Here is a 57,671-nt window from a genome sequence, read left to right as displayed (position 1 = left end):
GCCGAGGAACGGCACGTGCCGGCCCTCGGCCGCCCGCTCGATGTACGGCCAGAGGCCCGGGAACGTCGGGTGACTGGGTTGGATCATGTCGACTCGCGTCAAAGGTGAGCCCGCCCCGCGATCGGGGCGGGCTCGGGGGCGTCTGGGCGGGGCCGGATCAGATGGCGCTGAAGGCCGAGATGCCGGACACCCAGGCGTGGTGCGCCTCGTTGTCGATCTCGATGGCGCCTTCCATGATGATGTCGCCCTCGAAGGCGTCGCCGCGGCTGCCGCGGGGCTTATCGATCATCGACCGCTTCAGCCGCACGCGGGCCTCGCTGGCCGACAGGCAGATCGCCGTGCCCGGGCGCAGCAGCGGGGCCGGCACGATCGAGATGCCGGAGAGGAACGGGGCCTCGAACAGGTCGATCGGCGCGCCGAAGACATTGCTGCCGGCGTTGACCCGCATCGCGGCGTGGCCCCACACGGCGAAGGCCGACAGGAAGTCCGTGCTGACCAGCAGCAGGCTGGGGTTGCCGCCGCCGTTGAAGCACGCCTGGATCGTGTCGCGGATCAGGTCGCTGGGCTTGTAGGCCGCGGCGTTGGTCGGCGCGACGACCTTGTTGGTCGCCAGGAGCGACTGGATGCCCTTCATCAGCGGCCGGCTGGTCGGGCTGGTCAGGCCGACGCCCTTGCCGTAGTAGACGGCCGACTCGAAGTCGTCCATCACGTGCTGCATCGCCAGCATCCGGTCGCGGTCCAGCGGGGTGGCGTAGGCCGAGCCGTAGTTGGCGTCGGCCTGGAGGGCCCCGCCGACCTGGTAGGCGTGCTGCACGGTCTGGCAGTACTGCGTGGTCGCCTGGGGGACCCGGCTGAGGCCGGAGACGTTCGTCTCGGCGCCGGTCCTCGTGTTGCTCACGAGGTGGATGGGCTGGGCGTCGGCGTGCGAGGCCGCCGTGGTGCCGGCGTAGCCGCGGGCCACCGTCAGGGCGTTCGAGACCGGATCAACCGCCGTCACCAGCAGGTATTCCTGCTCGATCTGGATGACGTCCCCGGCGTCGAACACCGAGGCGTCGGCGGCGGTCAGCGAGGTCGCGGCGGCCGCCAGGGCGCCGCCGTTGTTCAGGGCCACCGTGCGCGGGCGGTAGTTGTCGTTGACGATGAGGAAGTGGGGCGAGCCGACCGGCAGCTTCGGCAGCCGCGAGGTCAGCGGGGTCCGGTTGACGAACCAGTTGATCGCCACGCCGAAGACGTCGTTGGGGAGGACGCCGGCGTTGAAGGCGGAGAACTGGGTCAGCGGGCTGTTGTCGTACGAAGCCATGTACATTCTCTCCGGTTCGGTTCAGTAGGGGGGCGGTCGTGACGCGGGGCGTCGGGGGGTGGCGGGGTTCAGACCAGCGGGTGCAGCCCGAACGACTGATACTGGTTCTGCCTGACCTTCCATTGGTCGACGATCGCTTCCAGGGAGCCGGGCTGGGCCCCCTGGGGGGCGAAGTGGGGGCGAGAGGCGTCGCCTCCCGCCCCGCCCCGCGACGTCGCCGCGAAGAAGATCGCGAACTGCGGGGAGTCGAGCCGCTCGCGGAGGGCGTCCGAAGCCGGCCGGCCGCTGGCGCGCTCACGCACCACCAGCGAGCCAGATGCCTCGCGAACCGTCTCGAACTCGTCCTGGAGGAGCCGGCGGACCATCGCAGCGGCGGCCGACCGCTGCTCCGGCGACTCGCCCACGAAGGCTCGCCCCTGCAACGCCTCGGCGATGGCGGCGGACTTCCGCTCGCCGAAGACCTGCTGCTCGAGGAGCGTGTACCGGGAGACCGCCTCGGCGTGCTTCCGTTCCCAGCCCCGGCGCTGTTGCTCCAACGCCTCTTCGATCTGGCCCTTCTCGGCCAGGGCTCGCACTCGCTCCTGCTCCTTGATCTCCAGCGCGGCCTCCTGCTGCCGCTGGACTTCCCTGAGTTGGGATTCCAGGGCCCGCAGCCGATGGCGTTCCTCACCCTGCGCGGGGCCGGCCGACGGGGCGGCGGCCGGATCAACTTCGACGTTCGCTTGCTCGTTCACGCATGAACCTCGCACGATAACGGTGTGCGGCGGCGTCGCGGTCGACGCCGCCCGATGACCGTGGGGATGTCGATCTCACGCCTCGGGCCGGAGCCCCAGGTACGCCTCGATCTCCGTGTCGAACTCGCCGTAATCCGAGTCATCCAGGCCGGGGAGCATCACCCGGACGAGCTTCCCGAGCATCTCTCGCTCGGTCCTCGGGGCGTGGCCGGCGGCCCCCAAGATCGCCTGGAATTGGCCCACCGTGCGGGCCAACTCCTCGCCGGTGAACAGGTCGAAGGAGGACGGGTACTGCACCCGGACGGCCGCTCGTTCCTCGGTCGTGAGGGGAGCCCCCGTCACGGCGAGCGCCAGGTCGGCCAGCCGGCGCTCCACCTGGCCCAGCGTCGCGGCCACCTTGCTCAGCAGGTCGTTGCCCGCCGCCTGATCGATCCGCTTCGAGACGCCACTCTGGGCGACGGTCGATCCGCCCGTCCCGGCGGCGCCCGCCGGTTTCAGCAGCAGCGCGGCCCGGTCGGCGGCGTCACGGAGGTCCGCCTTGTTCAGCCGCAGGGAGTCGGCTCCCTCCTTCGGGAAGCGGATGACGTCGAAGCCCTCATAGGTCGCCGCCCCCCCCTGCGAGTTCTTCTTCTTGGGGAGGAGCCAGTTCGGCCCGATCGGGACGGCGCCGTCGGCCTTGACGTAGTCTTCCGGGCCCTGGAGCAGCGGGTGTGCCTGGGTCGTGTCACTGAGGATCAGCTCGCTGTCGCGGTTGTAAAACTCGCGCTGAATCTCGGCGATGCTTTCATATCTGGGCAGGCCGATGTTGCGGCAGCGCGGCCGACGGCGGTCGAACACCCGGATGATCGGCACGCGGCCGTAGGCGTGCGGGACTGGCCCCCGTACTTTCTCGCCGCGATCGTCGAACAGCGTCCAGGCCCGATCGTCCCAGTGTCGCCACGAGGCCCCGCCGCCGTCGTCGACCTCCCGGACGAGGCATTCGAGATACCGACCCGCCCGATCGAGCCGCCACCAGACCATGTTTTCCGGCAGGATGTACGAGGCCACGCAGGAGTCGAGCCCCAGCCGGAGCTCGTCGGCCCGGGTCCGCACCGGCTCGCCCTCGGGCACCGCCGGGCGATCGACGATCAGGTCGAGCTGGCCGAGGACCAGGAGGAGCGGGGCCACGGAACTCGACATGAAGTCGTCGATCGAGGTCCCGCGGCCGTCGACGTCCCGCCACCAGGCGGTCAGCGGCTCGGGCCCGGCGCGGCGGACCTCGCGGCTGTAAATCCGCGCCAGGTGGGCCTCCGCCGCCTCCGACACGAACGTCGGCACCGGCGTCCTCGCCCTGCGCAGCTCGTAGTCGTCGTCGGTCGCCTGGTGGGCGGGATCGGTGCCGAACGGCCTCCCGTTCGGGGGATAAGCTCCGGCGTCGAGGGACGACGGATATTCCCTCTTATGCCGGATCAGATTCCGCACGGGCATCCCGTGCATGTCGTATCCGTAGATGGCGGTGCGGTACGCCTCGCCCCCCTCCCATGAGTCGAGCAGCCACCGCCAGCGGAGGTGATGCGCCTGCCACTCGGGATGGGGCCGCTCCACGCGCCGGCCGTCCGGCAGGGCGATACGAGGCATCGCCGCCCCCGACGTCGTCGGGTGGACCGACGCGCCGATCATGTTCGAAGTCAGCATGACGGTTCTGTTCCGCTGAAAGAAGGTCGAGGGGACGGGTAGCTCAGAAGACGCGACCGGCGCTGGCGCGGCGGAGGGGGCGTTCCGCGGGGGATGGCCCCTCGGGCAGCGCCACGCTCAGGCCGCCCCGAAGCGCGTCGACGAGATCCTCCCAGGGGTGTTGCGGATCCGCCGGATAGTCCATCCACTGGCCCGCGCGACGGGCCCTCGCGTATCCCTTGAGCGAGGCGGACAACTGGCCGCAGCGGGGGTGGATCAACAGCCTGGGCTTTCCGTCGGCCGTCCGGATGAGGCTCTCAATCAAGCTCAGCCCCTCGGTCACGCATCCGGGATAGCGGGGCCACGGTTGCAGGCCCGTCTCCCCGACGAGTCCGCACCTCTGGAACTCCGAGATGACAGTCGGGCCGACCGGGTTCCTGGCCCCCCCCGCCGAGTCGGTCGACACGTATCGCGTCGCCGATCCGCACAGGCGGTCCAGCATGTCTCGTATATCCAAGGCGCAGGCCTCGGCCGATCGACCCTCGGCCAGGAAGTCCGCGAAGACGTGGACGCGGGTCGGCTCCGGCGGGTCGGCCCACTCCCAGCCTCGATGGACCTGGAACGCGACGGCCCCGGTGAAGACGCCGGAGTCGATCGCGACGTGGACCGGGAGCGACGGGTCGAACTCGGCGGCGTCGGAGACGTTCCGGGCATCGTCGTATTCCCCGAACCACGCGCCTTCGGCCTTGGGTCCGCGGCAGAGGTAGTCGCTGGCGAAGACCCGCGACGACACGCCCCGGACCTTCTGGATCAGGGCGTCGATCCCGTAGTGGCCGTCGCTCCGCTTGGCTTTCGGTCGGCCTTGAGGGTCGTCGTCCCGCCCCTCATGGCACCATGCCATGAGAGGGCATTCCGGGCACTTCTCCAGGTTCGGGCCGCTCCGCTCGGGTGGGCAACGTTCAAGGACTTCGAAGATGCAGTATGTGTGGATCGGGAAGGCGCCGGCGTGGGCCTGATCGACAAGCGCGGCCATCGGCCCGACGGGTCGATGCCAGGTCGAGGTCATCAGGACGCTCGCCCGGACGCCACGCAGGTCCATCGCCATGCCGAGCGCCGACTCGCGTAGATCCGGGTCGATCTCGTCGACCTCGTCGAGCTTCAGCGACGCGACGTGCGGACCGCGGACGCTCGTGGGACTTGCCGAGAGGATCGCCACCCGCGAGCCGTTGGAGTACGTCGCCTCCGTCTTGAGGAGCCTGCGGATCGTGTCTTGATCGCCTCCGAACTCGCCCGCCCCTTCGAGGACCAGGGCTTGTAGGGCGCGATAGATCTGCTCCGACTGGGCTCGAGACCCCCCCAGGACGTGCGTCTCGTGGCGGCCGTTGAAGCGGCTCGCGAGATGGGTGTCGAGGGCCGAGAGGAATGATTTCCCGCTGCCCCGGGGCCCGTGCCACAACGCCAGCGAGGGGCGGTCGATTACCTGGGAGGCAAGCATCTCGAACGGGGCCGAATGTCCCGGGCAGACCGGACGCATGGGGACGTGAATCCCCAGGAACGCCCCGATCCAGGCCCTGAGTTCGGCCCGCGTCCGCGGGCGTCGGTCGCGGACGGCCCTAATCAAGCGGTTGATCGTCGACCCGTCCAATGGCTGCCTCCAGGATCCTGCGAGCGGTCTCGTCGTCGACGATCGTCCCGGTCGCCTCTCCCGGCGAGCCGGCCCCGGCTCGCCGGAAGAGGACGCCCCAGGATCGTGCGTCCCCTCGCGCCGCGGCGGCGACGAGGGCCTCGGCCACCCGGGCCCCCCACGTCCGCGCCGGGTCGTCGCTCGGGAGCCCGAGAAGCTCTCGGAGTCGGTCGTCGAGGCCGGCACGCCCGGATTCGAGCCCGATCGGGCCCGGTTCCGGGCCCGGCCGGGATGCGGCTCCGTCGCCTATCATGTCGTTGTCCCAGGGGGCTTAATTGGAGACGGGTCCGGACGCCGTGGCGGGGGCGGGGATGCGAGAGAGGATTTCCTCGAGTTGTCTCGAGACCTGGGCCCGCCATGGGTCCTCGGCGAACGGCCGGACACCATCTCCCGCGTCCGAGCGGAGGTCGGCGCGGACGAGGTACTGACAGTTGAGCGAGCCGGCGTGACGGACCAACGTCTGCGACAGGGCCAGGAGGGCCGCCGCCGTCAGGCATGCCGTCGCGATGAGCCCGTGAAGGCCGCCGGGACGATTGTTCGCCCAGGCCCTGAACGTCGGATTGCCTCGCTTGTTATTCATGGGATTTCTCCCGAATAGGGGCGAATTCAGGTGCTGGGGGTAGCGTCGCATCGGCCGCGCGAGCGGCCTTGATCCAGGCCAGCAGCCCCTCCACCGCCCCTTCGATCCGATCCCCCCGCTCCCGAATACGCAGGGCGGCCAACTCGTGCTCCCGCTGCTTCTGTCGATCCTGCCAGAAGTCCTTCGTGAACGCGGAGATCGCCGCGATGAGGCCCGCCCCGCCAAGGAGGAACGAGCCGGCCCCGACCGCGGGATCCGTCGAAACGGCGTCGGCGACCAACGCGGTGGTCGTCGCCGCCAGCCCTCCCATGTAAGCAAGGTTCTGCGAGAAGTCCGGCACGTAGTTCATGGCGGGAACCTATCCTTCTGCTGGCCGACACTCGCTGGCCACGCGATCGCAAGGGAGTCGCGGGGCCGCCCTGGCGGCGCGTTCCACGCTCCGACGGTATTCCAGGGCGTCCTAAAACTCGGGGATGACCATCCACAGAGTTTCCGAGGCGAGCATCCAAAGCGCCGTCATGGCCAGCACGACCAGGAGCGCTAGGTCTTCCCCACCGACCGCCTCGATCCGAGAGCGGAACGTGGGATGACGAGGCGGGGCGACGCGGATCCGGGGGCGTCGGGGCGGGGTGTCAGGCGGCGCGATGATAGCTCCAGCGCTCCGGGAGCGTCCTCGCCACGAATCGCGGGGCTCCGGACAATGCCCAGGAATCACCTTGCGCCAGCATGTCTTCGATTGTGGCCTTGTCGGCCCAGAAGCTGTAACTTGGCTGATCGAGGCTCGTCGGTCCGGTCGGCTCATCGGGCCCCCAACTCTGGAGGATGCAGGCCCCCGGGCGATCGCTCCGCACGCCGGCGATCAGCATGCAGTGGCCCCAGACGCCCTCCGGCGCGCAGAACCCCTGGCGATCACGCTCAGCGGCGAATCCCCGCGTCGAGCAGACGGTCACCGGGTAGCCGTTCTTCATGGCCGCGAGCAGCTCGACCCAAGTGGTGATCCGGGCCGCGGCGCCAAGCCGCAACCCGGACGCCCTGGCCTTCACCTCCGGCGGGACGCCTTCCCGCCCCCATCGTTCGGCTCGCTCCCCGCTGTAGGCACCTTCGCACCCGGGCGTCACGCGGCTCGCGACCCCGATCGTCGTCATGGCCGCCACAGCCGCGGAACCGTATGACCCGTCACGGTCGCCGAGGATGCCTGCCACCTCGCGGGAGACGGCGTAGATGAATTCGGTCGAGGTCTCGCGGAAGCCCATGTCCGCCCCGAGGGCGATCTCGACGCACTGGAGCATGTCCAGCCCTCGGCCGTGGCCGTGGCCCACGCAGTCGCCGATCGCCTGGCTAGGGTAGGCCGGGTAATCGCCCAGCACGTCGCGGAACGCCCTGTAAAGGAGGATCGGCCCACCGTCGCCGTCGTCGCCGGCCAACGCTGGGGCGGCCCGGGAGAGCGTGGGCCGCCATGCGGCGAGGCTCCGGTGGATCGCATCGGGGCCGAGCCAACCGTCGGCGAATTTCGATCGCGTCGGTTCGTTCATGGTGTCGCCTCGATGTCGGGGGTGGGTTCGAGCGAGGCGCGATCAATCGCCGGATGCGAGGCCGGCGGCGAATTCGCGCCACAGGACGGCGAGGGCGGCGCGGTCAAAGGCGGAAGTCTCCCCGTCGGGCCGCCCCTCGGGGACGATGGCCGAGAAACAAGGCGACAGCCTCTCCTCGAAGAGCGACGTCCGCCCGGCCTTCCAGGCTTTCTCCACCACGCCCAGCGCCTCCGGGACGCTCTGGCCCGATTCCAGGGCCTCGGCGCCGTCGATCCACGCGTCGGCGTAGGCGGTGGCGAGGCCCCTGGGATACTCTTTCCCGACGATCCGAATGCGGGATGAGGCCGCTTCGATCGGGTTCACCGGGCGAGTAGGCGAATCCCAGGCATTCATTCCGCAGGCAGCGATCGAGGCGATCACGACCGTCGGGAGCCAGTTCGCCGCGACCCGGGCCGAGCCCGTCATAGTCGGGATCAGCTTTTTAATGAATCCCGAATTGGGCATCGGCCCGTGCCTCGTTTGCTTCAATGAAAGTGTCAGGCGGCGCGGCCTGCGTCCTCGCGGGGGCTCTCTTTCCCGAAGACGCGAAAGCGTCGCTGGCGGCGAGTCTCAGGCGTCGACCCGGCCTCTTTGGCCGGGGTCTCGGACCTCGCCTCGTCCGCCCGGCGCTTTGGGCGGGACTTCGGCTCGGGGCGAGGATCGGTCGCGGGGTCTCGCTTCATGGCCGGATGCCCGTCAATCCCGGAGGCGGAGCAGACCATGCAGCAAAGGAGGGAGCCCTCGGGCAGCGGCCCCCGGTGAGGGCACTCCGACTGAGGAGTGAACGAGGTGACGGGGAACAGGGGGACCAGTTCCATCCACCAGGGCGTCCGCGGGGCGGCCGAGGCCGGCTCCGAGGAATCGCCCTCGTCCGACGTGGCGTCGGGGGCGTCCCGGAAGCGGTCTTCCTCCGCCTTGCGGGCCCGGGACAGGGCCCGCTTGACGTGCCGCTCGCTCATCCCCGCCTCCTCGGCGAGTTCGGCGATCGACATCCCCTCTTCGCGAAGCCGGAGCCACTCCGCGTCGCGGAGGGCCAGGAGTTCGCCGGTCACTCGGTTGCGATTCGTCGTCCGCATCTTGACGTCTCCTGAGCCCGCCCGGCCCTCGGTCGACGTCGACAACAAGAAGTGCTATACAAAACGGGATTAGAAAATCGAACCGGATTTTTTCTCGGGCTGATTTTTCTTAAGCCCTTGCCACACAGTGAGTAAAAACTTTGAGGAAAAGTCCCCGGAGTGACCTGGATGCGAAAACACGGCTCCGTGCGCATTGTCTATATGGAGGCGGAGTGGGCCTTCGAAGTTGCGAAAGTCCACTCCGCGGCGACGAAAGATGAGTCAAGCAAGCCCCGCCCGGCCCTCGCTCGACGTCCACGGCGTCAATAAGGTATCCGGAAACGAGTCAAGCAAGCCCGCCCGGCCCTCGCTCGACCTTGGCGCTATATAAGAAGGAACCCCGGCGGCTCAGAGGCCCGCGGCCGTCCTGAGCCGAGCCGGGTCGTCCCACCGCTCCAGCGATTGGACCGCCCGGACGAGGAAGTCGTCGAAGGCGGGGGACTGGAAGTCCGCCAGGGAGTGGCCGGTGATGGTCACTTCCTGATAGGCGGCCTCGGAAGCGACCTTGAGTCGGGCTGCGTCCGAGAGGACGGGCGTGGGGCCGTCGTGGAAGGGGGCGAGGCCGAGCTTGGCGGCCAGCGACTTGGCCTGAAAGGTGTTGCGCGGGACGCGGAAGCGCAGGGTCACGATCCACTCGCTGCCGGTGGTGGCCTGGAAGAACACGACCTCGGACTTGTCGCCGGCGTTGGAGCGGTGGATTCGCACCGAGCCCCGATCGTTCCAGACGGTGGGTTTCAGGGGGCCGCCCCCCTGCCCCTCGCCGCCCGACAGCTCCTCAATACGGTCAACGACCCGGGCGAGGATGCGGCCGTCCCAGCGGACGGGCTTGCCGTTCCGCGACGTCCGCTCCTCCAGGTGCCATTTCCGCCCGTCCCGTTCCCACGGGGCAAGGCCGGCTTCGGTCGCGGTCTGCGCGGGCCCCATGCTGGCGCGTGACGACCCCGACGCTTTCCCAGTGCTCGCCGGCGGGGCGAGGCCGGCGGCGCGATCCGCCTCGGCCTTGGCCGCGAGCCGCGCCGCCCTGGCCTCGGCGGCGGCCTTGCGGGCGGCCTCCTTCGGGTCGAAGCGGGGACGCTCAACGAACGGGCCGTCGGCCAGGAGCGGGGCGAGGAAGCGGGACGTGTAGCCGCGCCCGCAAGCGGCGACGGCCTCCGGCGGCCCTTCGGCCACGAGTTCGCCCCCGCCGCGGCCGGCCTCCGGCCCCAGGTCGATCACCCAGTCGGACGTCTTGATGACGTCTAGATTGTGCTCGATAACTACAACCGAATTGCCAAGGTCGGACAGCCGATGGATCACGTCGAGCAGCTTGCGGACGTCGTCGACGTGTAGCCCGGTGGTGGGCTCGTCGAGGACGTAGAGCGTCCGGCCCGTGTCCGGCCGCGCCAGCTCGGACGCCAGCTTCACGCGCTGGGCCTCGCCGCCGGAGAGCGTCGGGGCCGACTGCCCCAGGGGGAGGTAGCCCAGGCCGACGTCGTGGAGGGTCTGGAGGATCTTCTTGATGCGCGGGACCTTCTGGAACAGCTCCAGGGCCTCGTCGACCGTCATGTCGAGCACGTCGGAGATCGTCTTGCCGCGGAACGTCACGGCGAGCACCTCGGGAGTGAATCGGCGTCCCTTGCAGGAGTCGCACGTCACCCAGACGTCGGGCAGGAAGTGCATCTCGATGCGCCTCTGCCCCGCCCCCTCGCAGGCCTCGCAGCGGCCCCCCGGCATGTTGAAGCTGAACCGCCGGGCGGTGTAGCCGCGGACCTTGGCCTCCGGGAGCTTGGCGAACAGCTCGCGTATCAGGTCGAAGGCGCCGGAATAGGTGGCGGCGGTCGAATTCGGCGTCCCCCCGAGCGGGGACTGGTCCACGCGGATGACCTTGTCGATCTGGTCCAGGCCGGCGATCTCCTCGACCGCCCCCGGCGTCACCTGAGCGCGGTGGAGCGCCCGCGCGGCCGTCTTCCACAGCACATCCTCGACGAGCGTGCTCTTGCCCGACCCGGAGACCCCCGTCACCGCGACCACCACGCCCAGCGGGATCCGCACGTCCAGATCCTTCAGGTTGTTGTGGCGGGCCCCCTTGATCTCCAGCGCCGCGACGCCCGAGTCCGGCCCCGCCGGGCGGCGGTTCGTCGGAACTGGGATGGCCTTGGAGCCGCTCAAATAGGCACCGGTCAGCGACTTAGGGTCCTTCGCGACCTTCGTCGGCGGCCCGCTTGCGGTGACCTCGCCGCCGTACCTTCCGGAGCCGGGGCCGAAGTCGACCAATGCGTCGGCGGCCTCGATGACCTCGCGGTCGTGCTCGACCATGACGACGGTGTTACCGAGGTCTCGCAGTCTCTTGAGCGCCCCGAGCAGGCGGCCGTTGTCGCGGGGGTGCAGCCCGATCGTCGGCTCGTCGAGGACGTACAGGACGCCCGTCAGCCCGCTGCCGATCTGGCTCGCCAGCCGGATGCGCTGGCTCTCGCCGCCGGAGAGCGTCGGCGTGCTCCTCCCCAGTGAGAGGTAGTCCAGGCCCACTTCCACCAGGAACGACAGCCGCTCGCGGACCTCGCGCACCAGGTCGCCCGCGATGTGCCGCCGCTCCTCGTTCAATTCGAGCCCGTCGAACAGGGCGAGCGCCTGGCCCAGCGGCATGCGGTTGATCTGGTCGAGCGTGTAGCCCTCGAACCGGACCGCCGCGGCGTCGTCGCGGATCCGGGCACCCATGCACGAAGCGCACGGGACGTCGTCGACGAGCCCCTGGAGCTTCCAGCGGTACTGGAACGAGACCCGGCCCGCCTCCTCGATCGCGGGGAAGAGGCCCTTGTACTGCAACGAGAAGGCCGGCTCGTCCCCCGCGGCGGGAACCTCGTACCAGGCGTCGGGGCGGCCGTGGAGGATCGTCCGGCGGTGGCGGCCGTCCAACTCCTCGAACGGGACGTCCAGGTCGATCCCCTCCGCCTTCGCCAGCGCCTCGATCAGCCGGCCGAACGCCCGGTTCTCCGAGAACTTTGGCCACGCCGCCACGGCCCCTTCCCGCAGCGACCGTGACGGGCTCGGGATCAGGACGGCGGGGTTGGCACCCTGCTGGACGCCCAGGCCCTCGCAGACCGGGCACCATCCCAGGGGGCTGTTGAACGAGAAGTGGTGTGGCGACAGCTCCTCAAAGCTGCGCCCGCAGCCCTCGCAAGACCGATGCTGGCTGAAGCGGTCGACGGGCCATTTCGCCTCGTCGACGTCGTCCGTCACCCGCGCGACCAGCATCACGCCCCGGCCCAGGTCGAGGGCCGACTCCACCGCGTCGGCCAGCCGCGAGCGCGTGGCCCGCCGGACCACCGCGCGGTCGACGACCACCTGAACCTCGTGCTTGCGACGCCGGCTCAGCTTGGGGGGGGCGTCCAGGTCGATCGTCTTGCCGTCGACGCGGGCGCGGGCATACCCGGACGCTTTCAGGGTCGCCCAGAGGTCCTCGTAGGTCTCGTTGTCGCGGCGGTCGATCGGGGCCAGGACGTGGATCCGCGAGCCTTCGGGGAGTTGGAGGATCTTCTCGATGATCTCGTCGGCCGTCTGCGATCCGACCAGCACGCCGCACGAGGGGCAGTGGGGGCGGCCCAGGCGGGCCATCAGGATGCGCAGGTAGTCGTGGATCTCGGTGACCGTGCCGACCGTCGATCGGGGGCTCTTGCTGGTCGTCTTCTGCTCGATGCTCACGGCCGGCGACAGGCCCGTGATCTTCTCGGCGCGAGGCTTCGGGAGCGGGGCCAGGAACTGCCGGGCGTAGCTGGAGAGGCTCTCGACGTACCGCCGCTGACCCTCGGCGTAGAGCGTGTCCATCGCGAGCGAACTCTTGCCCGACCCGCTCGGGCCGCTGCACACCGTCAGCTTGTTGCGCGGGATGTCGAGGTCGATCCCCTTCAGGTTATGCTGCCGCGCGCCCCGGACCGAAATGAAGTCGAACCCCGACTCCGACGACTTGCCCTTCCCCTTCTTCGCCTTCCCATTCGCGGCGGCCTTGCCGCGCCCGGCGCGGCGGGCCGATTTGGGCGATAGCACGCGGGCCAGGGCGCGGCCGGTGTGGCTCTCGGCCACCTCCGCGACGGCCTCGGGGGGGCCCTGGGCGACGACCCGGCCGCCGCCGGATCCCCCTTCCGGGCCCATGTCGATCAGCCAGTCGGCGGTCTTCACCACGTCCAGGTTGTGCTCGACCACGACGACCGTGTTGCCCCGCGCCGTGAAGCCGTGCAGGACCGTCAGCAGCTTGCGGACGTCGTCGAAATGGAGGCCCGTCGTGGGCTCGTCCAGGATGTAGAGGGTCTTCCCGGTCCCCTTCCTCACCAGTTCGCGGGCCAGCTTGATGCGCTGGGCCTCGCCGCCGGAGAGGGTGGGCGAGGGCTGCCCCAGCTTCAGATAGTCGAGCCCCACGTCGTGCAGCGTCTGGAGCATCGCGGCGATCTTGGGGACGTTCGCGAAATGCACCAGCGCCTCCTGGACGTCCATGTCCAGCACGTCGCTGATGCTCTTCCCCTTGTAGCGCGCCTGGAGCGTCTCGCGGGTGAACCGCCGTCCCTCGCAGACCGGGCAGACGACCCAGACGTCGGCCAGGAAGTCCATCTCCAGCTTGTTCGAGCCGTTCCCCTCGCAGGCTTCGCAGCGCCCCCCCGAGACGTTGAAGCTGAAGCGCCCCGGCTGATACCCCCGCGCCCGCGACTCGGGCAGCTTCGTGTACAGGTCGCGGATCAGGTCCCAGAGCTTGACGTAGGTCGCCGGGTTCGAGCGGGGCGTGCGGCCGATGGGGGACTGGTCGATGTCGATCACCTTGTCGAGCTGGTCCAGCCCGTCGATCCGCTCGTGCGCCCCCGGCGTCGATTTCGCCCCGTTGAGGTCCCGCGCCAGCGCGTCGCGCAGGATGTCCGAGACGAGCGAGCTCTTGCCCGAGCCGGAGACTCCCGTGACGCAGACGAACAGCCCGAGCGGGAACGCGACGTCCACCCCCTTCAGGTTGTTGTGGGTCGCCCCCCGGATCGCCAGCTCCCGGCCGTCCGGCGCCTTCCGCTCCTTCGGGATCTCGATCTTCGTCCGTCCCGCGAGGTAGGCTCCGGTTATGCTTTCCTTGGCCGATTCAAGGGCCTTGAGGTCGCCTTGAGCGACGATCTCGCCCCCCTTGACGCCCGGTCCGGGGCCGAAGTCGACGAGCCAGTCGGAGGCCCGCATGGTGTCCTCGTCGTGCTCGACGACGACGACGGTGTTGCCCACGTCGCGCAGCCGCTGGAGCGCGGCGATGAGGCGGTCGTTGTCGCGGGCGTGCAGGCCGATGGAGGGCTCGTCCAGGATGTAGAGGACCCCAACCAGCCCCGCCCCCACCTGGCTCGCCAGCCGGATGCGCTGGGCCTCGCCGCCGGAGAGTGTCGGCGCCGATCGTTCGAGCGTCAGGTAGTGCAGGCCGACATCCATCAGGAAGCCAAGCCGCCCGCGGATCTCCTTCAGCAACTCCTCGGCGATCGTCCGCGAGATCGGGTCGAGCGGCGTCGGCGCCAGCTCGGCGCGGGGGGCGACCGTCGGATCCGCGAGCGCGTCGAAGAACTCCTTCGCCTCGTCGATCGGCCGCGACGACAGCTCGGCCAGCGTCCTGCCCCCCACGCGGACGGCCCTCGCCCGCGCGTTCAGCCGCGCCCCGCCGCAGTCCGGGCAGGTCATGCTCCGCATGTAGGGTTCGAGCATGGCCCGCGTGGGCGCGCCGCCCGAGCCCTTGTAGCGGTCGAGGAGGTCGACCGCCACGCCCGACCACTTCTCCGCGTGGGTCCAGCCCTTCCCCTTGTTCTTCCAGTGGCAGACGATCGGCCGGTCGCCGGCGCCGTAAAGCCAGACCTTCCGCCAACGCTCGTCGAGCCTGGACCACGGGCCGCGCAGCATCGTCCCGGCCGCGGGGCCGTCGGCGTCCGACTCGAAGTTCTTCGCCACCCCTTCGAAGATGTGCTTGCGCCACTTCCCGATCCCCTTGACCGGGCCCAGCGGCGCGATCGCCCCTTCCCACACGGAGAGCGAAGGGTCGGGGACCAGGAGATCGGGGTCGAAGTCGTGCCGGATCCCCAGCCCGTCGCAGGCCGGGCACATCCCCTGCGGGCTGTTGAAGCTGAACAGCTGCGGGCTCGGCGGGTCGAACCCGATCCCGCACGACGGGCAGGCGAAGTTCGCCGACAGCATCAGGTCGGGCTGCCCCTCGACCGCCACGATCAGCGTCCCCTCGCCTAGCCGGAGCGCCTGCTCCACCGCCTCCGCCAGACGCCCTCGCGCCCCCTCGGATCTCGTCGCCTTCAGGCGGTCGATCACCACTTCGATGTCGTGTTTAATTTGGCGGTCTAGCCGGAGGTCGTCGGAGAGCGACTGGACCTGGCCGTCGACGCGGGCGCGGACGTAGCCGGCCTTGGAGAGGTCGACGAAGAGGTCCTTGTATTCCCCCTTCTGGCTGCGGGCGACCGGGGCGAGGACGCTGAACGGGGTGCCTTCGGGGAGGTCGAGGATCCGGGCGACGATCTGCTCGCGGGTCTGGGCGGCGACGGGGCGGTCGCAGCGCGGGCAGTGGCCCTGGCCCACGCGGGCGAAGAGGACGCGCAGATAGTCGTTGATCTCGGTGATGGTGCCGACGGTCGAACGGGGATTCCGGCCGCCGGTCTTCTGCTGGATCGAGATCGAGGGGGAGAGTCCGTCGATCCGGTCGACGTCCGGCTTGGGCATCTGCCCGAGGAACTGCCGGGCGTAGCTGGAGAGGCTCTCGACGTACCGCCGTTGCCCCTCGGCGTACAGCGTGTCGAACGCCAGCGAGCTTTTCCCCGACCCCGACACGCCCGTCAAGCAGATGAGCCGGCCGCGGGGCAAAGTCAGCGACACGTCCCGGAGATTGTGCTCGCGAGCGCCCCGGATCACCACGTCCGATGCCGCCATCCCTGGAACGCCCCCCCGGCCTCTCGCTGCGATCCTGAACCGATCCCAAGGTTTGATACTATACGCACGTCCGCCAGGCATTGTCCAGCGCCGGGCGCGGCTTTCGTTCTCGGCCTGGCCGCTCCGCACACCTGCCTGGGCCGCGGGGGTCGGCAAATGATATTCGAGAAACCTGAAATCTCGGTGGCCCGCCGCGGATCGTGAGACCGATCGATGTTCGAACTCTTTGACATACCGGAATCGGTTCAAGCGACGCCAGGTCACGTCCCGGCGACGTCGCCGGCAACCCGAACGCTGTTTAAGTAAGTGTTGCGGCCCGGCCCCCGGCTCCCCGTTCTCGGCACCCACGATCGGCCCCGAAGGTCCATCGGGGACGCGACGATTTCACTTCGAGAACGACCTACGGACCCAAGCCGATTCAACCGTCAACCATCTCAGGTTGGGCGGTTGCGTTCGGATTCCGGGGCGCTCGCCTCGACGAGCGAACCCAACCGCGGACGCGTCTTCGGGCGTCCCGGGGGATTCCGCGCGGCGAGGCCGGCGGATAGAGTGGCGCGGTCCATACATCGAACCGAACGGCTTGGGGAGCATCGACATGCTTGGAATCGCCGCCCTGGTCCTGGCCCCTTTCGTCGCGGCCACCCCCCCGGCCGCCGACCGGCCGCCGAACGTGGTGCTGATCGTCTCGGACGATCACGCGTGGACGGACTATTCCTTCATGGGCCATCCCCACGTCCAGACGCCGAGGATCGACCGCCTCGCGGCCGAGGGGCTGGCCTTTCGGCGTGGGTACGTTCCGAGCAGCCTCTGCTCGCCCAGCCTCGCGTCCATCATCACCGGGCTCTACCCGCACCAGCACAAGGTGACGGGCAATGACCCGCCAGGGACGGCGGGCCGCTACGGCCGGCTGCTCGACGACCCGGCCCTTCGCGAGGGGCGACGCCGGATGGAGGGCTTCATCAAGGAGGCCCCCACGCTCCCCCGCCTGCTCGGCGAGCGCGGCTTTGTCACGCTCCAGACAGGCAAGTGGTGGGGCGGGAGCCACGCCGAGGGGGGATTCCACGAGGGCATGACCCACGGCGACCCGAAGCGTGGCGGTCGTCACGGCGACGTCGGCCTGGAGATCGGTCGGAAGACGATGCGGCCGGTGCTGGACTTCATCGACCGATCGGTCGACGCCGATCGGCCGTTCTTCGTCTGGTACGCGCCGATGATGCCCCACACGCCCCACAACCCCCCCGAGCGGCTGCTGGCGAAGTACCGCGACAAGGCCCCCAGCCTCCACGTCGCGCGATACTGGGCGATGATCGAGTGGTTCGACGAGACCTGCGGAGAGTTGCTCGACCACCTCGACGCGAAGGGCGTGGCCGAGGATACGTTGGTCGTCTACCTCGCCGACAACGGCTGGATCCAGGATCCGGACGCCCCCGGGTACGGCCCGAGGTCGAAGCAGTCGCCGTATGACGGCGGCCTTAGGACACCGATCCTCGTGCGATGGCCAGGCAAGATTAAGCCGGCGGTGGTCGACCGGCCCGTCAGCTCGATCGACCTGGCCCCGACGATCCTTGCCGCCGCCGGGCTGGAGCCCACGGCCAACATGGGCGGCGTCGACCTGCGTGACGAGCGAGCCGTGGCGGATCGGCCGGCGGTCTTCGGCGAGGTGTTCGGGCACGACGTCGCCGACCTCGATCGGCCGGCGGCGGGCCTCCGCTATCGCTGGGTCGTCGCGGAGGACTGGAAGCTGATCCTCCCAGACCCTCGGAACGCCCCGGGGCAATCCCCCCTGCTCTTCAATGTGGTCGCCGATCCGGCCGAGGCACGCGACCTGGCCGCCGCGGAGCCGGACCGGGTCGCGGACCTGACCCGGCTCATCGACGGTTGGTGGCGGGTTGAAGAGTGAGCGGGACTCGACCCCCGTCAGGCGGCCTTGCGGGCTCGCAGCCGGAGCCCCAGGGCCGAGGCCGCGGCGAAGACGATCCAGGTCGCGGGCTCCGGCACCGGAGCGGGCTGGGTCTCGGCGACGGTGGCCTCGGCGGTCGGGTCGGCGGAGCCGTCCGGGTCGAGGACCTGCGCCGCGAGCCTTGGGCCGATGATGACGGGCTTGGGGGCGGGCGGGGTGAAGGTCTTCTTGAGGCTGTCGACGATCGACTGGTTGAACTTCTTCACCGCGTCGGTGCTGGAGTCGTACCACCCTTCCAGGGTGTTGCCGATCGACTTGCCCGCCGAACTGCCCGCGATGGCGGCCCGCCAGTACTGGGTCGAGGTCGTGGCGTCGACCAGGGCCGCCCCGGCCGCCCGCTCCACCAGGAAAGCCTGCCGAGGAGCGACCACCGCGACTTGTCCCGACCGGGCGAGGTCGGCGTTGAGCGCCTGGATTGCCGCCGCGTCCAGGCGAAGCGGCCCGACGGCGTCGCGGCCGGAAGACGCGGCGACGGTGGGAGTCCCCTCGGGGACGCCGGTCCGTCCCGGCAGCCGGTAGGCCAGATAGGTCGGCGTCGTCCCCTCAGGGAGCGAACCTCCCGGGCGGGGCAAGGCGACGCGGCGTCCGTCCTGGTCGAGCACCATCGTCAGGCGGGCGACGCTGGTGGACGTGTCGGGCCGCAGCGGCGCCGCCGTCGCCGTCACGATCGATAGGCAGCCCCCGATGATCCCCAGGCCCAGCGAGATGAGGGCCCGTCGCTTCCGTGCGCCGTTCATGTGATGCGTCCTTCCTTCGGTCCGACCGTCCCGCGAGACGTGGATATCATTCCAGGGGCGTGTCGGCGACGGCCCGGAGACGGGCGAGGTCGATCGAAGTGGGCGGAGACATGGGGCGCCGACGTGCGTGAGGTGGTCGCCGGCTTTCTATCACGATTCCCTCAAGTTCGACAGCCCGAAATCCGGGGCCTCCCGCGGCCCCGCCTTGAAGGCCCGCCCTCGGACGCGAACAATATCCGACGTGAACCGGGGACGGCCCCGGCGACCGCTCCGTTGCTGAATTCGAAGGAAAGGGGATCGCGATGGCCGAGGCGAAGGGGAATTCCCCAAGGGTCCTGGACGTGGGGCAATGCAACTTCGACCACCCTCGGATCACCCGCTTCCTCGCCGAACACTTCGGCGCGGAGGTCGACCGCGCGCACACGAAGGACGACGCCCTCCGCCTGGTGAAGAAGGAGCGGTATGACCTGGTCCTGGTCAACCGGCTGCTGGACGTCGACCAGACGCCCGGCCTGGACGTGATCCGGGCCGTCAAGGAGGACGCCGCATCGGCCGAGATCCCGGTGATGCTCGTGAGCAACTACCCCGAGGCCCAGCAGGAGGCCGTCGAGGCCGGTGCCGAGCCCGGGTTCGGCAAGGCCGAGTTCGATCGCGAGGAGACCGTGCAACGCCTCGCGGCCGTCCTGCGCTGACGCGGACCCCTCAGGCGTCGACCCCGGCCCGGCGCGGCGGCTTCGGCCTCGCGGCAATTTCCAAGGAAGCCTCCGCGCGAGGCTTCGGGCGTTGGGCCGGGATGACGACCCGGAACAGGAAGGCGACGTGCGCCGCGGTCCCGGCCAGTACGAACAGGTGGAAGACTTCGTGCGCGTCGAACCCCGGCGCGAACTCCGCGCGGGTCAGGTTGACGACCGCCCCTACGCTGTAAAGGACGCCGCCGATCGGCAGCAGCCGCAGGGTTTGCCGGCTGTGGTCGCGGCGGACTTCCACGTAGCACGCCAGCATCCCCCATCCTAGCGCGAGGTAGATGCTCGTCGCCAACCACGTCGGGAACGAGCGTCCCAGGAGCATGGCCCCCCCGCAAACCACCGAGACGCCCCACACGGCGGCCATCGCGACGCGACGCGGCCGGGGCCGCATCAGCGCCCAGGCGGCCGGGGTGAACGTGCCGGCGATCAGCAGGAAGATCCCGACCATGTCCAGGCGACGCAGGAAGTCTTGCGTTTGCTCGTCCCCCGGCCAGGCGTGATACAGGACGCTCCCCCCGTAGCAGGCGGCCATCCCGAACCCGAAGATCGCCAGGGAGACGACCTTCCCGGTCTCGAACGACCGGGAAGCGGCGTCGGCCGCGTGCCGGCGCAGGGCCGCCCGGACCAGCAGCCATGTCGTCGGCAGGGCGGCGACCAGGCCCAGGGCGTGCGTCAACGTGCTGACGGGATCCCTCACGGCGAACGGCGGCATTCGCGCCTCCCGGTGACGGCGTCGAGAGCGGTGGACCGCGCGGGGTCGCGCCTATCGGATCTCGGCCGCGGGGAGGGCGCGACTTGAGCGGGCCCGCTCAATCGACCGGCCCCAGGTCGGCGTTCGCGGGGCCGACGACCACCTTCCCGAGCCGGTCGAACCGCGAGCCGTGGCAGGGGCAGTCCCACGTCGCGTCGTCGTCGTTCCAGGCGACGATGCAGCCCAGGTGGGGGCAGACCGCGGTCATGGTGTGGAGCGTCCCCTTCTCGTCTCGATAAGCGGCGACCTTGGAGAGCCCCTTGCGGATCACGGCGCCACAACCCGGGGCGATCTGGGAGGCGTCGGACACGTCCCCGCGCGTGAGCCAGTCGGCGTACTGACGGACCACGTTGGCGTTCTCCGACACGAAGTCGGACATGGTCTTCAACGGCTTTCGCGACGGGTCGTAGAGGACCGCCCAGGGGTTCTCCCGGCCGACGATCAGGTCGGTGAGGAGGATCCCCGCGATCGTGCCGTGGGTCATCCCCATCCCCGAGTCCCCCGTGGCGATGTAGACGTTCGCGTCGTCCGTCGGGTTCTTGCCGATGAACGCCAGCCCGTCGAGGGTCTCCTGGACCTGTCCCATCCAGCGGTAGTCGATCGCCCCCATCATCGGGAACCGCTCCCGGGCCCACGCCTCGAGTCGCTTATAGCGTTCCTCGTGGTCGTCGGCCTGGCCCGTCTTGTGGTCCTCGCCGCCGACGATCAGGAGGTCCTGGTCGGGGTAGTCCGGGTCGTCGGTCAGGTCCTGGATACGGACGTAGTGATACGGGTCGGGCGTGTCCCAGAGCAGGGCCTTGGGGATCGTCCCGCGCGGCACGAGCCCGGCGACGACGTAGCTCAGGTACGGGGCCTGCTTCGTGTGCATGGCGTACTTGTCGTTGATCGGCGAGTTGGTCGCCACGACGACCGCGCGGGCGGCCACCTTGGCCCCCCCCTCCGTCTCGACCCGCGCGGTGTCACCCCCCTCGACCGACTTCGCCCGGGTCCCGTTGAAGATCCGGCCGCCGCGCGCCTCCAGGGCTTTCGCCAGACCGTCCAGGTACTTGAGCGGGTGGAACTGGCCCTGGTCCGGGAACCGGAGGCAGGGGCCGCTGTCGAATGGGGCAGAGGGGATGTCCGGCAGCCGCTCCACCCGGGTAAGCCCCGCGCGATGCGCCGCGGCCTCCTCCTGGGCGAGCAACTCGCCGGGGTCGTCGGGCCCAAGCATGAGGTAGCCGTCGAGCCGGGCGAAGTCGCAATCGATCGCCTCGTCGCGGACGATCTGGGCGATCCTGTCGATGGCCGCTGTGTGGCTCTCGGCCGCGAGCCTCGACCCCTTGACGCCGTGGATCCGCTCGATCTCGGTGTAGCGGTCGTCGATGGCGTTCGACAGGTGGGCGGTCGTGCGCCTGGTCTCGCCGCCGGCGATCGGCCCGTCGTCGAGGACCACGACGCGACGGCCTTCGCGCGCCAGCAGGTAGGCCGTGGTAAGCCCCGCGATCCCCGCCCCGACGACGCAGACGTCCGTCTCCAGATCCTCGGCGAGCGGACTCCTGTCGGCGATCGTCACGTCGGCCGCCCAGCTCGATTGGTTCCGCCCGGAGTCGTCGCGTCGCATGGCATGGCTCCCCCGCTCCGGGCGCCGGACTCCCCGGCGTCCCTCCTCTCGCGGTCGATGCCGGTCTGGGTCATGCATCTCGCGGGCCGAACCATTCGAGACGGTCCGGCGTCAGGCGAGCACGACCACGAGCGGGCGGCCCGGCTCGACGACGAGCTCGGACGGCGAGAGGACGTCGATCATCCCGGGCGTGGCGCCCGGACTGACGGTCGCCCCCGCGATGGCCTCGCCTCCGAGGGTCGCCCGGACGCGAATGGCCCCCGCGACGCGATCGTCGGCCAGGCCGAGCGAGCGGAGCGCGAGCCTCCCCTTCTTCACGTCGATCGTCGCGGCCAGGGTACCCCCCTCGCGGCGCTGGGCGAACGTCCCCCATCCCTCGGCCGCGGTGAACGGGGCGCGGAAGTCCTCGGGGCGGAGCCGGGGGGCGAACGCGACACGGCGAGCCGGGCCGTGGTGTTCGAAGCCGCAGGCCGCGAGGAAGACGCCGTAGGCGGCCATCGACCGCGCGTAGTGGTCGCCGCACTCGACCTCGTTCCACGGGTTGCGCCTGGAGGCGTCGTAGCGATCGTGGACGGCCCTCGTGATCGCCATCCCCTCCGTCGCCATCCCTTCCCAGATCATGTGGCCGGCGACCTGATATTCGAACCCGTTCATGCACTCGTTGAAGTACATGGCCGACCACGCGTTGCCCGGGTCGTCGATCGGCGGCCTGGGCGACTTCGGGAACGTGACCATGAGCAGGCCGGCCTCGCCCGGCATGGCGTACCAGCGCCCGGCCTTGTACGCCTCGCGGTATGGGCCGACGTCCGGCGTGAAGTTGAACCGCCAGAGCGAGGCCAGCGCCCGCTTGACCTTCGCCTCGTCGAGCAGCCGGCCCAGGCCGACCTGGAAGGCCCAGTGCTGGCCGAAGACCTGGTCGATCTCGCAGCCGTCGTAGGAGCCCACCGCCCGGGCGTGCCCGGGGTCGGCGACCTGGACGAAGTAGCCGAATTCCTCGTTCCACAGGCGATCGACCAGAGCGGTCGACCCGCGCGAGGCGATGTCGCGGCAGCGATCGGCGAAGGCGTCGTCGCCGCGCTCGCGGGCCATGGCCTCCCCCGCACGCAGAGCCGCCAGGTACAGCGACGACAGCCACGGGATCTGACCGTGCCACTTGGCGTCGAGGGTGTTGTGCTGGCCCCCTTCCAGCACGCCGTCGCCGTCGGGGTCGTGCGTCATCAGGTACTCGAGCGACTTGCGGACCTTCGGCCAGAGCCGTTCCAGGAACGCGCCGTCTGTCAAGGTTTGGTGCTCGCGGTATGTCCTCAGCACGCTCCCGGCCTGGCCGTCGACCGCCGGGTCGCGATCCCCCTCGGCGCGGAAGCCGATCGCGCCGGTGTCGGGGTCGAAGCCGACGCCGTCGGCGTAGTCGACGCGCTCGCGGAGGATCCGCTCCAGCTCGGGGAAAAGCCGCCCGACCGCCTGCGCGTAGTGCCAGACGTGGGTGCAGGTCCCCTCGCAGCAGCCGACGCCCTCCCAGCCGTAGAAGCGGCCGTCGCCGAAGCGATGGCACGTCGACGTGGCCAGGGTCGCGACGCTCGCGAAGGTCCGGTCGAGGAACCAGTAGGGGAGCGTCGAGTCGTACCAGGTGTCGCGCCAGAGGCGGGTCTCGCGATCCAGCCGCGGCCACCCCTCGGCGACGCGCCGCGCGACCGCCAGGGCGTCCGGGAAGCGCGTCGCGTAGTGCCGGCCCAGGTCCTTCGGCAGGCGGGTGTCGGGCAGCGACAGGTTCGGGAAGTGCCAGGCGACGACGAACGTGGCGGTGCCCTTCTCGCCCGGCCGGAGCGACATGGGCCGGACGATCGCGCCGACGAGCTTCGACCCGAACGGGGCGCGCGACGCCGGCTCGACGCCGAACAGGCCGTCGACCGGGCTCCCCGAGGGGGTCGCGGGCCGGGCCTGGTCGCGGTCGTCGGCGTCGATCAGGCCGAGCGCCATCGTCCCGAAGTCGCGGCGCTTCTCGACAGGCCCGAGGCCCGAGCGCGGCCGGTCCTCCTGGACGAAGTGGTCGGCGTCGATGTGGCCCCAGCCGCCGGAGTGGGCGTCCACGATCTCGATCCGCGCCGACTTCCCGGCGAACCGGCGGACGTCGAACGACCGCCACGACATGGCGTCGGTGCGCTCGCCGACGGCCGACTGGACGACGCGGCCGTCGACCTTCAGGTTGACGCACGTCTCCGCCTTGTAGTCGCCGCCTCCGATCAGGAAGTTCAGGTATGACCGCTCGATCGTGAATGGCGGCGACGTCAGCCGGCCGGTCGGCTCATCGCTGCCGGTCCAGGTGTTGACGAGCCCCTTCCCCTGGAAGCCGCTCAGCGTCTGGCCGGGGCCCTGCCCCTTGCTGGGCCCATCGCCGAACGCCTTTCCCTCGACCGTCCAGTCGCCGTAGTCCGGGCCCTCGAAATCGGCCACGACGATCGCCGGCCGATCCGGCTCCTCGGCCGGCGGCGAAGGCTCGGCGCGGGAGACGACCGCCAGGAGCTTCGGACCGCTCGCGACCTCGTTGATCAACGTCCCCTCGCCCGGACTCCCCGTCGCGTGTCCCACGGCGTTCTGGAACCACGCGCCCAACTCGACCTCGACCGTCGCGGCCGACGTGTTTTCCACTGTGTAGGTCAGCGTCGTGGCCGGGAGGCTGGAGGCGTCGACGTCGAGCGGGATGAACGGCGAGAAGGCTTCGAGCGTCACGCGGATGGGGATGCTCGCATCCTCATAAGTCACGACGCCGATGGGATACTCGCCGCGGAATCGGACGTCGGCGAATCCCTCGCGATCGAGCGTCCGGACCTTGTCCCCCTCCTCGGACTTCACGCGGATCGCGGCCCCCTGCTCCACCGGCGACTCGGGCCGCAAGGGGTTGGCGTAGTGGGAGTCGTTGGTGCGGATGGTGGCGTTGAAGACGTCCCAGTGCCAGAGCTTCCCGTCGCCCCCCAGGTACAACTGCCCCGCGCAGATGCCGCCGACGGGCATGCCGATCAGGTCGAGGTCCGTCCCCTGATGGATAGTCGGTCGACCGCGCTCGAACAGCGACGCGACCCACGCGGGGTCCAGCTTCTTGTCCGCCGGGACGAGGCGGTCGAACTCCGTGGAATCGAACGGCCCGGCCATCGCCCCTCGCGGCCGAACGCCGGCGAGGGCGGCCCCGGCGGCGATCCCCACCTGGAGGAACTGACGACGGTTCGGCGTCGACGGCCCGCATCCCGAGCCCGGCCGGCACCCGCAATCCCCCCGATCCGACGCCACGTCCGCCATCGCTCGACCCTCCGCCGCGATGCCCTCGCCCGGCCGATCGAGTCGTCTTCGGACTCGTCGCGCCGGGCCGGCTTCCATCCCTTCGGATGGGATGGCTTCATCGTCGCACCGGGATGAGGGCGGTACAAGCGGCCGGGGACCGCCGGGTCTCTCGGCGTCGGCGCTGATGACCTCGCCGCCGCTCCGCGAGAGGTAGGCGGAGAAGACCTTGAGGTCCATCGTCTGCTTGAGGAAGCGGACCGAGCCGTCCACCATCAGGAAGTTCGCCCCGCCGGCGTGGTAGGAGTGGAATTCCTGGCCGTAGTCGCAGCCGAGTTCCCCGGGTTTCCGCCTCGGGTCGTTCGGCAGGATCAGGCACGCGCCGAACGTCCCGACCCCCGACGTGCCGTAGCGGGCGTTGAGCGGGGCGCTCTGGTCGAAGAAGTTCTTGTGGCCCATCCAGATGCCGTGGATGGCGTTCGGCGCCTCCCCCAGCGCGACGGTGTATGTCGTGCCGTCGGTGATCGAGGTGAGCGTAACGTTCGGCTCGTGGCGATGCATGATCGTGCCGCGGCCGCCGCTATTCTGGCCATATTCATTCGTGCATCCCGTGCCGGGATGGCAGCGCAACGCGCGTTCGCCCCAGTTGCCGCCATAGTCGCTGCGAGCGAACAGGTCCGTCGAGGTGATGGTGTCGCCGTTGGGCTTGCCGAGGTCGCCGCGCGGGTTGGTCGGGCACAGGAACGCGGAGAGCCGCGTCTGGCTCACGGTCGAATTTTCGGGCTCGATGTACCACTTCGACTGGTTCACGGCGTTGTAGACCGGCGATTGCTCCAGGTAAGGGGCGATGGCCGCGCCCCAGCTCTGGATCCGCTGGGTATCGCTGGTCGGGGTCGCGATCGTGGTGGGCGTCACGCTGCCTCCGGGACCCCCCTTGGGGAGCATATTGTTGACGCCGATATAGTTGTGCATCGCCAGGCCCAGTTGCTTCAGATTATTGACGCACTGGACGCGGCGGGCGGCCTCGCGCGCGGCCTGCACGGCCGGGAGCAGCAAGGCGATGAGGACGGCGATGATCGCGATGACCACCAGGAGTTCGATCAGCGTGAACCCCGGGCGCGCGGGGCGCGGGGCGAGGCGGGCGGGCATGGTCGGGCCTTTCGGACGGGTCGAGCCGGGTCGGGCTGATGGGTCGGCGACCCGGCCGCTTCGGGTCCGGGCGGGCTCGATCGAGGCGGGCGTGGCCCGATGTCGAAGCTCGCGCGGACGCTCGCGGCCGGGGCGTCTCGACGTCGGTTCGACGGGCAGGTCTTCTGGCTCTCGGCTCTTCGCGGCCCCGGACGACCTTCCCACCCATGGGCAGTGGTCGCAACGTCCGGGAGCCTGGCCGATCACAGCGGCGGCCCCGCGCCGGATTCTCACCAGCTTCCCTATTCTCCCCCCGTCGGCCTCGGGCCAAGGGGGGGCACCCGTCGATCCATCGATGCTAACGGCCCACCCCCCAGGCGACAAGGCCGACCGCGGCGGGGGCCCGCCTTCCGATGTCCCCGACCCGCCCGCCGGGCCCATCCCCATCCACCCGCCGGGATTCCCCGGCGCGACCCGACTGCCCACGCTCTCCCCACGAGTTGGCTTCGTTCGCGCGCCGACGTGTTCCGATGTTGCGACGTTAAATCCGTAAGGTAAAAACTTTGTGGCGAAATCGGGTTGGCTTCGTTCGTCGTTTTCGAAGTGATTTTTCGCCGCGCGCCGAGCCCGCCCGGCGCGGGATGCCCGTCCCTCCTTCCGCCGGGCGGTGCCTACATAGATCGGAGGCGGCAACGGCTCATCGCTGGCTCGGCCGACGCCCTGTACCCGTCGCGGCGACCCTCGCCGCGGGCGAAGGAGAGGAGATAGGACCGGGCTATTCGCCCCGAGGCCGGTCACCCCTGCTGTTCAACTGCTTCCGGGATGTCAAAGAGCATCGTCATCAAACACCCGTATGGTCAGCGATGCGATCGGCGGGATTTCAGGAATCTCGATTTGTACTCGTTCAAGGCCCGATATCGTTACGCTGGCCTGAGCCCGTTATACTCGAGTGATGCCGGATCAACTTCGATCGCGCCCGATCGCCTGGATCATGCTCGTGGTGGGGCTCTGTTGGGTCGGCGGTTGCGGCCCAAGCCCGCCCCCTCCTCGCGCCATGCTCAGGGGGCATGAGGGCGAGATCACCTCTCTCGAATTCGCTCCGGATGGCATCACCCTCGCCTCCAGGAGTCGCGACGATACGGTGAGGACCTGGGATGTGCCGCTGAGCCGGGCGAGGATGGCGGTTACAGGATTTCCCTCGGACATGGGCTCCGTGGTTTTCTCTCCCGATGGGGCGCGGCTGGCCGCCAATGAAGCATCGGTCGGGGTCGTGGCATGGGACGCCGCGAACGGCAACGGGCGGTCCGACTATCCTTACCCCGAGAGCGGCGAGCCGGGCTGGTCGTGCTATTCGCTCTCCTATGGCTGGGGCGTCGCTTACTCGCCTGACGGCATGTTCCTGGCCGCTGGTGGCGGCAACGGTGGCGAGGATGGTCTCGTCTCACTCTGGGACGTCGCCTCGGGGAGGGGGAGAATCTCGGACGTCATGAGGCTCCGGTGACCGCCGTTGCCTTCTCGCCCGGCGGCGACGTTTTGGCCTCGTCGGGCCTGGAAGGGGCCATTCGCCTCTGGGACCTCGTGACTCGGAGGGAGCGCGCGTGCCTACGCGGGCATGGCGGGCCCGTCCATGCGATCCGCTATTCCCCGGACGGCGGGACGTTGGTCTCCGCCAGCGGAGATCGCACGGTCAAAGTCTGGGACGCTGAAAGCGGCCGTGAGCTAGGGACGTTCTCCGATCATCGCGATCCAGTCTTGTGCGTGGCGCTCAGCCATGACGGCAAGCTCGCGGCTTCCGGCGACCGGAGCGGAGCGGTCTTGCTCTGGGACCCGTCCACGAGGCGGAGAATCGCCTTGCTTGCTCGTCATGGGGGAGGTGCCTCGTGCGTCGCCTTCTCGCCCGTTGCCGACGTGTTGGCCTCGGGAGGCAAGGATGGGGCGATTCGATTGTGGGACCTGTCCGAGTGGCGAGGCCTCCGGGCGGTTCCATGACGGCTTGCCCCTGGCCTCGCCCGGCCACGATTCCGCCCTGGGCACGGGTTGCGAGCGGGGCCGACGGTCCCGGCGGGTCGCGCGGCGCCAGTCCGCCGATATCGAGAGCCACGCCCGCGCCGCCGGCTCACCTCGCGTACACGTTGAAGCCGTACAGCGAGTAGTTCATCGTCGCGTTGTATTGGGACATATAGACTCGGACATGGCGGCCCCGGCCGCCGAGGCCGGGCAGTTCCACCACGCCCCCCGCCGTCGCCCCGGAGATCGACCGGAGGGTCGTCCAGACCTGGCCGTCGTCGCTAACCTGGATCGCGTAGGCCATGGCGAACGCGGCCTCCCAGGACAGCCGGACGCGGCCGATGTCCTGGATCGAGCCCAGGTCGACTGCCAGCCAGGCCTCCTGGCCTTCGCGCGTCCATTGGCCGCTCGACCAGCGCGTCGCGTCGTCGCCGTCCAGCGCCATCGCCGCCGAGTGGGCGGGCCCCTCCACGCTCGACGCCGTCGCGGGCCGGCCGCGGGCCAGGTCGACCTCCGGGACGACCACCTCGATGCCGCCGACCTTGGCCGGGGCGGAACCGGCGCGGCCCCGGAACTCGATCACGATCCGCCCGTGGGCGTCGGCCGTCGCGGCGACATCCCGGACAACCCCCCTGTACATCGCCCCCGCCGCCGCCAGGATGTCGAAGCCGTTCAGCGCCCTCGACCCGTTCACGTCCACGTCGAAGACGCGCCCGCCGACCTGACTCACGCTGTTCTCGGCGAAGTGCAGCCGGACCGTGTAACGGCCGCCGGGGGATAATCCCGGGATCGTGTAGGCGAAGTCGCCCACGCGCTCGCCCTGATAGACCGACTGGGGCGCGGGCGAGACGACGCCGGAAACGTCGATCTCGTGGGTCGTGCTCCCCGTCGATCCTCCCGAATAATAGGCGTCGGCCCCGAATGAGGACGACGCCGACCTTGCGCCCGTCGCGATCGCGACGAGCTGGGCGCTCTGGAACGCGAGATCCGCGATCTGGATGATCGGGTCGCCGTTGCTCGTGATGTCGTCGAGGCGGTAATAGCGATAGGCTGCGGTATTGGCAATGCGATAGACGCGCGTCGACGAGTTCGCCAGGTCGGCCGCGTCGGCGCGGGCGTCGAGAATGGTCCAGGTCACGCCGTCGTTGGAGCCCTTCAGCGTCCAGCTCCGGGGGGCGTGGCCGGGATATCGCGCGGCGTCGTTGGCGCTGGTGATCGCGTATTGCGTGACAACCTTGGGCATGCCGCCGGGCGTCGCGTATTGCAGCCAACTCGTCCCGGACGGGGCGAGCCATTTCGTCGTCGGGTCGCCGTCGAACGCCAGGGCCGGCCCCGAGTCGGCCTGGGCGTCGTCGGCCGGGGACTCGACCACGGCGGGCGAAGCCGGGGCCGCGTCGAACCGGACCTCGCCGATCTGGACGAGGGGATCGCCGACGCTGGTGATGGCCTCCAACCGGTAGTACCGGAAGGCCGCGGGGGCCGCGAGGCGGATCGTCAACGCGGCCGCGTTGACGGAGACCAGACGGCCGTCGGCCCGGGCGTCGAGCGTGGTCCAGGTCACGCCGTCATTCGACCCCTTCAGCGTCCAACTCCGGGCCACCCGCGACGGGTACCGCTCGGCGTCGACCGCGTTGACGACGGTGTAGCCCCGGACGACGATCGGCGCGCCGCCAGGCGCCCGGTACTGGAGCCAGCCCACGCCGGAGGTCCCGACCCACGAGGTCGATTCGTCGCCGTCGAAGGCCAGCGATGCTCCATTCGATGAGCCGTCCGTCGCCGACTCGGCCGGCGGTTCGCCGCCGCCGACGGTCGCGGGCATCGGCAGCCGGGCCAGGGCGTGGAACGCGGAGAGCAAGCACTCCGCCGTCGTGCCGTCGGAGTACGTCACCACGACGGTCAACGGCCCGACCGCCCCGTCGCGGAGCGGCTGGATGTCGAGATGGGCCCGGCCGCCGTCGCGCGACAGGGCCGCGGGCGCCTCGCCGACCGCGGGCGACGTGCTCCAGGCCCGGCCGTCGGCACCGATCGCCGTCACCTTGACGATCTCCTTCCTGGTGTCGAGGCCGTCGAGGGCCAGGCGGACGTCCTGGAACCCGTCGGGGCCGTTCGAGGAGCCGACGAGGTCCCGGCCGTCCTGCCCCAGCGACGCGGCGGTCAGGGCGGGGAGCGCGGCGAGCGTCAAGGATTGGTCGTCCACCGCCGCCCCGTTCAGGACGGCCGAGTAGACCCTCAGCCGCGCCGTGCCCTCGACGGCGAGGTTGTCGCGGACGTCCAGGACGATCTCGCCGGGCGTGAGCCAGGGATAGTTGGCGCGGGTGTACGCCGGCTCGCCGCGGCTTGGGTCCCCGCCGGAGCCGATCGTAACCGCCGGCCGGGACGGGTCGCTCCAGCGGAACGTGTTGTTCGTGAAGGCGCCCTGGAGGTACATCCGCCCCGCGCTCGCCTTGTTCGCGCCGCGGTCGTGCGCCACCTCCAGCGCGACGTACGAATCCACGAACGTATTGCCGTCGATCGCGAGCCCCAGGACCGGCAGTCGCGACCACCCCCAGGGCGCGGGGTGGCGGCCCTCGAAGGCCCCCTCGCTCGACCCCGCGCCGACCCGGAGCGCCTGGCCGCCGTGGAATGTGTTGCCCTCGATCCGCTGGCCCCAGTGGTTGCCGCTGATCACGATCGCCACGTTGTTCGGGATCATGCCCCGGAGGTCGATGGTGTTGTCCAGGTACGCCTGGTCGACGAACCCCCGGCCGATCGCGATCGCGTGGTCGCCGTCCGGCAAGGGGGCGTCCAGGAGATAGCGGTTGGGCCCGAGCGCCTGGGCGATCATCCGCCACTCGCCCGCGTGGGGCCCTTCGAGGATCGAGACCACGTCGCCCGTCCGCGCGGCCGGCCCGCGCAGGTGGGGCACCTGGAGGACGTAGCCGTCGGGCGACAGGGACGATGGGACGCCCTCGAACCGCGGCTGGTACGTCTCGGTCAGGATGACCTCCGGGTTGTTGTCCCACCCGGCCGGGACGTTCGCCGTCGGCGTGCCGATCCCGCCGCCGATCGTGTTCCCCGCGACCGTGTTGCCGATCCCCTGCCCGGTGTCGGAGCTGCCCATGACGAGGAAACGCTGGGCGATCCCGCGAGGATCCACCTGGCGAGCGTGGTTGTTCAGGATGGCCACGTCGAAGCTGCGACGCGCGGCGAGGAAGCTGGGGGTGATCGTGCCGGCGACCGCGCCGCGGTAGTCGTTCCCCTCCACCCGCCAGGGGGCCGCCCCGAGATAGATGAAGCCCCCCGTCAGGGCGTTGGCGGCGATGACGCCCGTGTCGCCGTCGTCGAAGTTCATGAGCGGGACGGCCATCTCCCAGGCGCCGGGCGCCGCGGCGGCCGGCGCCACGACGTCGAGGTTCGTGAACGTCAGGCCGACGTCGATCGTCCCCAACCCCGCCTGCACCACGTTCCGCGCGTGGGTGCTCCATTCGGCCGTGGTCCCGGTGAACCGGACGTCGAAGCCGTCGAGCGCGACGTGGCTCGACCGGACGTAGATGGCGCCGGTCTCGTTGTTCCAGGGCGAGCCGGGCGCGGCCGACAGGACGAAGTTCAGCACGGCCCCGGGCTCGGCCGTCAGGCGGACCGGGGCGTCGAGGACCAGGGGCCGGTCCAGGCTGTACGTCCCGGCGGATAGGTGGACCGAGGGGGCGTCGGTCGCGAGCGCCGCCAGGAGGCCGGCGGAGTCCACCACGCGCAGGGAAGGCGCGCCGACGCGGGGGTCGACGGCCAGGCGGCCGAGGTCGGCGGGGGCCCCGGCGAATCGGGCGACGGCCTCCGAGCCGTCGTCGAAGGTCAGGCGGAGGGTCAGCGTGGAGCCGGACTCGTCGCGGACCGGCGGGAAGCTCAGGACCCCGGTGGAGGGGGAATAAGACATCCGCGTCGGGTCGGCGAACCCGGTATGGGGCGCCGGGGCCCCGTCCTTCAGGTAGAGCCAGGCGCCGCCATGCTGGTTGGACAGGACGGCCGAGCGGACCGAGGCGAGCGAACGCGTCCCCGCCATCGCGGCGAGGCTCGCGGCGTCGATCGCGACGTGGGAGAGCCCGGGGAAGCCGGCGTCCTGGGGGAGGCTCCGGGCCGAGAACGCGGCGAGGTCGGGCTCCGCGACCGTGGGCATCGCGAGCGTCGGCACGGTCGCGGCGGCGAGCACCACGGTCGCGTCGGTTTTCCCGCTCCGGTTGGTGTAGGAGCGATGGTCCGGGTTCCAGTGGTCGTAGAGGACCTGGACCGTCAGCGGGATGCCCGCGAGGTCGACGTCGGACGAGAAGTAGACGTCGGCCGTGGTGCCCAGGGAGGCGTTGGCGCCGGGGCGGTCCAGCATCTCGGCGTTCCAGCGGCCGTCCGGGTTGACGCCCGTCTCCCACGCGCGGGGCGGGGACGTCGCGGCCGTGATCCGGACGCGCGCCGACGCGCCGGCGGAGAGGCCGGAGAGGGCCAGGTGGACGTCCTGGAAGCCGTCGGGCCCCACGGCGATCGTCGAGCCGGTCCAGTCTCGCCCGTCCTGCCCCAGGAAGGTCGCCTGGACGCCCGACCCCGGGACTCTTAGGTTGGGATCGACGGCCGAGTCCGAGCGGAGCGAGGCCTGCTCGGTCGTGCCGTCGGCGTACGTGACGCGGATGGCCTGGTAGAGCATGCCGGCGGGGTCGGCGAAGTAGGGTTCCAGGAAGAGGTCGGCGGCCGAGGGGACGGCGGGGTCGGGCAGGAACATGGCGTTCTTGCCCTGCGCGGGGGCCCAGGACCACGCCCCGCCCCCGTGGCGTTCGACCTCGACCCGAGACACGGCCTGGCCCGCCAGTCCGGTCAGCCGGAATCGGATATCCTGATAATCGTTGGGAGATTGCTGGACCAGCGTCCCCTCGGTGCCGACGTAATCCGAGCCGTCCTGCCCGATCCAAAGGGCCGACAGGGCGAGGAGGCGACGGCGCTCCAGGGCCGTCACCCCGGGGGCGAAGCGGCGGCGGCGCGAAGGCTTGGACATGAGGGTCGGGCCCCGGGTGAAGCGGTGCAAGGTGTTCGTGCGGGGCGTCCCTGCCGGGGATGGGGCGATTTCGGCCAGCTCCGTCCCCGACTTGAATCTAAATCATTAAGACCCGGGCGGGAACAAAGGGGCCGGCGCGCGGGCGACGCTGGCCGGGTGGGGCGTGGCATCTCGGCCCCAGGTGTGGCAGATTGGTGATGGGCCTCGGAGACGCGGGGCCGGGGCCGGGCGGCGGGGGTCAGGCGGGATGGCGGACTGGATCGATCGCGAGGTGGACGTACTGATCGCCGGCGCGGGACCGTCGGGGCTGAGCCTGGCGGTCGAGCTGCGTCGCCAGGGGACGGACTGCGCGCTGATCGAGGCGAAGGCCCGGCCGACGCCCGAGCGGGAGTCGCGCGCCCTGGCGATCCACGCGGCCACCATGGAGGCCTTCCAGCGGATGGGGATCGCCGGCCGGATGCGGGAGGAGGGCCGCGTCCTCCACGGCTTCGGGGCTTACCGGGGCGATAACCGCATCCTCGGCCTCCGACTCGCGCTCGCCCCCGACGAGACCCGCTTCCCGTTCATCCTGATCCTGCCGCAAGGGCGCACCGAGCAGCTCCTGCTGGACCGCCTGAACGAGCTGGACGGCGACGTCGAATGGGGGACGCGGCTCGAGTCGTTCAAGACCGACATGGACGGCGTGACCGCCGAGCTGAAGGACGACGAGGGCCGGACGAGCTACGTCCGGGCGAAGTGGCTGATCGGCTGCGACGGCACCCGGAGCGTCGTGCGCCAGGGCGTGGGGCTGGAGTTCCGGGGGCGGGAGTACCCCGAGCGGTTCCTGCTGGCCGACGCCGAGGTCTCCTGGGGCCTGCCGGCCGACGAGGCGTCGATCCTGCTGACGCCCGAGGGGGCGCTCGTCGCGGTGCCGCTGCCCGACGAGGGCCGCTGGCGGCTGATCGACGCGACCGGCCGCTCCGACGCCGCGACGCCCGAGGCGGTCCTGGCCAGGCTGCAACGCCTGGCCGGGCCGATCTCCGGCATGGGGGGGAAGGTCGGCGAGGCGGCCTGGACCTCGTCGTTCGTGATCCATCGCCGGGTGGTCGACCGCTATCGCGCCGGTCGCGTCCTCGTGGCGGGCGACGCGGCGCACCTGCACAGCCCGGCCGGCGGGCAAGGGCTGAACGTCGGCGTGCAGGACGTCGTGAACCTGGCCTGGAAGCTGGCGATGGTCGTCCGGGGCGAGGCCGTCGAGTCGCTCCTGGACTCCTACGACGCCGAGCGCAGGCCGGTGGCCGCCCGCGTGCTCTGGTCCACCGACCGGATCATGCGGCTGATCGCCCCGCGCAACCCCATGGCCCGCGTCGCCCGCGACGCGGTGGTCGCCGGCCTGGGGAGGATCGACGTCGTGAGCCGGCGGATCGCTCGCGAGCTGGCCGGCCTCTCGGTGTCCTACCGCCGGAGCCCGATCGTGGACGAGGCCCGGCCGGGCTGGCTCTACGCGACGAGCGTGGAGGGGGCGACCGGGTTCAACGCCAACGAGTCGTTCCGTCGCGGCCCCAAGCCGGGCGAACGCCTGCCCGACGTCATCCTCGCCCAGTCCGACCCGGCCACCGGCCTCCCGCTGCGGCTGTCCGACGTCGTCCACGGCGAGCCCGCCCTCTCGGACGGCTCCCAGGGGCCCAGGCACGTCCTGCTGGTCTTCCAGGGGATCCGGCCCGAATCCGGCGCCTTCCGGGTGGACTTCCTGACGCAGGATTTCGTCCCCCCCCACCTCGCCGGGCGGATCCGGCCCATCCTCGTCGAGCCCAGGGTGCCGGTCGAGAAGTCCCCCGCATGGCGCGGCGAACGGCTCTCCGACCCGACCAACTCCCTGCACCGCCGATTCGGCGCGGAGGGTGCATGCCTCTTCCTCGTCAGGCCCGACGGCTACATCGGCTTCCGCGCCCGGCCGCTCGACCCCCTGCCCTTCCGCGAATACACCAAGCGCATCTTCAGTTAAGCTCGATACGCGAGCGTCACCTTCCCGGAGACGAGCCATGTCTGGCATCGGTCGGTTCAAGCTCAGCGACGCCATCGGCAAGGACGCCGGCGGTTCGAAGGCGGCCAAGGATGGGGCCAAGGGGAAGAAGGGTGCCAAGGCCACGCCCCCCGGGACCTCGGCCCGAGGCCAGGTCGGCGAGGCCGGCCGCGGCAATCCGCCGGCGGGCCACCTGAAGATCGGCGGGGGCGGCCGGGGCGCCTGACACTCCTCGTCACCCTTCCGCGATTAGGATGGAGTCGGGGGCGGCGCCGCGCGGGGCGTCGGTTTCCCGCCGCGATATTCGCGGCCGAGTCCGGTGGGGGGCGGTCGGGTCATCGACCCGCCGCCCTCGTCCCATTACGTCCCGGCGGACGCCGCCGCCCGCCTCCTTGTCTTGTCGAACCCTTGGACGCCGCGAGGGCCGTCGCGGTTCCCTCCCGATTCAAAGAACGGCCTCGACCCTCAGCCGCAGCGAACGGAGGAAGGGGCGCAGCCCCCACAATCCCAGGCGCTCGGCCTGTTCCTCCAGCGCGACGATCTCGAACAGCAGCCCGCGCAGGGCGCGGGGGTCCCGGGGGGTCCGTCTGATGGCTTCATGGGCCCCGAGGGTCGTCCGCCGCAGGGACTCGGCGATTCGCGCCGGCGACGTGGCCGCGGCGGGACGCTTCGAGGTGCCGGCGCTAGTCCGCGCCCAGCGTTTCGTGGGGACCGGGGTCGGCATGGGGTCTTCCTCGTGAAGGGAAACAGGGCGACGCTCTCGGCCAGGCTCGTCCGTCGGGATCAGTCGTGGCGAGGCACCCTCGGGCGACGCCGAGCATGCCTCGAGGCACGGCCACGCCGTCGCGACCCCGACGCCCAGGCCGCCCGCCTCGCGAATGCAGCCTAGGTCACGATGCCCGCCCCGTCCGTCCGAGGCCGGATCGTCATTCCCGGTTGGACGCCGCCCGTCACTCCGATGTTCACCGGAATATTCGCCGCGCCCCCGGGGATCTTCGACGAATCCTCCGGGAACCGATCGCGTCGCTTCACATCTCTCCATGATCGTGCCCCGGACATCCGTGCCACGGAATCGCGCGATCCTCGCGGCCTCATCGCCTCGTTCGTCGCGGGGGGGCGACGGGGGCCCGGTGTGGTGCGTGTTGCAAGTTGTTTCGGGCCAATGATTACCGGGGATGACCTCCCGTCGGGGGGTGGCCTCGTTCGCGCGTTCTCGTCGAGGAATTCGCGCATCCTCGCGGGGTGCCGGGATGCCCCAAGGGGGGGAGGCGACACCGCGACGACCCTCGCGGGCCGCGGCGTCGACGCGATGGCGATTCGTCCGATCCTGATCCGTCGGCGGCGTCATACCCACGTCCTCCCCTTTCGCGTCGATCGACCAGCCACCGCGTCATCGAGCCGGCCAGGATGGAGCGCGTCATCGATCACGCTTGGCGATTCAAGGCTTGGGTGCTTCCCGGACCCTCCAGGATCAAGCCAGGCACCCGAGCCATCGAATCACCGAGATACTGTTCGCGTGGACAGGTTATCGGCGAGGCCCCGCGAGGACAAGATAAATCTGTACAGATTTCGCGCGAGGTGGTTTTCTCGGTCTGGGCGATGTGGTAGGGTCGCGAGGGTTCGCGGCCCCGCTCGTGACGGGGCGCGAGGAGGATGGATCGAGGAAGGAGCGTGTGGCTTGAAGACCATGGATCGTGGGGCGCGGGCGTGGCTTTGCGCGTCGCTGGCCGGGCTGGCCGCGCTGGGCTTCTCGTCGGGCTCGGCGTGGGGGCAGGATAGCGGCAAGAAGGCCGAGGAGAAGCCGATGACGAAGACGGAGAGCGGGCTCGAGTATCGCGACACCAAGGAGGGGGACGGGGCCAGCCCGAAGCGGGGGCAGACCTGCCGGATGCACTACACCGGCTGGCTCTGGGAGAACGGCAAGAAGGGGAAGAAGTTCGACAGCTCGGTCGATCGCGGCGAGCCGTTCGAGTTCACCCTTGGGGTCGGCCAGGTCATCAAGGGTTGGGACGAGGGCGTGGCGAGCATGAAGGTCGGGGGCAAGCGCGAGCTGCTCATCCCCCCCTCGCTCGGCTACGGCGCCCGGAACGTGGGCGGCGTGATCCCCGCCAACTCCACGCTGATGTTCGAGGTCGAGTTGCTCGGCGTCGACTGATCGCGCGCCGACGCCTCGCGCGCGGACGCCCCACTCGCGAGGGGAGGCGTCCGCGCGGTCAGGCCCCGGCGGGGGGCTCCGACGGAGGACGGGTCAGGCGGACGAGGGTCCCCTGGCCCGGGGGGGCGTCGATGGAGAACGCGCCGCGGTGGCGGCGCCAGAGGCTGCGAGCCAGCGGCAGGCCCAGGCCCTGATGGCCCGGCCGGGTCGTGAAGAAGGGCTCCAGGGCCAGCTCCATGACCTCGGGGGACATGCCGGGGCCGTCGTCGCGGACGTCCAGCTCCAGCCAGCCCTGCGAATCGAGCCGCGTGGAGACCGTGACGGTCCCGCCCTGGCGGCCGGCGGCCAGCGCCTCGAAGGCGTTGTCGATCAGGCAATCCAGCATGATCCCGAGCCGATCGGGATCGCCGATGAAGCTGGAGCGGGCGCCCAGGTCGGCGACGAGTTCGACCCCGTTCGGGGCGTCCACGCGCCTGGCCTCGACGCGGGCGGCGATCAGGGCGTCGAGATCCACGGTAGTCGCGTCGGGGGCCACGCCGTTGCGGCAGTATTCCGCGAATCGGCGGGCCAGCGTCGCCCCTTCCAGCGCGGCCCTGATGATGGCGTCGGCCTTGTGGACGATCTCATCCTGGCTGAGCCGCCTCGCCTTGAGCATCTCTCCCTGGCTGACCACGGCGGTGATCCTGTTGATGACGCTATGCATCACGGACGACGCGACGTGCCCCAGCAGGGGGGCCTGGCCCTCGTCCGGCGGGGCGGCGGTCGAGCGGTCGTTGGGGAACGGTGCCATGGCGGAGTGGGTCCGGCGGGGGCTGGGGGGGCGGCCCATCACGGGCGACGGATGACGCGGGCCTCGGCCCAGTCGGCCAGGTCGCGGACGTCGCCGCGCTCGCCGAACTCGGTGGCCAGGATCAGGAGCTTGGCGCCGGCGAGATCGACGTCGATCTCCGCGGGGGCGTCGCGAGCGGTCATGGGAGGGGTCGCGAACCGTTCCTGGCCGTCGGTCAGGACGCGGAAGACGACGTTGCCCAGGGAGCCAGCCCGCTCGTCGACCCCCACGGTCGCCTGGAACCGCAGGTCGCCCGGCTGGAGCTTGAACGCCAGCAGGGTCCGGCTCGATGTCCCGAACCCGCGCTCGGGGCGGCGGCCGCCCAGCGACATGGGGCGGGAGTCCACGGCGGCGTCGATCTGGTAGGGCCGGACGACGTCGAAATAAGGCGTGTAACTCTTGGCGTCCACGGGACGTTCCGATAGGTAGGCGACGGCCGCCGTGCGGGGGATGATCGACGCGACGTCCTCGATCGGCGCGTCGACCGGCGCGCCGAGTCGCGAGACGCCGGAAATCCTCCCCTGTTCGAGCTTAACGTCGGTCAGCCCCAGACGCGAGCCGTCGGCCAGGCCGAGTTCCAAATAGGGGCCGTCTGGTCGGGGATAGGAGACCAGCGCGGGGTCGAAGCCGATGGCCGTCACCCCTTCGCGCGGCAGATCCCGGGGAGCGCCGTCGACCTGGAGGCGGATGACCCGGGCGTCCATCTTCTCGAAGGTGCCGACGACTCGGTCTCCGTTGGCGAGCCAGGCGATTTCGCCGGCGTGGGCTTCCGTGCGGATCCGGCGGACGATCGCGTCGAACGCCTCGGGGTCGGTCGGCGGGGCGAGCACCAGGCCGAGCGCCGCGTCGAGCGGGATGGACGCCTTGCCGATCGCCGCCGACTGCACCTCGACGGCCGCGTCCGTCGCCGCGCCGATGGTCGCCCGGGCGATCCGGTCGCCGTCGGCCAGGATCACCATCGCGCCGTCGGCCGCGAAGGGCTCGACTTGCCGGCAGAGACGGACGAGTTCCGTCGTCGCGAACGTCTTCGTCTCGCCGGCCTCAGGGGCGGCCTCGATCCGCTCGACCCCCAGCGCGGCGAGCCGGCCCGGGGACGCCGGGCCGGCGGTCGTCAGGATCTCGAAGGCGGGCCCGACGGCCGGGGCTTCCCCCCGCGAGGCCGGCGCGGAGGCCGCCGTCAACGCGAGGCAGAGGCCGATGATGTTACGTCCACGCATGTCGTTTCGGTCCCCGGTCGCGGCTGGAGCGCTCAACGCTGGAAGATCGGCAGGAAGTTGTTGGGCATCTGGAGGATGATGAGCGCCATCGCCGTCCCGTACTCGTTGCAGATGTTGTCGTTCCAGTATCCGGCGGCCGACTGTCGGCTCACCAACTCGTCGCGGATCGCCGGGAACCACTCGTCCCAATCGGCCCCGCCGCGGATCCACATCGCCTGGGCGGCGTAGTAGTGGCCGTAGAAGTAGTGGCTGTAGCGGCTCCCCAGCTTGATCTCGCGCATGAACTGCTTGAGGTAGGCGATCCCCTCGGCCACTTCCTTGTCGTCGTAGATCCCGGCGCTCTGGAGGGCCACCACCCCGGCGGCCGACCTCGGGAACGCGCTGGCCCCGTTCTGGAGCATGTAGCGGAAGCCGCCGTCGGGGTTCTGTGCCTGTTTAACGTATCTTATGCAGGCGTCAACCGTCTCTCTAGGAATAAATAAGCCGGCGTTCCTTGCGGCCCGCAGGGCGTTGATCTCGCAGATGGTGACGGAGAGGTCGGCGTCGTTGCGGACGGGCTGGTATCGCCAGCCTCCCTCGTGGTTCTGGGTGTCGATGATGAGGCGGACGGCCTTCTGGAGCTTCTCGCGGAGTTCCGGCCGGCGGGTCATGCCGTAGGCCTCGGCCAGGAACAACGCCCCGAAGCCGTGCGAGTACATCGGGCCGTGCGTGGAGGCGGCCGCGACGGCGATGAAGCCGGCGGGGGAGGTGTTGGCCATGACGTAGGCCAGGGCCTTGTCGACGTGCGCGCCGTAGGGGCCGCGACCCGGCGAGGAGCCGCCGGCCATGAACGCGAGCCCGGCGAGGCTGGTGACGGCGATGTTCCCCCGGTACGTCCCGCTGCCGAACGAGCCGTCGGGCTGCTGCGACTTCGCCAGCCACGCCAGGCCGGTCTGGATGGCGCGATCGGCCTCCGGCGTGACCATGACGCGCATGTCCTGGGGGAGGTCGCCCCGGACCGCCTCGCCGAACGCCCCGACCGACTTCGGCTTCTCGGGCCTGGACGCGTCGTCCCCGGGGGCCTGGCCCTGGGGAGCCTCGGCTTTCGGGGCTTCCTGGGCGGTCGCGGCCGGGGCAAGGCATGCGGCGACGAGGGCGATGGCGAGGGCCATTCGGCGGTTCATCGGCTCATTCTCCTCGGTTGAGCTTGCCGCGCGAGACGGACAGGTAGTAGCGCCGGATGAGGTCCTCGCTCATGGGGAGCGATTCCTCCTTGGCGACGTTCTCCATCTCCTGGCGCAGTTCCGGGGGGAGGTGGCCCCACTCGTCCTTGCCGCCGGCGAGCGCGCGACGGTCGGTGGGCCGCTGGGGTCGCTGATTGGGCGCCCCGTCGGGGTTGTTGCCCGCCTGCTGGCCTTCCTGCTCGCCGGGCTGGCCCCCTTGCTGGCGGGTCACCTGCTGCATCCGGCGGTTCTGCTGCTGCTGCTCCTGGCGGATCCGCTCGATGAGCGTCTCCAGCCGCTTGACGAGCTGCTGCTGGCGGCCGCGGGTCTCGTCGCCGGTGTCCGGCTCGCCCAGGCGTTTCTCGATCTCGCGCATCTCCTTGACGATCTCGCCCATCGGGCCGGAGCCCTGGCCGTCGCCGTCGTCCTGATCCTTCTTCTTGCGGCGGCGGCCGGCCAGCTCCTCCAGCTCCTCGTCGATGGCCTTGTCGTCCCGATCGAGGCCGGGGCCCTGGTCGCGCGCGTCGGCCGGCTCGCCCTTCGGCGGCTGGTCCTCCCCCTCGTCGCCGGGCTGGCCGGGGGGCTGGCGCTCCTTCTTGGTCTCCGGCTCGTCCTCGGTCTCGCCGAGGGACTGGAGCAGGTCGTCCAGCTCCTTGTCCTTGCCCGACAGCTCATCGGGCTTGGGCGCGGGCTTCTTGGGCTCCTCGGCCTTCCGCGGCTCCTCGGGCGTAGGCCGGTCCTCGGCCTTCTTGGGCTTTTCGGCGCCGGCTTCGGGCCCGTCCGCCTCGCCGATCTCCTTGATGAGGGCGTCGAGGGCGGCGTCGGACCCGTCCTGCGCGAGGGCGACGGGCGGGATGCCCGCGGCGAGGGCGAGGGCGACGAGGCCGACGCCCGTGGCGGCGAATTTACTCATGTGCTGGCGCATGGGTCACTCCTCGGCGTCGTCGCGGCGGGGTCGGGACATGTCGCGGACGATGTCGGCCAGGGCGCCCTGGTCCTCGGCGAGTCGGTCGGCCTCGGCGAGCTGCTTCGGGGACGGCTCCTTGCCGCGACGCTTCAGCTCGTCGAACGTCTCGGTGCGGTCGTTGATCTCTTCCTGAAGGGCCTTGATCATCTTGACCTGGGCCGTGGCGGGGATGCCGTCGCCGCCCCCGCCTCCACCCCCGCCGCCGCCACCGCCGCCCCCTCCTCCGCCCCCCCCGCCCTTGCCGTCGTCGCGCTTGAGGGCGTCGAGGAGCTGGGCGAAGCGGCGCGAGGCCGAGCGCGCGGGGTCGATGGCGTCGTCGTCGGTCTTGAGCTCGGCGAGCCCGGCGGCCGCGGCGTCCATCTCCTCGGAGGCTCGGCGCAGCGTCAGGGCGAAGACCGGGGCGCCGTCCAGCCGCTTAACGAGTTCGCCCGTCTCGTCCTTCAGGCCTTCCTGGAGCTGGCCGAGGGCTCGGACCCCGGCGCGCTGGCCGCGGGTGAGCTCGGCCACGGCGCGGAGCTTCTCGAAGCCCTCGGCGTCGGTCACGAGCTTCGATTGGCGTTCGGCGAGCGACCTGAGCTGGTCCCCCATCCGCGCGAGCTGCTCGTCGGCCAGCTTCTCCTCGGCGTCGCGGCGCGCCTGCTCCAGCTCGTCCTGGGCGTCGTTGAGGTCGGCGAGGGCTTCTTCCTCCTCGGCGCCGGCCTGTTCGGCGTCGTCGGCGTCCATCTGCTCCTGGGCCTTGGCCATGCGCGAGGCGGCCTTGGAGCCGGCCTTGCCGGCGGCCTCGGCGTTGAGCTTGGCGAGCTTCTGGAGCTGCCGCTTCAGCTCCTCCTGGATCTGCTCCTGCTCCTTGGCGAGCTTCCGCAGCTCCTCCTTGCGCTTCTGGGCGTCGGGGATGTCCTTGGCCTGGCGGGTCGCCTTCAGGTTCCTGGCCTGGCGGCCTCGAAGCTCGCGGAGGTCGGATTCGGCCTTCTTCAGCTCCTTGACCAGCCGCGACAGCTCGCGTTCGCGGCGGTTCTGGACCATGTCGACCAGCTCCTGGAGGTCGCGCTTGGCGGACTCCTGGCCGGCGCGGGCCTGGCCCATGCGGTTCTGCTCGACGCCCCGCGCGGCCTCCTCCATCTTGGCGGCAGTCTGGGCGTCGCGGCTGCCCTGGGCGGCCTCGCGCAGGGCGGCCGCGGCGAGGGGATCGGGCTGGTCGAGCCGGGCGGCCATCTCGTCCATCTTCTGCTGGAGGTCCTGGAGTCCCTTCGCCAACTCCTGCTGCCGCGCGGCCTGGTTGGCGAGGTCCCCCTTCTGCTCGGGGGACAGCTCGTCGCCCCCCTTGCCGGCGAGGTCGGGCCGGGCGGCGGCGTCGGCGGCCTGCTTGATGGCCTCGTCCTGCTTCTTCAGCAGGTCGCGCGCGTCCTTGACGACCCCCTGGTAGGTCTCGAACTCGCCGAGGTCGTCGAGCATCCGCTGCAACTCGTCGGCGATCGCCCGCTGGTTCTCGCCGGCTTGCGCCAGGGCCTCCTTCGCGGCCTCGTTCCCCTTGGGCTGCTCGCCGGGCCGGGACTTGGCCTCGGCCTCGGCCTGGTCCTGGCCGGCGGCGTCGAGATCCTTGCCGGCGCGGGAGAGGGCCTGCTCGGCGGCGCCGAGATTCTTGTCGCGTAGTTGCTGGATCTGGCCGACCATGCGCTCCAGTTGCTCGCGGGCGGGTTCGTCGTCCAGCTTGAAATTCTTGAGGTCGTCGAGGAGGTTGCGGAGGTTCTTCTCCAGGCCCTCCTCGCGGTCGTTGAGGCGGTTGGAGACCTGGCGTTGGACGAGCCCGGCGTTGTCCAGCTCGTCGCGCTGGGGGCGGGTGAGGGCGTCGGCCTGCTCCAGGGCGCGCTCGGCGTCGGCCACCGGGGCGGCGGCCTGCTTCTGCATGGCGAGCGCGCGGGCGACCTCCTCGCGGAGGGCGCGGCGGGCCTCGTCGAACTGCCGCTCGGCCTCCTCCTTGGCGACGACGCGGAGGCGCAGCTCGCGGCTCTTGCCGAGGTTCGGGCCGGCGACGGCGTCGAAGTCGCGGGCGTCGGCGTGGAACGCGACGATGGAACCGGGGGCGAGGTTGAGCGGGCCGAGGTCCCACCGGTGCGTCACCGATTGGTGCTTGACCATCGCCAGCGCGGACCGCGCGGGGGTCCCGGCCGAGCCCGGCGCGACGGCCGCCGCGTCGGCCTCGGGCGCCGACCAGAGGGGGAGGACGACGCCGTCGTGGGGCTCGGACTCGCCGGCGGCGACCTGGAAGAGCATGCGGATCGAGTGGATGCCGTAGTCGTCGTCGGCGTCGATCGTCACGGGGACGACGGCGTCGGGGGGGACGTCGCGGTCGGCCTTCGGGTCGGCGATGGAGACGCGGGGGGCCTCGTCCTTGACCACGCGGACGTCGTAGCGGACGGCCTCGCGGGCGGCGAAGCCCTCGGAGTCGGCCAGGGCGAACCAGAACGCGAGGTCGTCGCCCGGCGTGAACGAGGCGCGGAAGCCGGCGGCGGTGGCGTCGAGCGTCGCGGGGGCCGGGTCGGGGGCGTCGGTGCGGTGGAGGGTCGCCGCGGAGAGGGGCTTGTCGGCCGCGGCCTCGATCTCCAGGCGGGTCCCCGCCAGCACCTTGAACGAGGTCAGCCCGGAGGCGAGCACCTGGGCCGGCAGGCCGGTGTACGCGGGGGGGACGAGGCGGACGTCGGCCCGGACGAGCGCCGGGGGCGTCACGACCCGCACGGCGACGTCGCGGATCGAGGTGGAGTCGTCGCCGCCGGCCACGCTAAAGGTGAAGGGCCGCTCGACGGCCTCGATCCGGCCGCGGAACTCGCCCCCTTCCACGGTCGAGAGCGTCTCGGAGACGACCTCGCCGTCGTCGAAGCGGTAGACGACCCGGGCCGTCGACGGGACGCGCGAGCCCTCGGCGGCCCGGACGACCAGGCTGAAGGCGTCGCCGCGGGCGAGCTTCAGGGTGGTCGATCCCGCGTCGAGGACCAGGCGGGTGAGCTGGGGCCAGCGCTCGGACCCGAAGGGGTTGAACAGCCGACGCGCCGCGATGCCGGCCGAGGCCGGGTCGACCACGACGGCGGAGCCCGCCAGCAGCAGCGCCGCCGTCGCCAGCGACGCCGCGCGGGTGATCGGCCGGCGGTCGACGGCCTCGCGGAAGTCGAGCTTCTCGACCTCCCGCATCGCCCGATCGATGGTGGCGCGGCGCAGGGCCGGGGAGCCGGACGTCGTGTCGTCCTCCTTCATCCGGAGGAACTGGACGGTGCTGGCGAGGCGGTCTTCCAGGCCGGGCCAGCGCTCCTCGATGCGCATGGCGACGTCGAGGTCGTCGAACGGCGTGAGCGCGGGCCGGACGACGCGCCGCCAGGCGATCCAGGCCGCGACGGCGGCGATCGTCGCCAGCAGGGCCGCGCGCACGACCGGATCGAGGTGGAAAGCCCAGTCGGCCAGCCCGGCGGCGAGGACCAGCGGGGCCGTCGCCGCCAGCACGAGGCTCGCCCCGTGCGCCAGCAGCAGCCGCCGCGCCTGCCCTCGCAGCGCGGCCAGACGCGACTCCAGTTTCGTGCGCGGCCGGCTCATGGAGAACCTCCCGGATTCGCGACGGCGCCGGGCCGTCCCGGCGTTTCGAACAGGGGACGTGTGACCTTGTTCATCATACCATTCGGGCCCTCTTCCGCAGAATCCATTCCGCGGCCAGCAGCGCCAGGAACAGGGCGAGGGCGGGCCAGGTATTCCACAGGGGGATGGGAGGGTCGGTGTCGAGGGGGACCTTGGCGGGCCTGGGGAGGTCTTCCAGGAGGGTCGCGGCGGCGGTCGCGGGGTAGTAGACGCCGCCGGCGGCCGAGGCGGCCCGGCGCAGCTCGGGCTCGTTCATCTGGACCCGCTCGAACTCGCCGGCCGGCGCCTCCACGCGGAACGTCGCCGTGGGGATTGGGCCCTCCAGCACGGGGGGCGGCAGCAGCCGCGCCGTGTATTCCCCCTCGGCGGCGCGCGAGAGGACCCCTTCGAAGACGTTGCTCGCCCCGGGCGACCGCGTCAGCTTGATCGTCCGGCTCGTCCCCCCCTGGCGCTCCACCTGCACCGTCGCCTCGTCGCCGGCGGGGGCCAGGCCGGGGTTCGGGAAGCGGACCCGGATCTGGACGGGCTGGCCGCGCTCGTAGGCGCGGCGGTCGGCCTGGATCTCGGCCTGGCGCTTGCCGGCCAGCCGCGACCGCGCCAGGAATCGGATCGTCTGGACCCAGAACCGGCCGAAATACCGGTCGCCGGCGCGGAACCGCCAGCGCCAGGTGTCGTCGAAGGCGTGGAACATGGTCCGCCCGGCGCCGGTGAACTGGTAGGCGATCAGGGGCACCTTGCCGTCGGACCCGGTGGCCGAGGCGTGGTCGACCAGCACCAGCGCGCCGGGCTTCTTGCGCGGGGCCTCCAGGTACCAGTACGACTCGGGGAGTTCGCGCCAGACGCGGGCGCTCTCGGCCTCGTCGGCGCTGAAGCGGAAGATGGGGCTGCCGCGGCCTTCCGGCGTCAGCTCCGGGTGGTAGGGGGCGACCGGCGCCCCGACGGCCGAGGGGTCGCGGGCGTCGGCCAGCTCGACGGGGATCAGGGCCTCCAGCGGGGTCCCGCGGTAGGCGAGCGGATTGTACAGCTCGCCGGCGATGAACAGGACGCCGCCCCCCTTGTCCTCGGCGAACTCCGCGAGGTTCCGCATCTGGGCCTGGCTGAGGTAGCTGGGGTCGACGTCGCCGAACAGGACGACGTCGAAGGCGAACAGCTCCTCCTTGGACGTCGGGAACGTGGGGATGGCGGAGCGGTCCTGCTCGCTATACTCGGGGTCCGACGACATGAGGACCACGGACAGGTCGATGGTCTCCTCGCGCTCCAAATAGGTCTTGAGGTAGCGATACTCGTAGCGGGGCTCCCCCTCCGCGAGCAGCACCTTGAGCTTCTCCTTGCGGACGGAGATGTCGCGCTCGATGCGGTTGTTGTCGACCTGAAGCTCGCGGGGCTGGGGCGTCACCTCCAGGACGAACGACCTGTCGCCGGTCTCCCGCGGCTCGTGGACGATCTCCACCCGCGCCGGCTGGCCGTCGGGGGGGGCGTCCAGCTCGACCGCCCCGATCTCGACGCCGGGCGCGTCGGCCTTCGCGCCGGGGGGGCGTTCGAGCAGGCGGACGCGGACCTTCTCGCCGGCGAGCCCGCGCGCGGCCAGCTTGGCCTGGAACCGGACGGCGTCGTCGACGAAGACGACGTCGTCCACGAGCAGGTCCGTCAGTTCCAGGTCGCGGGCCGGCTCGGCGCTGCCGAGGCCGACGGCGTAGAGCGGCACCCCCTTGCGGGCGGCCAGCTCGGCCGACTTGACGAGCGGCTCCCCCTCGGTGGTCTGGCCGTCGGACAGGAGGACCACGGCCGACGGCGGCGCGCCTCGCAGCTCGGTGAGGACCTGGCGAACGCCGTCCCCGAGGCGGGTCTGGGCGCCGGCGGGCGCGACGGCCTTGAGCTTCTCGACGGTCGGATCGACGTCCTCCGGGCGGTTGATCTCGGCGAGGAGACGGGTGGCGTCGGACGTGAGGTAGATCCGGACGCGGTGCTGGCGCTGGAGCGAACGCAGGAGCGCCGCGTCGTCCTTCAGCAGCAGCCCCCTGGCGACGGCCAGGCGGGTCGCCTCCTCGGGCTTCGCGGCGCCGGCCAGGGCGGCGGCCTGGGCCTGTGCCTCGGGATCCTCGTACTGATCGGCGATCTGGGCGGAGGCCGAGTCGTCCACCAGGAGCGCGATGTACGGGAGGCCGGTGCGGTCGACGGAGAGGGCGGCCTCCGCGAGGAAGAAGACGGCGAGCAGGATCAGCGAGACCCGGAGCGCCGCGAGGATCCCCCGGGTGAGGGCCGGGGCGCGGGTCTCGCGGCGGTAGAGCCAGATCACGAACGCCGACGCCCCGACCACGACGGCCAGGAGCGCCCACTGCGGCCACGGTTGCTCGAACCGGATGTGCGGCGACACGGCCTCCCCCGCGCGGGGGGGCTCCACGCCCAGGCGGTCGGCCAGGTATCGGAGCAGCGATTCCATCAAGGCTGGCGTCCTCGGTCGGGCGGTCGGGTTCGATGATCCTTGATCTTGCCTCGGCTCAGCGCGAGCCCGCGCGGCCGAAGCGCCACGCGGCGAACGATTCGATCAGCAGCAGGGCGAGCACGCCGTAGAGCAGCGGGCGGTGCAGCTCGCCGCGGCGGCCGACGGAGGCGGCGTCGCGGGACAGCGCCCGGCCGTCTTCCAGCAGGACGAACCGCAGGCCGGGGAGCCGCTCGACCAGGCCGGGGCGGTCGAGCTTCGCCGGGTCGCTCTCGGCCGGGTCGGTGTTGGCGGCGAAGGTCAGCTCGGAGGCGACGGGCGGGCCGAGCTTCACCTGGTACGCCCCGGCGGCGTCGGCCTGTTCGAAGTGCAGCCGCGCCAGGCCGCCCTCGGCCGTCAGCCTGGCGGCGATCGAGGCCCCGCCGGGCGTCTGGACGGTCGCGTCGGCCCCGGCGGCGGAGCCGGGGAACGTCTGGTCGAACGGCCGGCCGACGCGGATCGTCCGCTCAGTCTGCCGGCCCGACGCCGCCTCCATCACCAGGTCGCGCATCACCGGCGGATAGCTCCGGTGCGCCGGCCAGTTCGACCACGCCGAGTCGGCCGGGACGGCGACCTGGAAGACCCGGCCGCGGTCGCGGGCGGCCTCGATCACCGCGGGGGAGCCGTCGTCGAACGCCAGGGCGACCCGCGCGACGGTCTCCTCCGGGAGCTTCAGGCCGTGGTACGTCCAGACGCGCGTCTGGGTGAGCCCGGCGACGACCGGGTCGGGCTGGTTGCGGAACGCCGCGAGGATCGGGTGGCGGAACCCCTGGGGGTCGAACCGGAACGAGGCGTCCTTCCGCCCCGGGTCGCCCACGGTCTCCCCCACCGAGGCCGGCAGGATCCCCTTGCCGTCGGCGAACAGGAGTCGGTTGTAGTTCTCGGCCGAGACCTGGTCTCCGCCGAAGACGACGACGCCCCCCCCCTGCTCCAGGAAGTTCTCCAGCGCCTGGACCTCGACCGGGCTGAACTGGGCGACGTTGCAGAGGGCGACGACGTCGTACGCGCCCAGGTCGCGGCGGGCGAGCCGGCTCTCCGGCACGATCTCCACGCGGATCGGGTCGGGCTGCTCCGAAGGGGCCTCGCCGGGGGAGAGCGCGGCGGCGAGGAAGTCGGTCTCGGCCTGGAAGGAGTCGGGCTTAAAGTCGCCGTCGACCAGCAGGACGCGGACGGCCTCGCGCACCGGGACCACCAGCAGCCGGCGGTCGTCCGGCGGCAGCGCGTCCTCCTCGATCGACGCCTCCAGCACGCGGTCCCCCGGCGCGGGGAACTGCTGGTTGAACGCGACGGGGACCTCCTCGCCGACCGGGAGATCCACGAGCTGCTCCGGGCCGAGGCGGCCGTCGGCGGTGAGCCGGACGCGCGCCCCCTCGACGGGCGCGGGGCCGAAGTTCTTCACCAGGGCGGTGACGACGACGGTGGCCCCCGGCGTGACGACCGGGGTGTTGGTCGAGAGCCCGACCACGGCCCGGTTCCCGGCCGCGGGGGCGCCCAGGTCGATGATCGTGGTCCGGGGGCGGCGGGCCTCGATCTTCGCGAGGATCCGCCTCAGCCCGTCGTCGCCGGACGGGTCGGAGCCCCGGGCGCGCCAGCTCGCCGCCTGGAGGTCCGACAGGAAGACGATCTCCTTCTGGGAGACGGTGGACGCTTCCAGCACGCGGTCGACGGCCTCGAGCGTGGCCTCCAGGTCGACCCCCCCGGCCCCTTGCGTCAGCTCGCCGACCTCGCGGGCGACCTCCTCCAGGTTGGGCGAGGGATCCCCCACGACGACGCGCGGCGGGTCGCCCATGACGACGAGGCTGAGGGCGTCGCCCCGACGCGAGTCCTTCGCCAGCCGCGCCGCGACCGCCCTGGCCCGGTCGAACCGGGTCGCGCCGGCGGCCTTCGCCGCCATGCTCATCGAGGCGTCCACGACGATCACGCGATGGGTCCGCCGCCCGGGGATGACGTCGCCGAACGACTCCAGGAACGGCTTGGCCATCGCGGCGACGACCAGCAGGACGAGCAGGCAGCGGATGGCCAGCAGCAGCCACTGCTCGACGCGGATCCGGCGCTTGTTCTTCGCGAGCGCCGCGGCGAGGAAGCGCATGGCCGCCCAGCGCACCTCGCGGCGCTTGCGGCGGTTGAGCAGGTGGATGACGATCGGGATCGCCGCCGCCGCCAGCCCGTAGAGGAGCCCCGCGTTGGCGAACCCGAGCGCCAGGATGGGAGTGAAGGGGGGCGTCACGGGGAAGTTGCCTCACAATCCGCCGATCCGTCGAGGGAGGGCCCGTCCCATCCCGAGGAGACGCCGCGCCGAGGACGCGACGTAGAGGTCGCTCTAGCGGCCTTCCCCCCTGGAGGGGGAAGGTGGCCCGGAGGGCCGGATGAGGGGGGGACGAGCGGCACGACCTCCGGTGTTCGAAGGGGCTTCCCGGGGCCGTCGGCCTGGGTCGGCGCCGCGAACTCCGATGCCCGGCGGGCGAGCCCCCCCTCATCTGACCGCTCCGCGGTCTGTCTTCCCCCGCCAGGGGGGAAGACCGTCATCGGACGGCCTCCGCATGTTTTCGACACGGCTTCACCAGGGCAGAAGGACGATTGTCAGGGTGGCTGGAAGCTTGGATTTTATCGCCTCCGCGCCGACCGCGCGGCGAGGTACGCGGAGAGGGCGACGTCGAGGGGCTGGTCGGTGCGGAGGGGGACGTAGTCGATGTCGGCCATGCGGCACCCTTTCTTCAGGGCGTCGAGGTAGGCGGCCACTTCCTTCCGGTAGGCGGCGGCGATCGAGGCGGGGTTGGCGGCGATCTCGGGGATGTCTTCCATGCCCAGGAACAGGGTCGGGTCGCGGAACGGGAACTCGACCTCGTCGGGGTCCAGGACGTGGAAGACGACGACCTCGTGGCGGCGGTGGCGGAAGTGCTTCAGCCCGGCGATGATCTTCGCCGGGTCGTCCAGCAGGTCGGAGAAGATGGCGACGATCCCGCGCCTCTTGATGCGCTCGGACAGGTCGTGGAGCACGCCCCCCAGGTCGGTCTTGTCGCGCGCCGGGGCGGCGTCCAGCACCTGGATCAGCTCCTTCAGGTGGGACGGCTGGCCCGCGGGCTTGAGGTAGCGGCGCACCGAGTCGTCGAACAGCGCCAGGCCGACGGAGTCCTGCTGCTGCAGGACCATGTAGGCCAGCGCCGCGACGACCAGCCGCGCGTACTGGAACTTCGAGACCCGGTCCTCGGCCGAGTAGGCCATCGACTCGCTGGCGTCCAGGAGCAGGTAGAGCAGGAGGTTGGTCTCCTCCTCGTACTGCTTCAGGTAGAGCTTGTCGGTCTTGGACCAGACCTTCCAGTCGACGTGGCGGACGTCGTCGCCGGGGACGTACTCGCGGTGCTCGGCGAACTCGACCGAGAAGCCGTGGTACGGGCTGGGGTGCATGCCGGCGACGTAGCCCTCGACGAGCAGCCGGGCCTGGAGGTCCAGGCCCTCGACGCTAGCCAGCGTCCGCGGATCTAAATAGCTTTGATAGCGTTCCACCCTGCCGCGCCTCGCTTTCGTCGACCGGGACGGTCTGGATCAGCCGCGCCACCACGTCGTCGGGGCGGACCCCTTCGGCCTCGGCGTTGAAGTTGGTGATGATCCGGTGCCGCAGGACCGGCGGGGCCGACTCGCGGACGTCCTCGATGGCGACGTGGAACCGGCCGTGGAGGACGGCCCGCGCCTTGGCCGCGAGGACGAGATACTGGCTGGCCCGCGGGCCGGCGCCCCAGCTCAGGTAGTCGCGGACGAAGTCCGGCGCCTCGTCGCGGTCGCGCCGGGTCGCCCGGGTCAGCCGCACGGCGTAGCGGACGACGTGGTCGGCCGCCGGCACGCGCCGGACGATCTCCTGGAGCGTCAGCACGTCGCTCGCCGAGAGCACCTTCCCCACCCCCGGCCGCGGCGCGCCGGTGGTCATCCGGACGATGTCGACCTCCTCCTCCTCCTCCGGGTAGTCGACCATCACGTTGAACATGAAGCGGTCGAGCTGGGCCTCCGGCAGCGGGTACGTCCCCTCCTGCTCGATCGGGTTCTGGGTCGCGAGGACGAAGAACGGGTCGGGCAGCCGGTGCCGCTCGCCGCCGACGGTCACCTGCCGCTCCTGCATCGACTCCAGCAGCGCCGCCTGGGTCTTGGGGGGGGTCCGGTTGATCTCGTCGGCCAGGACGATGTTGGCGAAGACCGGCCCGCGGAGGAACTTGAACTGGCGCTGGCCGGTCGCCTTGTCCTCCTGGATGACCTCGGTCCCGGTGATGTCGGAGGGCATCAGGTCCGGCGTGAACTGGATCCGGTTGTAGGTCAGGTTCAGCGCGTCGGAGAGGGTGTGGATCATCAGCGTCTTGGCCAGGCCGGGGACGCCGATCAGCAGGCAGTGGCCGCGCGCGAAGATGCAGACCAGCAGCTCCTCCACGACCTTGTCCTGGCCGACGATGACCTTGGCCATCTCGGCGCGGAGGGTGTCGTAGGCGGACTTGAGGCGTTCGACGGCCGCCAGGTCGTCGTCGGCCGGCGGGGCCTGGCCATCTTGGTGGTCGCTCACGCGGGGTCCTCCCTTGGGTTGGTCCGGTCCGATGCGGTCGGGTGGTCGCGGGGGTCAGGGGGCGCCGAGGCTCCAGAGGGCGTGGGGGGTGGCGACGGTCGCCCCCCTCGGGTCGATCCGCAGCGCGACCTCGTCGATCGGCGTCGGCAGCGCCAGGCGCTGCACCAGCGCGCCGTCGTCCCGGCGGCGGACGACGACCGGCAGCGGGCCGTCGTCGTCCTCCAGGCCGGCGGCCTCCGGGCAGGCGACGACCGAGCGGTCGCTCAGGGCGATCGACCAGCGCGCCAGGCCGGGGCCGGCGAGCAGGGCCCGCCACGCCTGCGAGCCGTCCTCCAGCGCCACGGCGCGCAGCAGCCGCTCGCTGGCCCAGTAGAACCGCGATTCGTCCATCGCCGTCGCCTGGGGGCGCTCGGCCAGGGCGGCGGTCCCCAGGCTGGCCGACCATCGCCGCGAGCCGGTGGCGGGGTCGAGACGGATCAGGGTCCGGCCGTCGTGCAGGACGAGCAGCCGCTCGGCGTCGACGTAGGCGCGGGGGGGGCCGCCGGGGGGGAGCGCCTCGCTCTCGCGGAACTCCCAGTCGAACCGCCCGCGTTCCAGGTCGAGCTTCTTGACGGTCCGGCTGTCGGTCACCACGATCGCGTGGTCGTCCCCCAGCGGCACGGGCTCGCGCTCCAGGCCCTCGCGCTCCCCCAGCGGGACGCGCGCCAGCGCCCGGCCCGATTCGGACTCCAGGACGACGATCTCGGGGGGCCGACCCGGCCGCGTCGAGTCGTCCGCCCGGCCGGTCTGCAGGACGATCCGCTCCGGGCCGATCCACAGCCGCGGGTTGACGACCTCGCCCGCGCGGGGCGCGAACGACCAGTCGACCAGGCCCGTGTCGCCGTCGATCGCCACCAGTTCGGCGTCCCCCCGCAGGGCGAAGAGGCGGCCGGCGACGGCCCGGAAGCCGTGCATCGCGAGGTCCGCCGGCTCCGCCTCGGGCGGGGCGGCGTCGGGCCTGGGCGCCGGCTGGCGGGCGAACGGGTCGAGCGCCGGGCCGGGCCTGGGCTCGACGCGGGGGCCGAACCGCCACCGGACCTCCCCGGCGCGGGGGTCGATCCCCACGACGCTCGTGGGGGACGCGGCGACGAGCTTGTCGGCGAGGTACCCGACCCAGACGGGCCGCGTCCCGACCTCGGCCGTCCAGGCCTCGGCCCCGCCGTCGGGGGCCAGCGCGGTGATCGAGGAGGCGCCGGCGAGGAACGATCGCGCGGAGTCGGGCGCGGGGGGGACGCCGACGGCGGTCAGGGGCCGCGCGTCGCCGTCGCCGAGCCATCGCCAACGCCGGGCGAGCGGCGAGGGGACGGCGGGCCGGGGCCCTTCGGCGGCGAGCGAGGCCAGCGGCGCCCGCGACAGCTCGGCCGAGGCGAGCCCGGCCGCGTCGACGGCCTCCGCGCCGGCTTCCGGCTCGATGCGGACGCCGGCGAACCGGGCCTGGAGCCGCAGCAGGGCGTCGCGAGCCGGCGCGGCGAAGCCCCGGGCCTGGTAGGCCGCGGCCAGCCGCCAGAGGGCCAGCGCGCGGGCCTCGTCGTCGGGAGTCTCCAGCGCGAGCAGCCGCTTGTAGGCCGACGCGGCCTCGGCCGGGCGGTCCTCCGCCTCCAGCGCCGCCCCCGCGGCGAGCAGCGCGTCGGGGACGACCTCGGCGGCGGGGTAGGCTCGCGCGACCTCCCCCAGGCGGCGGGCGTCGCGGGCGCGGAGGGCTTCCTCGTAGGACTCGCGGGCGCGGCGGTCGTGGGCGGCGTAGGCCGCTCGGCCGCGGTCGCGGACGATCCCGGCCAGCACGTCGCCGACGTACAGGTCGGCCCGCACGGCGCGGCGGCCGTCGTCGGCGGGGACGGCCAGCGACGGCGTCCGCTCGTCGGCCAGCAGTTCCTGGAGCACGTCGACGGCCTCGGCGGCGCGGGACGCTTCCAGCAGGCCGTCGGCCAGGGCCAGGCGCGCCCGGAGGCGGTCGGCCGCCCCCCGCGCCACCTTCGACGCCGACTCCAGCCGGGCCAGCGACTCCGCCCCCTTGCCCTCGCGGCGGAGGTCGACGGCCGTCTTCAGCAGCAGCCGGAACTCGTGGTCGCGGGCCGCCTCGACCAGCGGGGAGCCGTCGACGGCGTCGGCCGCCTTGGCGCGATCGGCGGCGGTCTCGTACGAGGCCAGCGCCAGCTCGGTCGACCCGGCGGCCTCGGCGGCGCGGGCGAGGCGGTAGTGGGCCGTGGCGTCGTCGGGCTTCTGGGCGATCCGCTCGCGGTAGATCTCGATCAGCCGGCTGTTCTGGCAGAAGACCGTCAGCCCGTCGTTCTGGGCCACCACCAGGTAGCCGTCCCCCGCGACGAGGTTGCCCCCGGTGGTGTGGAACGCCTCCGCCAGCCGGATCGGCGGCGCGGCCAGCGCGGCGGTCTCCTGGTCGAGCACGAAGATCTCCGCCCGCGTCGGCCAGTAGATCCGGCCGCCGGCCAGCAGCCCGCGGCCGTAACCCTCGCGTCCCCCGGAGTCGGGCCAGGCCCGTTCCAGGCGGCCGTCCTTCGCGTCGAAGAGGAGCACGCGGTCGCCGGTGGCGACCAGCCGGCCCTTGGCGACGCCCAGCAGGTGGGAGATCTTCACGTCGTCGGGGATGGACTCGGTCTTCCAGAGGAGCCGGCCGGACCGGGCGTCGAACGCGAAGATGGCCGAGGCGTCCCCGGGCGCCACGAAGACGGCGCCGTCGTGGACCACCGCCGGGTTCAGGTCGCGCTCGGCGGCGATCCCCCGCCCCGGCTCGTGCCGCGGGTAGCTCGCCACCCAGAGGATCGCCCCGGTCCCGGCGTCCAGCGAGACGACCGCGCCCAGGTTCGTCTGGTAGTAGAGCGCCGGGCCGTCCAGCGAGAGCAGCCGGCTCCCGGGGTCGCTCGCGGGGGAGCCCCCCCCCAGGAAGTTGAACGGGTCGCCGTCGGAGGAGGCCGCCCCCAGGTATCGGATCCAGCGCGGGGAGCCGTCGGCGGCGTCGTAGCAGGCGACGTAGGTGGCCGTCTGCTCGCGGCGGTCGGTCACGGCGACGTACACCGCGCGGTCGTCGGCGACGGGGGCGCCCTCGAAGGCGACGGACGGGCTCCCCGCCTCGCCGGGCCGATCCGGGAGGACCAACTCGCTGGCGCGGCGGGTCCACAGCCGCTTGTCGCCGGGCTGGTCGCGGTCGATGGCCATGATGACGCTGGTGGACGCCCGCCCCCGCGCGGCGGCGATCCGGCCGAAGTTCGCCGGGATCGGGGCGGACGGCCCCATCCGCGCGTAGATCCGCCGTCCCACGGCCGTCAGGGTGTGCCGGGGGGTGGTCCACGAGGGGCGTCCCGCCCGCGGGGCGACGTCGTCCCCCTCGACCTGGCAGACCCAGACGGGCTCGATGGCCGTCGCGTCGTCCTCGCCGTCGGCGTCGATCCGCGACTCGAGGTCGTAGGCCAGGACGCGCGTCCCGTCGGAGACGACGACCTGGTCCCCGAGGATGATCGGATGATAGCCCAGCAGCCGATCCGGCGGGACCGCCGACCCCATCCCCATGCCGCGCGGGGCGGCGAAGCCGGGCCGGCCCGCGGCGATCCGCTCCAGCGGGGCCCGCCATTGCATCGAGCCGACGTCCACGGGCTCGTCGAGCACCCGGTCGCGCGTCGGCGAGCCGCCGAAGGTCGGCCAGCGGTCGTCGTTGCGGGGGGGAGGCGCCAGGCCGTCCGACTTCAGCGCCTCGGCCAGCGTCTGGGCGAGCGGGCCCGTCCGACCCGCGAGCGCGCCGGCCGCCTCGCCGCGGCGCCCCGCGAAGGCCTCGGCCTCGGCGTCCCCCTTCGGCGAGCCCATGGCGGCCAGGGCCAGGATCTTCTTGGCCTCCACCCGCGCCATGTCGACGGACGGGTCAGGGTGCGCGAAGTCGCTGGCCCCTTCAGGGCCGTCGGGGACGAGCCGGCGGTACATGGAGACGGACTCGGCGAACCGACCGTCCTGGAACGCCAGATCCCCCAGCAATTCCAGCGCGTCGTCGCCCCAGGAGGTGCAGAAGGCCTCGTCGACCAGCCGACGGAGCGGGGCGACGTCGCGGTTCTCCTTCCCTTCCTTGTACCAGCGCTCGGCCTGGGCGTCGCGCCTCGCCCGATAGACGGCCAGCGCCTCCGGCGGCAGCGCCGCCAGCGTGCGCTGGGAGTAGGCCCGCAGGTCGACGTAGAGGGTGAAATCCTCGTCGCGACGGGCGAGGGGGGCATCGGCCCCGGCGTCGGCGTCGGCCTCGCGGGGGAGGCGAGAGACCTTGCCGCCGTACTGGTCGATGATCCGCTGATAGATGGAGACCGCGTCCCCCCACTGCCCGGCGGCCGCGTGGTTGGCCGCGTTGCGGAGGAGGGCCTCGGCCGCCTCGCTCGAATCCGGATAGAACCGGGAGGCGCTGCGCGGGGGGGGCTGGGCGTGGGCGGTCGCCGCGGCCATCGCGCAGGCCACGAGGAGGACCGTCGCGATCCGCGACGGGGACTGGGCGCCGATGCGCCGGCGGAGCCGGGACCAGGTCATCCTACCTCCCCCCTCCCCGGTCCTCGTGACCGGACTGGAAGCGTCGACGCGTCCGACTCGTCCTTGACGATCGGCCCTCGGGGGGCGATCGCCCCCGCCTCGCGGTCGTGCCTATTGTATGAGCCGACCGGACGCGGTTGGCAACCCCCCGCGGCGAATCCGATGCCGACTCGGCGATTTTTCGCGGAGCCCGGGGGGATTGCGAGGGGTGGGCGACGATGCCGCCCGGCGCGCGAAACGGGCCTTCCGCCGCGTGGGAGGAAGGCCCGGCGCGAATTCAAGGGCGTGGGCCCCGCCTCACTTCTTGACCTTGCTGGGGTCGAGCTTGATCTCGCCGAGGTCGGCCTCGGAGCCGGCCTTGACCGTCACGGGCATGCCCTTGGCGCGGCCCTCGTTGACGAAGCCGACCTTCTCCTGCCAGACGACCAGGTTCTGCGCGCCGGCGGGGACGCCCTTGATTTCGAACGAGCCGTCCTTGCCGGTGACGGCGAAGAACGGGTGGTCGAAGACGGCGATGTTCGCGGTCATCCAGGGGTGAATGTCGCAGTTGACCTGGAACGGCAGGCGCTCGGGCTCCAGGTTGACCTCCATCGTGCCGCCGGCGGCGAGCATCTGGTTCAGCGAGGCCCCGCCGAAGCTGTTGTAGCGGACGTTATGGCCGACCGGGTCGCTCGACTTGATCAGGAGCGGCTGGTCCTTGTGCAGGGCCACCAGGTGGGGGATGAAGACGCAGTCCTTCTGGTCGAGCTCGGCGGTCGGGCTGGCCTTCAGCAGCGCCTTGACGGCGTCCGGGTTCTTGCCGGAGGGCTTGACCAGGTAGATCAGGGCGTCGGCGATCCCCTTGGAGTCGGGATCGATCTGGAGTTCCTGGGAGACGATCGGGCCGTCGACGCCGCAGACTTCCAGGTCCTTGGTGGCCTTGCCCTTCTCGACGAGGACCTTGGGCCCGGGGACGGTGCTGCCGCCCCACACGACGCGGCCCTTGATGGATCCGAAGTCGTCGGCGGCGGCCGGGGCGACGGTCAGGCCGGCCGTCGCGGCGGCGACGGCCAGGGCCTTGACGAGACGCGCGGGGCGGGACATGGCGAAGCTCCTCCAGGTGGGACTGGTGAATGGTTCGGCCCGTGGGCGGGATGATTCGGGCGAGCGCGGCCGAGCGCGATGGACGCGCCGGCCCCGGCGCGTGGCGTCGGGGGGCCGCCGTGGTTCCACCATAACAGGGCGGTCGGCGGGTGTAGAGATGTCACCCCCGGAAATCGGCCTGGCCTCAGGAGGCCTCGGCGGGATCGGCCTCGGGGGCCGTCTTCGGCGGGTCGCCGGGCTGGACGTCCGGATCGACCTGGTCGGCGGGCGTC

General features: G+C 71.5%; 35 protein-coding genes and 1 riboswitch (2 of these 36 running past the window's edge). Of the genes, 6 read left to right on the top strand and 29 right to left on the bottom strand.

Annotated features, from left to right (window positions below; genetic code table 11):
* From WG209_RS09570 to uvrA, 11 genes are all read right to left on the bottom strand, one after another.
* Positions 1–87 carry the start of a hypothetical protein gene (locus WG209_RS09570; RefSeq protein ID WP_337174802.1) on the bottom strand. It extends 270 nt beyond the left edge of the window, so 87 of the gene's 357 nt are visible here — the first part of the coding sequence; its start codon is at positions 85–87; its stop codon lies off the left edge, out of view.
* Between the two features lie 70 nt (positions 88–157).
* Positions 158–1,300: a DUF5309 family protein gene (locus tag WG209_RS09565; protein WP_337174801.1), complete on the bottom strand. Its 1,143-nt coding sequence runs from the start codon at positions 1,298–1,300 to the stop codon at positions 158–160.
* Positions 1,301–1,368: 68 nt separating this feature from the next.
* Entirely contained in the window at positions 1,369–2,034 is a 666-nt protein-coding gene (locus tag WG209_RS09560; protein ID WP_337174800.1) for a hypothetical protein, read from the bottom strand.
* Positions 2,035–2,109: 75 nt separating this feature from the next.
* Positions 2,110–3,708 carry a hypothetical protein gene (locus WG209_RS09555; protein ID WP_337174799.1) on the bottom strand — a complete coding sequence of 533 codons (1,599 nt, stop codon included), beginning with the start codon at positions 3,706–3,708 and terminating at the stop codon, positions 2,110–2,112.
* A gap of 43 nt (positions 3,709–3,751) precedes the next feature.
* Entirely contained in the window at positions 3,752–5,221 is a 1,470-nt protein-coding gene (locus WG209_RS09550) for a hypothetical protein (protein WP_337174798.1), read from the bottom strand.
* A gap of 421 nt (positions 5,222–5,642) precedes the next feature.
* The gene (locus tag WG209_RS09545) at positions 5,643–5,951 is read right to left on the bottom strand and encodes a hypothetical protein (protein ID WP_337174797.1); all 309 of its coding nucleotides are present in this window, start codon (positions 5,949–5,951) and stop codon (positions 5,643–5,645) included.
* On the bottom strand, positions 5,944–6,300 hold the full coding sequence (locus WG209_RS09540) for a hypothetical protein (protein ID WP_337174796.1): 357 nt from the start codon (positions 6,298–6,300) through the stop codon (positions 5,944–5,946). Before WG209_RS09540 ends, WG209_RS09545 begins: the two co-directional genes overlap by 8 nt.
* A 283-nt stretch (positions 6,301–6,583) precedes the next feature.
* A complete protein-coding gene (locus WG209_RS09535) occupies positions 6,584–7,483 on the bottom strand; it encodes a hypothetical protein (protein WP_337174795.1) in 900 nt (299 codons plus the stop codon).
* A 42-nt stretch (positions 7,484–7,525) separates the two neighbouring features.
* Positions 7,526–7,903, bottom strand: a complete 378-nt coding sequence (locus WG209_RS09530) for a hypothetical protein (RefSeq protein ID WP_337174794.1) — start codon at positions 7,901–7,903, stop codon at positions 7,526–7,528.
* A gap of 116 nt (positions 7,904–8,019) precedes the next feature.
* Positions 8,020–8,598 carry a sigma factor-like helix-turn-helix DNA-binding protein gene (locus tag WG209_RS09525; protein ID WP_337174793.1) on the bottom strand — a complete coding sequence of 193 codons (579 nt, stop codon included), beginning with the start codon at positions 8,596–8,598 and terminating at the stop codon, positions 8,020–8,022.
* A 387-nt stretch (positions 8,599–8,985) separates the two neighbouring features.
* Complete coding sequence (gene uvrA, locus WG209_RS09520) at positions 8,986–15,543, bottom strand: excinuclease ABC subunit UvrA (protein ID WP_337174792.1); 6,558 nt, start codon at positions 15,541–15,543, stop codon at positions 8,986–8,988.
* Between the two features lie 595 nt (positions 15,544–16,138).
* Here uvrA and WG209_RS09515 point away from each other — a divergent pair.
* Positions 16,139–17,443 (top strand): sulfatase, encoded by a 1,305-nt coding sequence (locus WG209_RS09515; RefSeq protein ID WP_337174791.1) that lies wholly within the window; start codon positions 16,139–16,141, stop codon positions 17,441–17,443.
* Positions 17,444–17,460: 17 nt separating this feature from the next.
* On the opposite strand, the gene WG209_RS09510 is transcribed toward WG209_RS09515, so the two are convergent.
* Positions 17,461–18,240 (bottom strand): hypothetical protein, encoded by a 780-nt coding sequence (locus WG209_RS09510; RefSeq protein ID WP_337174790.1) that lies wholly within the window; start codon positions 18,238–18,240, stop codon positions 17,461–17,463.
* 302 nt (positions 18,241–18,542) lie between these two features.
* Here WG209_RS09510 and WG209_RS09505 point away from each other — a divergent pair, with 302 nt between their 5' ends.
* Entirely contained in the window at positions 18,543–18,932 is a 390-nt protein-coding gene (locus tag WG209_RS09505; RefSeq protein ID WP_337174789.1) for a response regulator, read from the top strand.
* 10 nt (positions 18,933–18,942) lie between these two features.
* Here the strand turns inward: WG209_RS09505 and WG209_RS09500 are convergent, their stop codons facing one another.
* The 3 genes from WG209_RS09500 to WG209_RS09490 all read right to left on the bottom strand — a co-directional run bounded on the left by WG209_RS09500 (position 18,943) and on the right by WG209_RS09490 (position 25,756).
* On the bottom strand, positions 18,943–19,698 hold the full coding sequence (locus WG209_RS09500; RefSeq protein ID WP_337174788.1) for a hemolysin III family protein: 756 nt from the start codon (positions 19,696–19,698) through the stop codon (positions 18,943–18,945).
* Positions 19,699–19,795: 97 nt separating this feature from the next.
* Positions 19,796–21,337, bottom strand: coding sequence for an FAD-dependent oxidoreductase (locus WG209_RS09495; protein ID WP_337174787.1), 1,542 nt, complete (start codon positions 21,335–21,337; stop codon positions 19,796–19,798).
* A 111-nt stretch (positions 21,338–21,448) separates the two neighbouring features.
* Entirely contained in the window at positions 21,449–25,756 is a 4,308-nt protein-coding gene (locus WG209_RS09490) for a DUF1559 domain-containing protein (RefSeq protein ID WP_337174786.1), read from the bottom strand.
* Between the two features lie 136 nt (positions 25,757–25,892).
* Positions 25,893–26,095: riboswitch (cobalamin riboswitch) on the bottom strand.
* An 844-nt stretch (positions 26,096–26,939) separates the two neighbouring features.
* Between WG209_RS09490 and WG209_RS09485 the strand changes: the two genes are divergently transcribed.
* Positions 26,940–27,236 (top strand): hypothetical protein, encoded by a 297-nt coding sequence (locus WG209_RS09485; RefSeq protein WP_337174785.1) that lies wholly within the window; start codon positions 26,940–26,942, stop codon positions 27,234–27,236.
* 615 nt (positions 27,237–27,851) lie between these two features.
* Here WG209_RS09485 and WG209_RS09480 read toward each other — a convergent pair.
* Entirely contained in the window at positions 27,852–32,753 is a 4,902-nt protein-coding gene (locus WG209_RS09480) for a discoidin domain-containing protein (protein WP_337174784.1), read from the bottom strand.
* A gap of 247 nt (positions 32,754–33,000) precedes the next feature.
* Here WG209_RS09480 and WG209_RS09475 point away from each other — a divergent pair, with 247 nt between their 5' ends.
* Together WG209_RS09475 and WG209_RS09470 are read left to right on the top strand one after the other, a co-directional pair.
* The gene (locus tag WG209_RS09475) at positions 33,001–34,737 is read left to right on the top strand and encodes an FAD-dependent monooxygenase (RefSeq protein ID WP_337174783.1); all 1,737 of its coding nucleotides are present in this window, start codon (positions 33,001–33,003) and stop codon (positions 34,735–34,737) included.
* A 37-nt stretch (positions 34,738–34,774) separates the two neighbouring features.
* Positions 34,775–34,981: a hypothetical protein gene (locus WG209_RS09470; protein ID WP_337174782.1), complete on the top strand. Its 207-nt coding sequence runs from the start codon at positions 34,775–34,777 to the stop codon at positions 34,979–34,981.
* Positions 34,982–35,200: 219 nt separating this feature from the next.
* Here the strand turns inward: WG209_RS09470 and WG209_RS09465 are convergent, their stop codons facing one another.
* Positions 35,201–35,479 carry a hypothetical protein gene (locus tag WG209_RS09465; RefSeq protein ID WP_337174781.1) on the bottom strand — a complete coding sequence of 93 codons (279 nt, stop codon included), beginning with the start codon at positions 35,477–35,479 and terminating at the stop codon, positions 35,201–35,203.
* A gap of 963 nt (positions 35,480–36,442) precedes the next feature.
* Between WG209_RS09465 and WG209_RS09460 the strand changes: the two genes are divergently transcribed.
* Complete coding sequence (locus WG209_RS09460; protein ID WP_337174806.1) at positions 36,443–36,910, top strand: FKBP-type peptidyl-prolyl cis-trans isomerase; 468 nt, start codon at positions 36,443–36,445, stop codon at positions 36,908–36,910.
* 58 nt (positions 36,911–36,968) lie between these two features.
* Here WG209_RS09460 and WG209_RS09455 read toward each other — a convergent pair whose 3' ends face one another.
* The 12 genes from WG209_RS09455 to WG209_RS09400 form a co-directional block, all read right to left on the bottom strand.
* A complete protein-coding gene (locus WG209_RS09455; RefSeq protein ID WP_337174780.1) occupies positions 36,969–37,700 on the bottom strand; it encodes a HAMP domain-containing sensor histidine kinase in 732 nt (243 codons plus the stop codon).
* Between the two features lie 38 nt (positions 37,701–37,738).
* Positions 37,739–38,956 (bottom strand): NPCBM/NEW2 domain-containing protein, encoded by a 1,218-nt coding sequence (locus WG209_RS09450; protein ID WP_337174779.1) that lies wholly within the window; start codon positions 38,954–38,956, stop codon positions 37,739–37,741.
* A 32-nt stretch (positions 38,957–38,988) separates the two neighbouring features.
* The gene (locus tag WG209_RS09445) at positions 38,989–40,119 is read right to left on the bottom strand and encodes a prenyltransferase/squalene oxidase repeat-containing protein (protein WP_337174778.1); all 1,131 of its coding nucleotides are present in this window, start codon (positions 40,117–40,119) and stop codon (positions 38,989–38,991) included.
* Positions 40,120–40,123: 4 nt separating this feature from the next.
* Complete coding sequence (locus WG209_RS09440) at positions 40,124–41,083, bottom strand: hypothetical protein (protein ID WP_337174777.1); 960 nt, start codon at positions 41,081–41,083, stop codon at positions 40,124–40,126.
* Between the two features lie 3 nt (positions 41,084–41,086).
* Positions 41,087–44,704 carry a DUF4175 family protein gene (locus WG209_RS09435; protein ID WP_337174776.1) on the bottom strand — a complete coding sequence of 1,206 codons (3,618 nt, stop codon included), beginning with the start codon at positions 44,702–44,704 and terminating at the stop codon, positions 41,087–41,089.
* A 73-nt stretch (positions 44,705–44,777) separates the two neighbouring features.
* Positions 44,778–47,183 (bottom strand): VWA domain-containing protein, encoded by a 2,406-nt coding sequence (locus WG209_RS09430; protein WP_337174775.1) that lies wholly within the window; start codon positions 47,181–47,183, stop codon positions 44,778–44,780.
* 58 nt (positions 47,184–47,241) lie between these two features.
* Positions 47,242–49,449, bottom strand: coding sequence for a BatA domain-containing protein (locus tag WG209_RS09425; protein ID WP_337174774.1), 2,208 nt, complete (start codon positions 49,447–49,449; stop codon positions 47,242–47,244).
* Between the two features lie 377 nt (positions 49,450–49,826).
* Positions 49,827–50,726 (bottom strand): DUF58 domain-containing protein, encoded by a 900-nt coding sequence (locus WG209_RS09420; RefSeq protein WP_337174773.1) that lies wholly within the window; start codon positions 50,724–50,726, stop codon positions 49,827–49,829.
* Positions 50,683–51,765: a MoxR family ATPase gene (locus WG209_RS09415; protein WP_337174772.1), complete on the bottom strand. Its 1,083-nt coding sequence runs from the start codon at positions 51,763–51,765 to the stop codon at positions 50,683–50,685. Before WG209_RS09415 ends, WG209_RS09420 begins: the two co-directional genes overlap by 44 nt.
* A gap of 54 nt (positions 51,766–51,819) precedes the next feature.
* Entirely contained in the window at positions 51,820–56,316 is a 4,497-nt protein-coding gene (locus WG209_RS09410; RefSeq protein ID WP_337174771.1) for a PQQ-binding-like beta-propeller repeat protein, read from the bottom strand.
* 297 nt (positions 56,317–56,613) lie between these two features.
* Complete coding sequence (locus WG209_RS09405) at positions 56,614–57,399, bottom strand: hypothetical protein (RefSeq protein ID WP_337174770.1); 786 nt, start codon at positions 57,397–57,399, stop codon at positions 56,614–56,616.
* Between the two features lie 184 nt (positions 57,400–57,583).
* Positions 57,584–57,671, bottom strand: the final stretch of a protein-coding gene (locus tag WG209_RS09400) for a hypothetical protein (protein WP_337174769.1). Its footprint extends 131 nt past the window's final position; 88 of the gene's 219 nt are visible here — the last part of the coding sequence; its start codon lies off the right edge, out of view — the gene reads right to left on this strand; its stop codon occupies positions 57,584–57,586.

The sequence above is a fragment of the Paludisphaera sp. genome (genome assembly GCF_037189885.1).
Classification (GTDB): domain Bacteria; phylum Planctomycetota; class Planctomycetia; order Isosphaerales; family Isosphaeraceae; genus Paludisphaera.
Note: the sequence above shows the minus strand (reverse complement) of the source record. Positions and strands in the feature narration are given on the sequence as shown.

Coding starts and splice junctions, on each gene's coding strand:
- WG209_RS09565 (WP_337174801.1), bottom strand. CDS start 1,300: ATGGCTTCGTACGACAACAGCCCGCTGACCCAGTTCTCCGCCTTCAAC.
- WG209_RS09555 (WP_337174799.1), bottom strand. CDS start 3,708: ATGCTGACTTCGAACATGATCGGCGCGTCGGTCCACCCGACGACGTCG.
- WG209_RS09550 (WP_337174798.1), bottom strand. CDS start 5,221: ATGCGTCCGGTCTGCCCGGGACATTCGGCCCCGTTCGAGATGCTTGCC.
- WG209_RS09545 (WP_337174797.1), bottom strand. CDS start 5,951: ATGAATAACAAGCGAGGCAATCCGACGTTCAGGGCCTGGGCGAACAAT.
- WG209_RS09540 (WP_337174796.1), bottom strand. CDS start 6,300: ATGAACTACGTGCCGGACTTCTCGCAGAACCTTGCTTACATGGGAGGG.
- WG209_RS09535 (WP_337174795.1), bottom strand. CDS start 7,483: ATGAACGAACCGACGCGATCGAAATTCGCCGACGGTTGGCTCGGCCCC.
- WG209_RS09525 (WP_337174793.1), bottom strand. CDS start 8,598: ATGCGGACGACGAATCGCAACCGAGTGACCGGCGAACTCCTGGCCCTC.
- uvrA (WP_337174792.1), bottom strand. CDS start 15,543: ATGGCGGCATCGGACGTGGTGATCCGGGGCGCTCGCGAGCACAATCTC.
- WG209_RS09515 (WP_337174791.1), top strand. CDS start 16,139: ATGCTTGGAATCGCCGCCCTGGTCCTGGCCCCTTTCGTCGCGGCCACC.
- WG209_RS09510 (WP_337174790.1), bottom strand. CDS start 18,240: ATGAACGGCGCACGGAAGCGACGGGCCCTCATCTCGCTGGGCCTGGGG.
- WG209_RS09505 (WP_337174789.1), top strand. CDS start 18,543: ATGGCCGAGGCGAAGGGGAATTCCCCAAGGGTCCTGGACGTGGGGCAA.
- WG209_RS09500 (WP_337174788.1), bottom strand. CDS start 19,698: ATGCCGCCGTTCGCCGTGAGGGATCCCGTCAGCACGTTGACGCACGCC.
- WG209_RS09495 (WP_337174787.1), bottom strand. CDS start 21,337: ATGCGACGCGACGACTCCGGGCGGAACCAATCGAGCTGGGCGGCCGAC.
- WG209_RS09490 (WP_337174786.1), bottom strand. CDS start 25,756: ATGCCCGCCCGCCTCGCCCCGCGCCCCGCGCGCCCGGGGTTCACGCTG.
- WG209_RS09485 (WP_337174785.1), top strand. CDS start 26,940: ATGGGCTCCGTGGTTTTCTCTCCCGATGGGGCGCGGCTGGCCGCCAAT.
- WG209_RS09480 (WP_337174784.1), bottom strand. CDS start 32,753: ATGTCCAAGCCTTCGCGCCGCCGCCGCTTCGCCCCCGGGGTGACGGCC.
- WG209_RS09475 (WP_337174783.1), top strand. CDS start 33,001: ATGGCGGACTGGATCGATCGCGAGGTGGACGTACTGATCGCCGGCGCG.
- WG209_RS09470 (WP_337174782.1), top strand. CDS start 34,775: ATGTCTGGCATCGGTCGGTTCAAGCTCAGCGACGCCATCGGCAAGGAC.
- WG209_RS09465 (WP_337174781.1), bottom strand. CDS start 35,479: ATGCCGACCCCGGTCCCCACGAAACGCTGGGCGCGGACTAGCGCCGGC.
- WG209_RS09460 (WP_337174806.1), top strand. CDS start 36,443: ATGGATCGTGGGGCGCGGGCGTGGCTTTGCGCGTCGCTGGCCGGGCTG.
- WG209_RS09455 (WP_337174780.1), bottom strand. CDS start 37,700: ATGGCACCGTTCCCCAACGACCGCTCGACCGCCGCCCCGCCGGACGAG.
- WG209_RS09450 (WP_337174779.1), bottom strand. CDS start 38,956: ATGCGTGGACGTAACATCATCGGCCTCTGCCTCGCGTTGACGGCGGCC.
- WG209_RS09445 (WP_337174778.1), bottom strand. CDS start 40,119: ATGAACCGCCGAATGGCCCTCGCCATCGCCCTCGTCGCCGCATGCCTT.
- WG209_RS09440 (WP_337174777.1), bottom strand. CDS start 41,083: ATGCGCCAGCACATGAGTAAATTCGCCGCCACGGGCGTCGGCCTCGTC.
- WG209_RS09435 (WP_337174776.1), bottom strand. CDS start 44,704: ATGAGCCGGCCGCGCACGAAACTGGAGTCGCGTCTGGCCGCGCTGCGA.
- WG209_RS09430 (WP_337174775.1), bottom strand. CDS start 47,183: ATGGAATCGCTGCTCCGATACCTGGCCGACCGCCTGGGCGTGGAGCCC.
- WG209_RS09410 (WP_337174771.1), bottom strand. CDS start 56,316: ATGACCTGGTCCCGGCTCCGCCGGCGCATCGGCGCCCAGTCCCCGTCG.
- WG209_RS09405 (WP_337174770.1), bottom strand. CDS start 57,399: ATGTCCCGCCCCGCGCGTCTCGTCAAGGCCCTGGCCGTCGCCGCCGCG.